The organism is Kitasatospora sp. NPDC052868 (assembly GCF_044547105.1).
Lineage (GTDB): Bacteria > Actinomycetota > Actinomycetes > Streptomycetales > Streptomycetaceae > Kitasatospora.
The window spans coordinates 338,651-392,703 of the sequence record NZ_JBITZW010000007.1; the positions used below are offsets into that span (position 1 = coordinate 338,651).

The following is a 54,053-nucleotide window of genomic DNA, read 5'->3' on the forward strand; positions in this document are numbered from 1 at the left end:
ACCAGGCCGCCCGCGGCGGTGGCGCACACCGCGAGGGCGGCCAGGCTCCTGAGCCAGAAGGTCCGACGACGCGGCCTGGGGGTGTCGGCCTTCGTCTTCCGGGCCATGCGGGTGCCTTCTCTCGTGGGTCGGTCGGTTGGTTGGTTGGTTGGTCAGGCGGTCGGGCACAACACACGGGCGGGTCCGGGGACCTGAGGTCCGCGGACCCGCCCGATCAGTGCGGTACCCGCCCGGGCCGGTGCGGGCCCGGGCGGGGGTGGCCTACCGGAAGCGGGCTCCCGGCAGTGGCCTGACGGCTACCGCTGCTGGGCCCGGCGCCGGCGCGCCAGCAGCACGATCGCCGCACCGAGTCCGGTCAGCGTTGCCGCACCGGCCAGCATCACCGGGATCCCCTCGCCCGCACCGGTGCTGGCCAGGTGCGATCCGGGGGCGGGGAGCGGCGCGGGCGGGGCTGGCGCCGGGGGTGCCGGAACCGGGGCCTGCGTCTGCGTCGGCACGGGCGTCGGCGTCGGGGTCGGCGTAGGCGTCGGCGTCTCGGTGGGCGTCGGGGTCGGGGTGGGCGTCGGCGTCGGGATCAGCCGGTTGACGGCCGTCACCTCGACTCCGGCGGCGAGGTTGTCGGCGTTCAGCACCAGCGGCCCGAACACCGTGCTCTCCGGCGCGGAGTAGCCCTCGGGCGGGCTCACCTCCTGCCAGTAGTACGTCCCCGGCACACCGCTGCCCTTGCAGAGGCCGTCGGCCCCGGTGGTGCAGGGCTCGCCGACCGCCTTGTCGGCCTTGTCGCCGGTGGTCTGCAGCCCGTCGGTGCCGTTGGTCTCCTTCCAGAGCCGGAACTTCGCGCCCGCCAGCGGCTTGCCGTCCTGGTCGTGCTTGACCAGGCGCAGCGCGCCCTCCTGCTGCCGGAACCCGAAGTCGTAGGTGTGGTCGTTCTCGCCCGGTCCACCGGTGGTCAGCGCCCGTTCGGCGTACTGCCCGCCCGCCGGGACGACACCCTTGGAGTCGATGAAGGCGTTGTCGCCGACGTCCGCGTCGGTCGGCACCCACTGGTACAGCGGGCCGCCCTTGGCGTAGTCGGCGGGGTTGTCGAGGCGCACGGTGTACTTCGTGCGCGGCTTGAGGCCGCCGGTGACATTGGAGTCGTCGAAGTAGTACTCACCGCGCGCGGTGGTCTTGGTGGTGCCGACGAGCTTCCCCGTCTCGTCGTACAGGTCGACCGTCGCGCCAGGTACGGGGCGCTGGCCCGGGCGCTGGATGCCGCTGCGCTCGGGGTCGTACCAGACCCGGTTGCCGATCTGGAGCGGGGCCTGGTCGCAGAGCACCTCCAGGTCGCCCATCGAGGCGCCCTTGCCGAACGGGGCGACCTCGCCCTGCGGGGTGAGCCGGAAGCCGAACTTCGGGTCCTGCGCGCCGCTGCGCTGGAGGAACGACGTGCCGTAGCCGAGCGCGGTGTGGTTGGGGTCGAAGGCGGAGGTCGCGATGGTGTTCTCGACCTTGGAGTCGGCCATGCCCGCGAACGCCGTGTTGCGGTGACCGCCCCAGCTGGTGTCGAAGAAGCGGGTGCCCCGGGGGGACAGTCCGCAACCGCCGTTGGTGTCCATCACATAGGCGCCGTTCGCCGGGCAGGCCTTGTTGAGGTCACCGCCCGACATGACGGAGGAGTAGGGCACACCGGACGGCCCGCGGTCGGCGAAGCGGTCGCGGAAGGCCAGCAGCATCGAGCCGTCGGTCTCGAAGGCGATCTCGCCGAGCTCGGGTTCGGGCTGGGCGATGGTGGCGTTGCCGCACGCGTTGCCGTTCTGCGAGGTCGGCCACGTGTTGGTCCACGGGAACCAGGCGGCCCCGTCGCAGGGGCCCCCTCCGACGGTCGTCTGGCGCGGGTAGTCCAGCGGCTGGTTCAGGACCGGCGCCGCGAAGGCACCGGTGGCCAGGTCGAACGGCAGCACCACGGCCCGCAGGTCGGAGGCCTTGCCGGTCGACTCGCCCGAGCAGACGCCGCCGAGGAAGCCGGTGCCGTCCTGGAGGCCGAGGCCGAACGGGCGCCAGTCCCCGGCCGCCGGGCAGCCCGGGTCCGGGACGGGGTAGGCGGCCTTCGGCGCGGCGGCCGTGGGCGCGGTGGCGTCGTAGCGGTAGAGCTTGCGGTCGTTGAGGTTGACGACGAAGAGGTCCTTGCCGTCGTCGGTGACCTTGATGCCGCCGAGGCTCTCCTTGCCCGGTACCGCGAGGAACCCGTCGTCGGTGCCGCCGCCGTGGGCGGTGGTGCCGGTGTTCGGGACGGTGGCGAACAGCGTGGTCCGCTTCGTCTCGACGTCGGTCACGTAGATCCCGCCCGCGCCGCCGGGGCCGTAGTCCGTGGTGCGCTTGGCGACGGCCGAGGAGAACACCCGCCGGTCGGCCCGGCTCCACGCGATGCCGTACAGCGTGCCGGTCTCGGCGTTGGTGGCGATGTTCGTGGCGTTGGCGTCCACGCCGTCCTGGCCGCGCGCGCTGTACGGGAAGGAGACCAGCGTGCGCTGCGTCCCGCCCTCGCGCGTCGTGGGCTGGCAGGTCGTCACCAGTGTGGCGTTCTTCTGACAGTAGTCGCCGGGGCTCCACAGTCCGGTGGTGAGCGCCGCGTTCTTGCCGCCGGAGAGGTCGACGAACTCCTCGTTGCTGCTGAGCTGGTTGGGCGCGCCGTCCAGGCCCTGGCGGGAGGCGAAGGCCGGATAGAGCTTGCCCGGCTTCGGATTCACCACCTGGACACGGTACTTGCCGCCGGTGAGCTTGGTGCCCGGCACCAGCGTCACCGTGCCGTCCGCCGCCGTGGTGCCCTCGACGCCGGCCCCCGCGTCGTCGGTGAGGGTCACCTTCACGCCGGCCATGCCGGGCTCCAGCGCGGGCGTCCACACCCCGGTGGTGTCCACGGCCCGCACCACGCGGACCGTCACCGTCCCGTCGGCCGCCTGCGGGAACGCGGCCGGGGCGGCCAGTAGCGAGCACGCCCCGATTCCGAGGAGCAGCGCCGCGGCGCCGCCCACGGTACGGCGGCCGAGCACTCCCGGCCGCCGCCGCTCCGGGCCGCGCGCGGCACCGGATTCCTGTTCACGTGTGGTTGTCATCCCTGCTCTCATCGTGCAGTTGGGCCTGCCGCCCCGACCCCGCGAGGGAGCTCGCGTGTGGCGGAAAGCCGCCATTGGTAATGGGAGCCTAAAGGGATTTCGGACAAGTTCGCAGGGAAACGAGGAACTTTGACGAATGACCAGACGTCTCCCGTGAGGTTGCGCTCTGACGGTCCGTCAGTCACCTAGAGCCCAGCCGGCGGCGCGCCGACACCACCGCCGCCCGGAGGGAGCGGGCCGGCCGTCGTCGACCGCGCCCGCCCACGGCGGTGGAGCCGCCCAGCGCCGTGGAGCCCGTCCTGGTGAAGGTGAGCGGGGCCGCCGCGGCCATCGCCCCGGCGGCGGCACCCGCCCCCGGGGTGCCGTACCGCCGCCGGCGGGCCAGCGCCCGTCCGCCCGCCCAGAGCGCCAGCGCCCCGCACAGCGTGACGGCCGTCCAGCCGGCCGGGCCGAGTGCATGGTCGGCCCGCTGGATCGCGCGCGGCAGGACGCCCGTCGCCGGGGCCTCGGCGGGGGAGGAGGCGGCGCCGGCCTCCTCGACCAGCTGCCCGACCGGCTGGACCTTCCCGATCGCCGCGAACCCCCAGTCGAGCAGCCCGGCCGCCTCGTCGTACACCGTCGACTGGGCCTCCGGGTGCATCACCGTCACCAGCAGCGTGCGCCCGCCGCGTTCGGCGGCGCCGGTGAAGGTGGCCCCGGCGTTGGTGGTGTAGCCGTTCTTCACCCCGATCAGGCCGGGGTACTTGCCGAGCAGCCGGTCGGTGTTGGCGATGTCGAAGGCGGTGCGCTGCCCGGTGGTCTTGTCCACCCCGCCGGGGAAGCGCGCGGTGCGGGTGGAGCAGTACGCGCGGAAGTCCCGGTTGCGCAGCCCGGCCCGGGCGAACAGCGTGAGGTCGTACGCCGAGGAGACCTGACCGTCCTGGTCGTAGCCCTCGGGGGACACCACGTGGGTGTCCCGGGCCTGCAGCGACTCGGCGCGGGCCTGCATCTGGGCCACGGTCTGCGCCAGCCCGCCGTTCATGTGGGCGAGCACGTGCACCGCGTCGTTGCCGGAGCTGAGGAAGACGCCCCGCCAGAGGTCCTCCACCCGGTAGGGCAGGTTCTCCTTGATGCCGACGAGGCTGCTGCCCGCGCCCAGGTCGGCCAGCTCCGCGGGCGCCACCCGGTGTTCCAGCGAGCGGTCGAACTTGGGCAGCACGGTGTCCGCGAACAGCATCTTCAGGGTGCTCGCGGGCGCCAGCGGCAGATGTGCGTTGCGGGCCGCCAGCACCTCGCCGGTGGTCGCGTCCGCGACCAGCCAGGACCGCCCGCTCAGCCCGGTCGGCAGTGCGGGCGCCCCGGCCAGCGGCGCCACCTGGACGGCCGGGCGGGCCAGCCGCGCGCCGCCGACCACGGCCGCCGCGTCCTGTCCGGACCCGCCGGGGGCCGCGGTCCCGGACGCCGCGGACGCCGCGGGCGCCGCGGCGGCGGGGCCCGCCGCGACCAGGGCGAGGACGGCGCAGGCGGCGGACAGCCTCCTGACGTGCTGTGACATCTGCTGCACATCGCGAACGTACCCGCGTCCCGCCCGCCCCGCCGCGCCCAGTGCTCCGTCCGGGCACCCGCTCAGGGCGCGCCCGGTGGCCGTACCGCCGCCTCGATGCAGGTTCGGCGGCTACTGGCGGTACCGGCTCAGCCAGGACGACGCCCCGCCCGCGGAGGACCTGGTCGAGGCGCAGGAGCGGCTGGCGGCGGCGCAGGCCACCGGCAAGGCCGGGCGCCGCCGAGCCGCGCGCGCCCGGCGGGAATCGTCAGACCCGGCCCAGCGGGAGCAGGTACTGGACGGGTTCGTCCAGGTCGTCCAGGGCGAGCAGCTCATGGGCCAGGTCGTCGTGGAGGCCGCCGAGCGGGGTGGTCGCGAGGCCGAAGGCCGCGGCGGTGAGCAGCAGGGTCTGCGTCACGTGGCCGGCCTCCAGCAGGCCCAGGCGCAGCGCCCGCAGACCGTAGCGGCGGCGCAGCAGGCCGAGGTCGAGGTAGACGGCGAGCAGGGCGGGGGCGTCGTCGATGCCGACGAAGTCCGGGTCGTCGGCGCGGCGGGAGAGGTAGGAGGAGAGCGCCTTGAGTTCGGCGAGGGCGGGGGCCGGGCCGATCCGGCGCAGCGCGCGCTGCTCCGGATCGCAGTGGTAGGTGCCGGCCTCGAGGCCGGTCACGTCCCGGGCCACCAGGCGCAGCCGGACGGTGTAGAGGGCGCCGGCGCTGGGGTAGGGCCGGTGCCGGCGGGTGCGGACGGTGCCGTCGGCAAGGGGCTGCCGGGAGTCGTGGCTCGGGGCGTGCGCGGACCACAGGACGCCGCCGAGGGTGCCCGCGGTGAGCGGCCCGTGCAGCGGGCCCCGGGCCGAGGTGCGGCTGTGCAGGGCCTCGGCCAGCGACAGCTGCGGCAGGGGGTCGGCGGCCAGCGGGATCGCGGGGAGCCGGGTGCGGGCCGCGGGGGCGGGCGGCAGCTCGCGCAGGGCGGTGTCCTCGGACCGGCCGATCTGGAACTTGCTGCGCTCCAGGTACTGGTGGTCGGCGGCGCGGTGGCCGGTGGGGAAGAAGGCGGGCGCGTCCTCGGTCTCCAGGAGGCTGCGGGCGGCGAGGCGGCACACGGCGCGCTCCTCGTCCGGTCCGACGCCGAGGCGGTTGAGCAGCATGTGCAGCTGGGAGGCCCAGATCCAGGGCAGGCGGTGGGCCTGGTCGGGAGGGACGGCGGCCTTCAGCCGCGCGTCGGCGGCACGGACCTGGTCGGCCCACTCGGCCAGCCAGGGGGAGGCGGCGCCGCTGTCGAGGCTCACCCGCAGGGCCCGGGCGCGGCGGGCCAGGGCCTGCCGCTGCAGGGCGAAGACGGAGTTCACCCGGGTGTGGACGGCGCTGCCGGGCAGCGGCTCGAACTCGGTGGTCCACCGCCAGGAGGCCGCGTGGCGCCGCAGCCACTGGGCGGCGGCGAGTTCGTCCAGGCCGAGCGCGTGGGCGGTGGTGTGGGCGAGGTCGAGGGCGAGCGGCAGCCGGGCCGACGGCTCGGGGGCGGCCCGTAGGGCGCGGACCGCGGCGCGGGAGGAGTGGATGAACACCTCCTCGGCGATCGGGAGGGCGGCCGGGCCTCCGTAGCGCTCGGTCTCGGGCCGGTAGGGCACGGCCTGGACCTCGCCGTGGCGGGAGGGCCAGGGGCCGTCGACAGCGGTGCGGCCGGCGGCGAGCCGGGCGAGGGCCGCGGCGAGCTCCTCGGCCGGCGGCCGGGCGGCGGGCGTGCCGCGCAGCCGGATGCGCAGGTGGGGGCCGCCCTCGCCGTAGCGGATGAAGAACCAGTGGGCGCCGGGGTGTTGCCCGGTCAGGTCGTCCAGCAGGGGTGCGAGGTCGTCCGTGAGGAAGGAGTCGGTGTCCTCGCGGGTGGTGTGCAGGGCGAGGTGGAGGCTCTGCCAGGCGTCGGCGGGTGCGGCCTCGGGGGCGCTGGGGTGCTGGTGGGTGGTCATGAGGTCCTCACGGGGCGGGCCGGGGAAGGAGCGGGTCGGGGAAGAGGGGGCGGGCCGCTGCGGCCGGCGTCACGGGAACGGGTGCGGGTGGAGCGGGAGTTCGTCGTGGCGCAGCGGGCGGGCGGTGCGGCCGAGCCGGTGCGGTACCTCCAGCAGCCGGGGCAGGCCGAGGGTGCGGCGGTTGACGTGGCCGAAGGTCATCGGGAGGGCGCCGGGGACGATCACCTTGGCGCAGTGCAGGCCGAGCCGGTCCCGGACGCCGGGTTCGTCCTGGGTGACCACCAGCACCTCCAGGCCCTCGGCGGCGAACCGGTCGACGGTGCGGTCCAGGAGCCGGCCCAGGTCGGTCACAGGCTCGGGCGCGCCGGGCCAGCGGTCCTGCCACGGCGCCTCGGAGCCGGGGGCGAACAGGAAGTCGAGGCGGGGCTGCGCCTCGGGCAGGGTGTTGAGGCCGACGTGGTCGTCCAGGGTGACGACCAGCTCGGGCCGGTCCAGCATCGGGCGCAGCCGGTCCGGGTCGCGGACGCCACCGGGGCCGTTGGGGCGGTGGGCGGCCTCCTGGACGTTGGTGACGACCTCGGCGACCGCCGAGCGGATGGCCGCCCGCGGGTCGTGGTGGGCCCCGGCGGCGAGGAAGCTGCGGGGTGCCCGGGGGTGGGTGCCCTGGTAGCGGCAGAGGGCGAGCACGGCGGGGATGCCCAGGTCGTTGGTGGCGTCGAGCAGGGTCAGCCGGTAGCCGAGGAGGGTGGCGCGATCGGCGAGGTGGGCGACTTCGGGGTCGTCGGTGGGCACGGTGACGGCGGGCAGCGGCGCACCGGTGTACCAGGCCATCAGAAAGGCGTCGCGTTCGGCGACCTCGAACAGGCCGTACAGGGCGGCCTCCTGCGGGCTGTTGCCGAGTCCGCAGCCGTTGGAGGACTCGTAGACCACCCGCGGACGCTCCCGGTCCGGCGTGTCGGGGACGTCCCAGTAGGCGACGTGTTCGGGTACGGCCAGGGCGCGGCCCCGGGTGAGCGACCAGCCGTACACCCAGTCCAGGACGAGGTCCGGGGTGTAGGGGACGGTGCGGCGGTCGGGGTGGCCCTGGTGGGCCGGGTCGGGCAGGCCGAGCCGGGCGGGGTCGACGGCGCGCTGCGGGCCGAGCTCGGCGTACCCGGCGCGCAGCACGGTGCGCCGTCCGGTGGGGCGCATCCCGGCGAACCGCTCCACCCCCTCGAACAGGGCGATGCGTTCGCTGGTGCGGAAGTCGCGGGCCCGGCCGTAGCCGCCGGCGTCGATCAGCCGGCCGTCCGTCACCCAGGCGGTGGTGAGGGCGAAGGCGGAGTCCTCGGTGCGGAAGAGCCGGCGGACGGGGCCGAAGCGCTCGTCGTACAGCTCGGCCCGCAGCAGGTCCGGTCCGGTGCGGTCGTTGGCGCCGCGCAGCACCTCGGGGTCGGGCAGCGGCCGGGGCCCGGCGGGCGGCCGGGCGGCGTCGGCGCGGTCGGCCGGCAGCGGGTGGCAGACCGGGCAGCCGCCGACCGGGCGGACGCGGTGGGTGGACCAGGTGGCGCGGTTGCCGTGGACGATGTGCACGGTCGCGCCGGGGGCCTCCTGTTCGGCTAGCAGATCCTCGGCGAGCAGGGCGACGGCCTCGGTCAGCGCCGGGGTGCCGGTGCCGCCGAGTGCCAGCCGGGGGCTGTGCCAGGGGACCCGGCCGCCGGCGGTGGCCAGCCGCTGGTACTCGGTGCAGTGGAGGCAGGCGGCGGCGCCGGGGTGGAGCACCGGGCCGACCACCGTCAGCGCCCCGTCCTCGCGTACCGGTACGAACCGCACCGGGTGTTTCAGGGCGTGGCGGCTCAGCTGTTCGGCCAGTTCGAGGGTCCACTCGGTGAGGTGGACGACGGCCGTGCCGGCCGTGGTCTCCAGGGCCCGGGCCGGGGTCAGGACGGGCGTCGGAGCGGGCTGGTCCAGGGCGGATGAGGCCGGGTCGGGGCGGGCCGGGGCGGTCATCGGTGCCCTCCGGAGGCGGCCGGGATCAGGACGGTGAAGCCGCAGGCGCGCAGGCCGGCGGCCAGCGGGTGGTCGGATCCGCCCGGGGGCCGCCAGAGCGCGGTGCGCAGTCCGGTCAGCCGGTGGAGGGCGGCCCGCAGGGCGGGTTCGCGGTCGGCGAGACCGGCCAGCCAGTGGTCGGTCCAGCCGTCGTCCGCCCATTCGGCGGGCCGGATCCCGGCGGCGGCGAGCGGGGCGCAGGCCCCGGACAGGGCGGTGTGGTCGGCGGTGCCGAGCGCGTGGTCGGCCATCGTGCGGGTGAGGGCCACGAGTGCGGCGAGGGCGGCCGCGTCGGCCGGGGTGGCCTCCACCGCCCGGGCGGGCGGGGCCGTGGAGGTCCGGACGGTGGCCACGAAGACCTGCTCCGAGCCGAGCCGCCGGACGGTCATGGCGGCCTCGGGGTGCAGCCGGCGGGTGAGGGTGGTCCACCAGTGCCGGGCCTGGGGGTGGTCGCGCCAGCCGTCCTCGGACGGCTCCGGCCCGGTGTCGGCGGGCCGGGCGAGGGCGGGCCGGGCGAGGGCGGCGCGGCGCAGCGCGCGCCCCAGGGCGTGGTCCGAGGTGGCGCCGACCACCGCGCCCTCGGCCCCGGCGGACCGGTCGGCGGACAGGTGGAGTTCGGCGGACCGGCAGACGGCCTCCAGCCGGGCCAGGTCCGTCCGGACCGCCCCGGCCACCAGGGTGCCGGCCGGGGTGCGGCAGGAGGCCAGCGCGGCGGGGAGTTGGGGCAGGCCGCCGGGCAGGGGTGCGTCGAGCACGCCGAGGCGCGGGTCGCCGAGGGCGTCGGCGCGGCGCAGCGCCTCGGCGAGGTCCACCGGGGCGGGGGCGTCCGGCGGGTGGCCGGGGGTGGGCGGTCCCGCGGCCCAGGGGTGGTAGTCGGCCCGGGACGGTCGGGCCTGGGCGAGCAGCACGGCGGGGCGGCCGGTCAGCAGGCGCGGGTCCTGGTCGGGGTCGGACGGATCGGGCAGGCCGGTGATCGCGCAGAGGAGGCGCTGGGCGGCGGCCCCGGCGAGGAGCGCGCGCAGGGCCGGCGGCGTGTCGGGCGCGGGCGGTGCGTCGGAGGCGGGACCGGCCGGTGCAGCGGTCCGGCGCAGGCGGGTGGCGAGCGCCGAGGCGTCCGCGCGGGCCCGGGCGGGGTCGGCGGGTGCGGTGACGAAGCCGTCGCCGGCGTCCACCACCACGGCCACCGGCGGTGTGGTGGCGGCGGCCAGCACCCGCCCGGTCGGCAGGGCCGGGTCGACGGTGATCTCGGGGGTGGTGCCCGCCCGGGTGAGGGCGTCGGCGAGGGCCAGGGCGAGCGGATGGCCGGGGTGCGCCGCGGTGATCACCGGGCGCGCGGCGGTGAGCGCCTTGGCCGCCTCGGCCGGGTGGGCGGCCACCGAGCCGGGCCAGGGCGGGAGTTCGGTCCCGTCGGGGTGCTCGACCAGCAGGTCGTGCTCGCGCAGTCGGGCGGTCAGGGTGGCGAGCGCGGCCTCCACCCGGGGGTCGGGCGGGGAGGCAGGGGTGCTCGGGGCATCGGCTGCCGCCTCGCCGAGCCGGTCGCGGAGCTGTCGCCACAGGGCCGGGAGCGCCCGGCTGCCCTCCAGGGTGACGGCGCCGTCCCGGCCGCGCAGGTGCAGCCCCGCCCGCAGGGGAGTGGCGGCGACCCCGGGGCGCAGCCTCGGCCGGCCGGCCGGCTCGCGGGGTGCCACCGGGGACGGTTCGTCGGACGGCTCGGTGGGCGGGCCGGTGTGCGCCCGCGCGTGGTCGGCGCTCACGCGGACCGCTCCACCGCGTCGACCACGGCGCCGAGCCGGGCCCGCCAGTCGTGGCCGGTGACGTCCGGCACGGCCCGCACCACCAGGTGGGCCGCCAGGTAGCGCTCCAGCGGCTGGACGTCGCAGATCGCGAGCAGCCGGTAGAGCGCGTTGGTACAGGCCCGGTAGATCAGATAGTCCGGTCGGCTCCACATCGTGCCCTGCGGGTCCGAGCGGCTGAGCAGGCGGTGGAACTCGCTGTACCGGGTGCGGGCGTCCCGGTCCCAGCGTTCGGCGGTGGCCGGATCTCCGAGGGCGGCGGCGCGCTCGCGGTACTCCTGCGGGTCGCCGCCGAGGTCGGCGCCGGCCGCCAGCCGCTCCGCGGTGAGCTGCCAGGCGGTGGCGGACCACTGCGCCCAGACCTGCTCCCAGCCGTCCGCCGCGCCGCCGGCGATCCGGGCGACCAGGGCGGTGACCGTCGGCCGGGTGGCCTGTCGGCGCTGCTCGAAGGCCGCGCGCAGCCGCCCGTGCGGGTCGTCGTGCACCAGGAAGTCCTCCAGGTGCGAGACGAAGGAGTAGTGACCGCCGACCAGACCGTCCGGGTGGGCGCTGGCATGGGCGGTGAGCGCCGCGACCGCCAGCCGGACCCGGGCGGCCGGGGCGTCGCCGTGAGCGCCGAGCACATCGCAGGCGGAGCGCAGCGCGGGCAGGCCCAGCCGCAGCAGGTCGTCGCGGAGTGCCAGGCCGTCGGCGCCGAGCAGGGCGCGCAGCGAGGACCGGTCGACGGGTTCGATGCGGACGGTGTTGTCGGGCACCAGCGGGCCGTACGGCGGGGCGATCAGTTCCGCGCGGCCGGCCGCGGCGGCCTGTTCGAGCAGCTGCTGCTCGGTGAGGTCGGCGACCGAGGGGTGGGTGCGGGCCCGGTCGCGCAGGGCGTCGGCGGTCCGTTCGGCGGTCGCGGCGACGAGCTCGGCCGGGCCGCGCAGCCGCAGCCGGACATGCGGGCCGTACAGCCAGTGGCGTTCGACGTGGACGGTCAGCCCGGCGGCGGCCGCGCGGTCGGCGAGCGGCAGGACGGCCTCGCGCAGCAGCGGGGCCTTGGTGGGGTGGCGGTGGTACAGGACGACGTCGCGGGCGGTGCTGTCCGGCTGGTCGTCGGCCGGGTGGCTCATCGGGTGTCTCCTTCGCGAACGCCGGGCGGACCGGTCGGTGCCGAGGTCGTCGGGGGTCGAGCGGGGGCGCGGCCTCGTGACGGGGCCGGGGCGGTCGGTCACGGGTGCGGGCCGGAGCGCGGAGGTCGGGCCGGGCGGTAGGTCTCGACGACGAGTTCGACGGCGTGGCGCGGGCGGTCGTGGCCGCCGGGGGCGGGCAGGGCCTCCTCCAGGACGGCGCCGCCCGGGTGGCGGGTCAGCCATTTGGCGAGGCAGCGCAGGTGGAGGGCGTTGCCGAGGTCGAGGGCCTGCGGCTTGGGGGCGTTCAGCCGGGCGAGGAAGTCCTCGACCGGGCGTCCGGCGGGCGCGCCGGGCACGGGGTGCAGGAAGAGCCGGTCGGGCAGGTCGAGCAGGGCGCGCCAGCGGGCGGCGGTCGCGACCGGGACTTCCTGGTCGGCGGCGAGATCGGCGCGCAGGGCGTCGAGGACGGGGGCCGGCAGGTGCCATCGGCGGCGGGCGAGGACCAGGTGGCGGTGGCGCAGCCGCGGGGTGCGGACGACCTCGCCGCCCGGGGCCGGCACCGTACGGCGGGGCAGCAGCGGGCGGAAGTCGACCACGCCGCCCGGATGGTCGGCGAGCAGCGGGCCGATTCGCTGGGGCAGCATCACCGGCGCGAGGAAGCCGAGATAGAGGACGTCGAGGAGTTCGCCGGTGGCGCGCAGCCGCAGCCGCAGCTGGTCGCCGACCGGGTCGTGGACGAGGTCGAGGTCGTGCTCGGCTAGGGAGGTCCAGCGCCGGTCGGGGCCGATCTCGTCGGCCAGCAGCAGCGGGTGGAGGTTGGCGTTGAAGCCGCCGACGGGCCGGATCTGGGCGGCCCGGGCAGCGTCGCCCAGGCCGTGCCGGATCTGCCGGGTGACGGCGTCGGCGGCGCCCGGGTCGACGGAGTCCAGGAAGCGGCTGGTGAACCTGCCCCAGCCGCCGTAGACGTGGTTGACGCAGAGCAGTCCGTCGGCGTGGTCGCGCTGGACGAAGTAGGAGTAGCTGAGCGGGCGGGCGGCCGTCCAGTCGGGCAGCCGGGCGGCCAGGTCGCGGACCAGGTCGGCGGGCAGGATGATCTCGGGGCCGTCCGCGGCCGGGCCGGCGGCGGTGAACTCCTTCCGGAGGGAGGTGAGTTCCTCCCGTTCGCCGGTGCTGTGGGCGGGGTCGGCGGGTCGGCCGGCGTCCTCCCAAGCGGCGGCCAGCTCGGCGCCGAACTCCCAGGGGTGGGGGCAGCTTCCGCCGGGGCCGTAGCGGGCGACGAAGCGGTCGCGGGCGGCCCGGCGCATCAGGTGCCCGAGGTCGAACAGCTCGGCGAGCGCGGTGAGTTCGCCGAGCGCGGTGTGGTCGGCCTGGTCCAGGAGGGGGCGAGTGGGCAGCGGTGCGGGGGCGACGACGTCCTCGCTGAGCACGGTGAGCGGGGCGGCGTCGGCCGGGACGGGCCGGCCGCTGTCGGCGAGGAGCCGGTGCCAGCCGTCGCCGAGGGCGGTCAGCAGGGCCGGGCGCCGGTCGGCGTCGGTGGCGGCGAACCCTGCGGTGTCGTCGGCGAGTTGCTCGATCCGGTCGGCGAGGTCGGCGTCCTCGGGCCACTGGCGGAGCCAGTCGGCGAGCCGTCGGAGCGGGGCCTGGTCCTGCGGGTGGACGGGGTCGGAGGGCACCAGCAGCCCGGCCTCGGTCAGCCGGTCGACGAAGCCGGTGGCGGAGGGGTCGCCGGGCGGGCGGCCGAGCGCGGCGGCGAGCCGGTCGGCGAGCAGCGCGCAGGGCGCGGGGTCGGCGGTGAGGGCGGCGAGCACGTCCAGCGCCGCACGGGCGGGCAGTTCGACCTTCTCCTCGCGGACCACGAGGTGCCGGCCGCCGGCGAACAGCACCTGGCTGCGGGCGTAGTGGGCGCGGCCGTCGGCGACCCGGGCGGTGCTGGTCATCCGGTGGGGCAGCGCCCGGCGCCGGCGCGGCTCGGCGAGCAGGGCCTCGGTGAGCGCGCCGACCAGCGTCCGGTTCTCCCTGACCACCGGGCGCAGCGCCGGTCGGCCCGGTCCGGGGCACTCGGCGGTGGCGGCGGCCGTCGTCTCGGCAGCCCAGCCGACGGTGGTGAACCAGGAGAGCGGACTGGTCTTGGTGCTGGCCCGCAGGGCGTGCCGCAGCACGGCGGGCTCCTCCTTGCGCGCCCGGCGCCCGCCCTCGCCCCGGCCCGCGGTGGCCACGGCGCGCAGCAGGTCGGCGCTGGTGAGTGCGATGGCGCGGGTGAAGTCGGGTGAGCGGCAGAGCTCGGCGAGCGCGGCGCGTTCGGCGGCCAGGGCCGGCGGGGTGGCACCGGCCAGCTCGTCGAGCAGGCCGGCGCGGCGCTCCTGCAGGGCGAGCCACTCGGCGAGGCGGGGCACCCGGGCGGGGAGGTCGCCGAGCCGCGTCAGCAGGGCGGCGCCCGGCCGGCGCCCGTTGTACAGGGCGCGGCGCAGCGGCAGCACGACCTGGCGGTGGAACTCCTCGGTGTGCGCAGCGCGGCTGGCGAAGAGGTCGTCGCCCAGGGCGGGCCGCAGGGCGGCGTCCTCGGCCTCCACGGCGGTGAGCCGGTCCAGCAGGGCGCGGAGCGCGGCGGCGGCGGCCGACTGGGCGGGCAGGGGGAGCGCGGTGGTGCGGACCAGCGCGTACGGGGCGGTCCGGGCCGGCGGGACGCGCACCGGGGCGGCCGGCTGGGCGGGGTGCGGCATGCGGGGCTCCCGTCGGGCAGTGGAGCACGGCCGGTCCCACGGTGGGGACCGGCCGTGCGGGGACGCGCTGTGCCTGGAGGGCGTGCGGCGCTGCGCCGTCGCGCGACGCCGTGGCGGTCAGCCGATCGGGGTCAGGTCCCTCGGGGGCGAGGACTGCGCCCGGTCAAGCGCCCTGATGACCACCTGCTGTGACGGTACGTCAGATCTGGACGTCCGCGATGATGTTCTGCTGGGCACAGGAGGACGAGGCCTGGCAGGAGCAGGAGCCCCAGGAGGCGCCGTTCTCGGGCAGCGCGGCGGTGTCGCGCAGCGCGGTGACGGTGAGCTCGCTGAGGTCCAGGTCCTGCAGGTCGAAGCCCTGGTCTGCGGTGATGTCGGACATGGTGTACTCCCTTGGTAGGCAGTCGAGGCCGAGATGCGCCTGACGGGATGGATGGGTCGGGGCATGCCGGTAGTCCGGTGGAAGTGGCTCGGACCGGGGTTCCCGGCGGCCTGTCGGCGAGTCTAGGGCGGCCGGTTAGAGCCCCGGCAGAGCGGCTCGACAGATTGGCCGGTTGCCTCCGCAGCGCCCCGCAGCGCCGTTGCCACGGCCCCGGAGGGCGGACGGCCGGGGCTCCCGCCGCGCCGGGAACCCGCCGCCGTCGGCCTTGGGCTCGGTATGCCCCCAGGTCACGTACCGGCGCGGGGCGGCTCCCAAGGGCGTTGCGGGACGGGACGGTTGAGCCGTCCGGGGCCTGCGCCGCGGTTGCGCCGGCGGGGTAGGGCGGATCGCCCGGACGGCTCCGGGCGATAGGTAATCAGTCAGTCGGCAGCGGATCGCAAGCCGCCGTGCCCGACCGCCGTCCGGTCCGGGCCGCGGTCAGACGGGCAGCAGTCGGGTGATCAACTCGCCCAGCCGGCGGGCGTTGCGGCAGGAGTGCATCTCCACCACCTCCGCGTAGGCGGCCGCGGCGGAGTCGCCGGTACGCCACAGCGCGGGCGCCTCCGGGTTGAGCCAGTACACCCGGCGGGCCCGGCCGGCGACCGCGCGCAGCGCGGGCAGGTTCGGGTCCCGGTGGTTGTTGCGGGCGTCGCCGAGGATCAGCAGGCTGGTCCGCGGGCCGAGCGCGTCGAGGTGCCGCTCGGCGAACTCGCCCAGCGCCGAGCCGTAGTCGCTGTTGCCGTGGTAGCCCATCACCTTGGCTCCGGTGAGGATGGACCGGGCCAGCCGGGCCGGGTCCGCGCCGTCCTTCGTGACCAGGTCGGTCACCTCGGCGGTGCGGTTGACGAAGGCGAACACCCGGACCTTGCTGAACTGGTCGCTCATCGCCCGGACCAGCAGCATGGTGAAGTCGGCGAAACCGGCCACCGATCCGGAGACGTCGCACAGCAGCACGATCTCCGGCCGGGCGGGTCGGCGCCGCCGGTACGCGGGCCGCAGCGGTACCCCGCCGGTGGACAGCGAGCGACGCAGGGTGCGCCGCAGGTCGATCTGGCCGCGGGCGGCCCGGCGGCGGCGCGCGGCCAGCCGGGTGGCCAGCTTACGGGCCAACGGGTGGACGGTGCGGCGAAGTTCGGCGAGCTGGTCACGGCCCGCGGCGAGGAAGTCGATCCGGTCGGGGCTGGGGGCGATGGCCCGCTCGGCGATCCGCTCGGTGCCGCGCAGCTCGGCCACCCGGCGGCGGGCCTCGGTGCCGACCATCGTGCGGAACAGCTGGATCCGGCGGCGGATCTCGTCGGCGGCGAGGCGGTCGGTGAAGTCCGGGGCGGCCCCCTCGCGCAGCGCCGCCAGGACGCGGGCGAGCAGGGTCTCGGGCGCGAGGCGGCCCAGGGTCTGGTGGGCGGACCAGCCGTCCGAGGTCGGCGTGGAGCCGGAGCCGTACCGCCCGAAGGCCGCCACCGCCTCGCCGGCCAGCCGGGCCAGCGCGGCCCGGTCGTCGGCGGCGAGGGCGTCGGCGATCCGCTCGCGCAGGTCCTCGCGCGCATCGCGGGGCGCGGCGCCGTGCTCCGGCTCGCCCTGGCGCGGCCCGCCCGGCGCCGGGTCGACCCGGGCGGACTCCGGGTCGCCGACGCCGAGCGGGAAGAACAGGTCGAAGGTGGCGTCGAACACCGCGCGCTGGCCCTCGCCGCGCAGCAGCGCCGCGCCGAGCCCCGCACGCATCTGCTCCCGGTCGGCCAGCCCGAGCACGTCGAGCACGGCCGCCGCGTCGACGGTCTCGGCAGGCCCGATCCGCAGGCCGTGCCCGCGCAGCGCCCGGACGAAGCCGGTCAGCCGGGCGGGGGTGCCGCCCGTCGCTCCTGCGGCGGCGCCCGTCGTTCCTCCGGTGGGGGCCGGGCTCATGCCGGGGTGAGCTTCTGGGCGGCCTGGAGGACGTCGTCCTGGTGCTTGAGGATCACCCCGAGGCTGGCCCGCACCACCGCCTCGTCCAGGGTGTCGGCGCCGAGTGCGAGCAGGGTGCGGGCCCAGTCGATGGTCTCCGCCACCGACGGCGCCTTGCGCAGCTCCATCGCCCGCAGCGCGCCGACCACCCGGACGAGCGACTCGGCCAGGGCGGCGTCCAGGCCGGGCACCTTGAGGCGGACGATCCGCTGCTCCAGCTCGGCGTCCGGGTAGTCCAGATGGAGGAACAGGCAGCGCCGGCGCAGGGCCTCGGACAGCTCGCGGGTGGCGTTGGAGGTGAGCAGGACGAAGGGGCGGCGGGTCGCGCTGATGGTGCCCAGCTCCGGGACGGTGACCTGGAAGTCGCTGAGCACCTCCAGCAGCAGGGCCTCCATCTCGACGTCGGCCTTGTCGATCTCGTCGATCAGCAGCACGGTCGGCTCGTCGCCGCGGATCGCGGTCAGCAGCGGGCGGGTGAGCAGGAACTCCTCGCCGAAGATGTCGGTGCGGGCCCGGTCCCAGTCCTCGTCCCGGCCGGCGGTGATCCGCAGCAGCTGCTTGGCGTGGTTCCACTCGTAGAGCGCGCGGGCCTCGTCGATGCCCTCGTAGCACTGCAGCCGTACCAACCGGGCGGCGCCGATCGCGGCCACCGCCTTGGCCAGTTCGGTCTTGCCGACGCCGGCCGGGCCCTCGACCAGCAGCGGCTTGCCCAGCCGGTCGGCCAGGAACACGGTGGTGGCCACCGCCGTGGACGCCAGGTATCCCTCCTCGGCCAGCTTCGCCGCCGCGTCCTCGACCGACTCGAAGAATCCCGTCCCGTCGCCCATCAGCCCTCAACTCCCCGTCGCGGTGTCCGTCCGCAGCACCCTACCGGCGAGTCACATCGCTGTCCCGGGGGGGCGGGGCGGCCGGGGCCGGGGCGTCCGAGGCGGTGCTCGGCCCGGGGCGGTGCTCGGCCCGGGGCGTTCGCGCGCGGCAGGGCGCACGCCCGCCGGGGGTGCCGGGGGCGTGCGCCCGAACCAGGACCGGGCGGTCCGGTCAGTTGACGTAGATGTGCGGGTTGCCCGCGACGGAGGTGTCCAGCACGGGCCCGTAGGTGGCGGTGAAGTACCCGGCGGCGAAGCAGGTGCTCGGGCCGGAGAACTTGTTGAACACCTGGGAGGCGAAGCCGATGGTCTGGGCGGTGTTGCTGGTGGTGCCGGAGATGCTCCCGGGTGCGCGGTAGACGCAGGTGATGGTGCCGAGGATGGTCTTCAGCACGACCGTGGTCTGCAGCGGCCCGGCGGTCGGGCTGAGCGTCACCGGGCTGCCCGCGCTGTCGCTGACGGCGTTGGTGAACGGCAGGTTGTTGACGGTGACGCTCTGCACGCTCGTCACACCGATGACGTTGGCGGTGCAGGAGCCGAAGGTGTGGCTGTTGAGCTGCTCGACGGCGACGCCCGGCGCGGCCGGGTTCGAGGTGACGGTGGCGGAGAAGGAGGAGACGGCGCACTTGATGCCGCTCGTCCCGGTCGCGCTGGAGTAGAAGGCGGCGTAGCTGCCCGGGACGAGGTCGGCGGTCAGCACGTCGCCGACGGCGGCGGCGGTCCCGCCGGGGGCGCCGTAGGTGAGGACGGCGGGGGCGGCGGCCTGGGCGGGGGTGACGGCGGCGGTGGCCAGGGCAAGGGCGGCGAGGGCCGCGGTGCCGAGGGTGCGGCGGATGCGCATGAGGGGGTGCCTCTCTCCGTGGGGAGCCGGGTGGGGGTCCCGTGGACCGGGCCCGCGGCATCGGCCGGCCGGGCGGGTGACGGGTGTGGAACGAGGCGTACGCGACTCGGCGGGCCCGGCGCCACGGGCCCGCCCGTACGGCGGCAAACGGGGTGCGGTAGGTGCTGCTGTGCGCCGGGTGCGGAAGGTGCAGAGGGCGCGGGGAGTGCGGTGAGGTGCAGTGGGGTGCACGTCGACGGCTGCCACCGCCGGGCATGCGTTCGCCATACTGGACAGCCGGAACGCGTGGAGGTTTCCGGAGGGCCGATGCCACCGGATTGGAAACCTGCGAGTGTTGTAAACCAGCCCTTGCCTCAATGTCAATACAGTGCACAGGAGTTGGCGATGGATCCGAACCCCGTCCAGAGCGCCGAGGCGCTGCTGCTGCCCGGCGCGAGAACCGGCCGCGACCCGGCCCGCTCGATCAAGCGCGGCCCGAGCCGGCTGCCGCCCGACGTGGTCGCCGCCACCCAACGGGAGCGCCTGCTCGACGGGTTGGTGCACACGGTGGCCGAACACGGATACCAGCACGCCACGGTGAGCGACATCTGCCGGGCGGCTGGCGTCACCAGGCCGGTCTTCTACGAGCTGTTCAGCGGCAAGGAGGATGCCTTTCTGGCCGCCCACCGGCACGGCACCGGCGTGGTGATCCGCCGGATGGCGGCGGCCTTCGCCGCCGCACCGGACTGGTGCACCGGCATCCGCGAAGCGCTGCGCTCGATGCTCGACCTGCTGGCCGTCGTCCCGGCCTTCGCCACCATGGCGGTGATCGAGATCGAGGCGGTCGGGCCGGCCGGGCGCCGCGAACGGGAGCAACTGCTCACCCGCTTCCGGGCGTTCTTCGCCGAGGTGCCCGCTCCGCCCGGCGGGGTGGCGGCGCAGGCACTGGTGGACTCGGTGGTCGGCGGCGTCTACGCCACCCTCTACCGCTGCGTCGACGGTCGGCGGACGGCCGAACTGCCCGATCTGCTCCCCGTGCTGAGCCTGTTCTGCCTGGCGCCGTTCCTCGGCCCGGCGGAGGCCGCCCGACGGCTGGCGCCACCGGCCCCAACGGGCTTGCCGGGTAAGGACGATGATCCTTCGTGCACCCGTATTGACCCGTCGGATACCGGGCAGTAGCTTCCTGAATATCCACCTGTGGTCCGACCGGCCCGCCCCGCTGCCGAGGGGCGGTCGCACCGGTCGGGCCGCAGGACGCTGTCCGCGCCAGGACAACGTGCCAGTACGTGCCCGTCCCCACCACCCGAGGGAGCACCTATGGCCACGTCCGATGACGCAGCCCCCACGTCCGAGGGCGACGTTTCGCCCGCCTCGCCCGCTTCACCCGCCCACGCCCGGGGGCGGGTCAGGTTGCGGCGCACCGCGCTGATGGCCGTCCCGGCCCTCGCCGCCGGCGCCGTCCTGATGACCCTCACCGCACAGGGCGTCATAGGCGCCCAGTTCGCGATCTCGGGAATGCCGTTCACCGTCACCGCCGACAGCCTCGACGGCGTCGGCTTCGAGCAGTTCGGCAGCCTCGACCACATGATCGAGGGCAGCCCGAACGAGGGGGACACCGGCGGACAGGTCCTCGTCGCCGTCTCCGCCATCAAGCAGGCCTCGCTGACCAAGCTCTGCCAGAGCGTCGACCTCGGCGGCATCAACCTGCTGATCAGGGCCGGTGACGCGGGCACCCCGGTGACCGCCACCGACCTCACCACCGACTCCGACGTCTTCACCGGTGACGCCGCCTTCACCAACATCGAGATCGGCGGCGACGCCAGCACCTACACCAAGGCCGGCGTCCAGGGCCTGCCCGGGGTGTTCGGGCAGCAGGCCGACACCGTCGTCGTCCGCAACCTGCGGCAGCACAACTACGCCACCACCGCGGGCACGTTCAAACTGCCCAACCTGCGGCTGAGTTTCAGCAGCGAGGGCTGCTGACGGTGGCCGAACCCGTACCCGACGCGGAGGCCGCCCCGGTGGCCGAGCCGACCCCCGGCCCGACCGTACTCGGCCGCTGGCGCGGCTGGCGCGGCCGACGCCCCTTCTGGGGAGGCCTGTTGGTACTGCTGGGCGGCGCGGAGATCCTCTTCACCCTGCGGGCCCCGCTGCCCGTCGTCCTGCACATCGGGATGCAGGGGCTGGCCGGCTACCTGGTACCGGCCGTGATGACGATCTGCGGGGTGCTGATCCTCTTCAACCCCGCCCAGCGGCTGTTCTACTCGATCCTCGCCGTGCTGGGCTCGCTGGGCAGCTGGGTCACCTCCAACCTGGGCGGCTTCCTGCTCGGGATGATCCTCGGCGTCCTCGGCAGCTGCCTCACCTTCGGGTGGCTGCCCGACCAGCCCCCGCGCCGCCGGTGGCTGCGCGACCGCGCAGCCCGGACCAAGGCGGGCCCGGCCAGGGCGTGAACGGGCCGGGCCACGAAAGCGGCGCCCCGCCCCCGGTGATGGGAGAGCACCGGGGCCGGGGCGCCGTGACCGACGTCCGACGATCTGACGCCGCAGGGCGTCAGATCGTCGAGGCGTCGATCACGAAGCGGTAGCGCACGTCGCCGGACAGGACCCGCTGGTACGCCTCGTTGATCCGGTCGGCGGTGATCAGCTCGATCTCGGCGCCGATCCCGTGGGCCGCGCAGAAGTCCAGCATCTCCTGGGTCTCCGGCAGGCCGCCGATCATCGAACCGGCCAGCGACCTGCGGCCGGTGAGCAGCGCGTGGGCGTTCACCGAGACCGGCTTCGACGGGGCGCCGACCTGGACCATCGTCCCGCCGGTCCGCAGCAGGCCGAGGTAGGCGCTCAGGTCGAGATCGGCGGAGACGGTGTTGACGATCAGGTCGAAGGTGCCGGCCAGTTCGGTGAAGGTGGCCGGGTCGGAGGTGGCGCGGTAGTGGTGCCCGCCCAGCCGCAGGCCGTCCTCCCGCTTGCGCAGCGACTGGCTGAGCACGGTGACCTCGGCGCCCTTGGCGCGGGCGATCTTCACCCCCATGTGGCCGAGCCCGCCGAGGCCGACGATCGCGACCTTCCGGCCCGGGCCGGCCTCCCAGTGGGTGAGCGGCGAGTACATGGTGATCCCGGCGCAGAGCAGCGGCGCCGCGACGTCCAGCGCCAGCGCGTCGGGGATGCGCAGCGCGTACTCCTCGTCCACCACCAGCTGTGCGGAGTAGCCGCCGTGGGTGGGCGCGCCGTCGCGGCCGACGCCGTTGTAGGTGTACACCATCCCGGTGCAGTAGTTCTGCAGCCCGGCCCGGCAGTTGTCGCACTCGCGGCAGGAGTCGACGAAGCAGCCGACCCCGACCCGGTCGCCCACCGCCCAGCGGGTCACGCCCGGGCCGACCTCGGCGACCACGCCGGCGATCTCGTGGCCGGGCACCATCGGGAAGATGCCGTCGCCCCAGTCCTCGTCGACCTGGTGGATGTCGGAGTGGCAGATGCCCGTGTACCGGACGTCGATCAGGATGTCGTGCTCGCGCAGCGCCCGGCGGGTGATGACGGTGCGCTCCAGCGGGGCCTTCGGCACGGGGGCCGCGTACGCGGCGACGGTCCGCGCACCGGTCGTGTCCGCCGAACCGGCCGTGCCCGTCGCGCCGGTGGTGCCCGTCGTGCCGGTGGTGCTCGTCGTGCTCGCAGCGATCGTGCTGCTCGTGGTGGTCGTGTTCGTCATGTGCTCAAGGCTGCGCCGGTCGGGACGGCCCAACCAGACCAGGGATCAACGTACGCAGCACGTCCGTACCAGGCGCCCGCGTACGTCCGCCGTGCGTACCACCGCTGGTATCACCCTCGCCCGGACGACCGCCCGCATACTGCTGGGATGGACCAGCGCACCGAACTCAGCGAGTTCCTCCGTTCCCGTCGCGCCCGGCTGCGGCCCGAGGACGTGGGCCTGCCCGACCTCGGCGGCCGCCGCAGGGTGCCCGGACTGCGCCGCGAGGAGCTCGCCATGCTGGCCGGAGTCAGCACCGCGTACTACACCCGCCTCGAACAGGGCCACGGCGAGAGCGTCTCGGCCGCCGTCCTGGACGCGATCTCCCGGGTCCTGCGGCTCACCCCCGCCGAGCGCGAGCACCTCGACCGGATCACCAAGCCCGCCCGGCGCCGGCCGGCCCGCGCCGCCGCCCGCCCGCAGCGGGTCCGGCCGGCCCTCCAGCAACTGCTCGACGCGATGGAGGGCGTGCCCGCGTACGTGCTCGGGCGGCGGCTGGACATCATCGGCTGGAACCGGCTCGGCAACGCGCTGGGCGGCGACTTCTCCGCGATGCCGGCCGAGCAGCGCAACATGGCCTGGCACGTCTTCCTCGACCCGGCGGCGCACGAGCTGTACACCGACTGGGAGGGCAAGGCCACCGACGTGGTCGGCATCCTGCGGCTGGACGCCGGACGCGACCCGGACGACCCCCGGCTGGCCTCGCTGATCGGTGAACTCTCCCTGAAGAGCGAGGACTTCAGGAGGCTCTGGGCCGCCCACGACATCCGGGACAAGGGGCACGGCACCAAGGAGCTGCACCACCCGGTGGTCGGCCGGCTGACCCTGCAGTACGAGACGCTGCGCCCGGCGGGCGACCTCGACCAGGTCCTGGTGACGTACCACGCGGAGCCGGGTTCGACCTCGGCCGAGTCGCTGCGGCTGCTGGCGAGCTGGGCCGCGACCGCCGCGACCGGCGCGACCGCCGCGACCGGCGGGCCGGGCGGGCCGGGCGGGCCCGGCGACCGGGGCCAGGCCGCCGAATCCGCGACGGACCACTCCCCGCAGAGCGGGCCGTCCGCAGCGGGCTCGGCACGATAGGGGTCGACAGCCGGCCGGTAGGGGGGCCACCCCCGTCACGCGGCCGATTCCGCCGGTTCGGGTGGCGGCAACGGTAGGTTGGACGGGAGCCAATACATGGTTGGACGTCGGCCAATGCATCCGATTGCCCGAGGTCCGGTAGGGATTCGGCCGGTGCCGCCAGGCATAGGGGGCCGAATTCGTTGCATCCCTCCGGCGGCCCCGGATAGGCTCCGGACCAGCCCGGTGATTGGGCGAATAGCACGGGTTCCGGTCGCGGGGGTCCGCTGTTACGGGGTGAGCCGCGATATCCGTCGTGCCAGTTGCCGGGGGCCACAGTGAGTTTCTCGATTTTCGCTTAGCAGGTCCCGGTCTTCCCGGGTCGGTGGCACCACCGGGCTCCTTCCGGCCTGCCGAAAACTCCTCGCAAGGCGCTCAGAAAAAGGGTGCTCGGAAAAAGGGCGCTCGAAACAGGAGTGCTTCGAAGCCCGCGCCAGGCCCCGGGTACCGGCCGCTCCGCCGCCCTGGGCAGGCGCGTGCCGGTTCATCACCATGGATCCGCGGCCCCGGTGACGGCCGCCGAAGTGCGATCCGTTCCGCGTCGCCCGGCGATATTTCTGCGGAATTCCCGGCGACCGCCTTCACCGAATGCGCCCCGTGCCGTCCGGCCGGCGCCGACCCGACTTCACCGCGTCACACCACAGCTCAAGGGGGCCATCAATGACGAGGTCAGCAGTATTTCCGTTAACGGCTTACCAGCGGGATGTCTGGGCCGCCGACGCGCACACCGACAACCTGCCCCAGTTCAATGTGATCGCCCATGAACGGCTCGTCGGAAATCCGGACGTCGACGCCCTGCGGGCCGCCCTGCTGCACACCGTCCTGCGCAACGACGCGCTCCGGCTGAGGATCGACGAGGTCGACGGCGCCCCGGTCCAGTGGACGGAGTCCGGCGCTCCCGGGATCGAGCTGGTCGACCTCAGCGCGGGCCCCGACCCCGCCGCCGCCTGCCGCGACTGGATCGACGCCACGCTGCACCGCCCGATGCCCCTGCTGCGCAGCCCGCTGTTCGAGGCCACCCTGCTCAGGGAGGCCGCGGACACCGTGCACATCGTCGCGAAGGCGCACCACATCGCGTCCGACGGCTACGGCGTGAGCACCATCCTGACCCAGGCCCGCGCGGCCTACGAGCGGGCGACGGGCGCGGACGTCCCCGAGCTCCCGGCACCCTCCTACCAGCGGTTCCAGGAGGAGGACGAGCGGTACCGGCACTCGGCCGAGCACGAGCAGGACCGCGCCTTCTTCCGGCAGTACCTCGACGGGGTCTCGCCCGCACTCTTCACCCGGCGGGCCGCGCCCGGCGCCCGGCGCAGCGCCCGGCACTCCTTCCTGATCGAGAGCGCCGACCTCGCGCGGATCCGCGCCGGCGGGACGTCGGTCTTCGCCTACGTCGCCGCCGCCTTCGGCGAGTACCTCAACCGGGTCCACCGGGGCGAGGAGGTCGTCCTCGGCGTGCCCTTCCTCAACCGGCGCACCGCCGTCGAACAGCAGATGGTCGGCCAGTTCGCCAACACCCTGCCGCTGCGGGTCGCCGCCCGGGGCGACCGGCCGCTCCACGAGAGCGCCGCCGCGATCAGCGGGGCGACCAAGATGCTCAGGCCGCACGAGCGGCTCGCCCTCGGCGACGTGCTGCGGGACGCGGGCCCGGGCGACGGCGGGCCGCGCCGGCTCTTCGACGTGACGATCTCCTTCCTGAGCCTTCCCGGGGTCGAGAGCACCGGGGGCCTGTCCCGTGAGCGGACGGGGTACGCGCCCGCTCACGAACAGGACGCGCTGGCCGTCCTCGTCGTCCACTTCCGGGGCTCCGACCAGGTGCGGGTGGATCTCAACCACGCGTGCGACGTCTTCGACGAGGACCTCCCGATCGCGGAGGTGGCCGGACACCTCCGGTCGCTGATCAGCAGCGGTCTCGACCGGCCGGACGTCCCGGCCCGGGACCTTCCGCTGCTCACCGCCGCGCAGCGCGAGGCCGTGCTCGACGGCGGTCGCGGCCCGCAGGTGGCGTACGCCTCCGAGGCGACGCTGCACGGCCTGTTCGAGCAGCAGGCCGCGCGCACCCCGGATCGGACCGCGGTCATCGGGAGCGGCGCGGACGGGGAGTCGACCTACGCCGAGCTGGACGCCCGGGCCAACCAGGTCGCGAGGGCGCTGCGCGCGGCCGGGGTCGGCCCCGACGACCGGGTGGCCGTCGTGCTGGAGCGCGGCCCGCAGCTGCTCTGCGCGCTGCTGGGCGTGCTGAAGTCCGGTGGGGCGTACGTCCCGGTGGACCCGGGGTACCCGCAGGAGCGGATCGCGTTCCTGCTCGCCGACAGCCGCGCGAAGGCCGTCCTGGTCGACCGCTCCTCGGTCGGCGCCCCGCCCGTCCCCGAGGGCACGCGGGTGCTCGCCGTCGACGAGCTGCTGCACGGCCCGGACACGGCGCCGGAGCCGCTCTCCGGGGCCGGCGACCTCGCCTACGTCATCTACACCTCCGGCTCGACGGGCCGCCCCAAGGGCGCCATGGTGGAGCACCGCTCCGTGGTGAACCGCCTGGCGTGGATGCAGCGCCGCTACCCGATCGGCGCCGACGACGTCATCCTGCAGAAGACGCCGACCTCCTTCGACGTCTCGGTCTGGGAGCTGTTCTGGTGGGCCGTCGAGGGCGCGACCGTGGCGCTGCTGCCCGCGGACGGCCACAAGGACCCGCGGGAGATCCTGCGCAACATCGCCGACCAGCGGGTCACCGTGCTGCACTTCGTGCCCTCGATGCTGGGCCCGTTCCTCGACCTGCTGGAGGAGTCGCCCGAGCTGCTCGGCGGCACGGACGGTCTGCGGTTCGTCTTCTGCAGCGGTGAGGCCCTGCCCCCGGCCCGGGTGGACCAGTTCAACCGGGTCTTCGCCGGCCCGGCCGGTGCGCCGAGGCTGGTGAACCTCTACGGCCCCACCGAGGCCACCGTCGACGTGTCCTGGTTCGACTGCCCCGCCGACCCCGCCCGCCCGGTGGCGCGGGTGCCGATCGGCCGCCCGATCGACAACCTCCGGCTGTATGTCCTCGACCCGCAGGGCGAACCCCAACCAGCCGGAATCCCGGGTGAGTTGTGCATCGGCGGGGTCGGGGTGGCCCGGGGCTACCTGGACCGGCCGGAGCTCACCCGCGCGAGCTTCGGCGACGACCCCTTCACCCCCGGCGGCCGGCTCTACCGCACCGGCGACCTGGCCCGGTGGCTCGCCGACGGCACCCTGGAGTACCTGGGCCGGATCGACGACCAGGTGAAGATCCGCGGAAACCGGGTCGAGCCGGGGGAGGTGCAGAACCGCCTGTCGGCCGTACCGGGCGTGCGTGCCGCGGCAGTTGTCGACCGGACGTCCGAGGCACGCGGGACGCACCTCGTCGGGTACTACGTCGCGGACGAGGACGTCGACCCGGTGGACCTCCGCACGCACCTGTCCAGGACGCTGCCGGAGTTCGCCGTCCCGGCGCACTTCGTGCGGATCGACCGGCTCCCGCTGACACCCAACGGCAAGCTGGACCGCCGGGCGCTGCCGGCCCCGCCGACCGGGAGCGGCCGGGCGCCGGCCGCGGCTCCGCGCGACGGCGTCGAGGCGGTGCTCGCGGCGGTCTGGGCGCAGGTGCTCCAGGTGGAGTCGGTCGGCGTGCACGAGAGCTTCTACGCACTGGGCGGGGACTCGCTGCTGATGCTGCGGATCCGGGCCGTGGCCGGGCAGCGCGGTGTGCACTTCTCGCTCGACGACCTGGCGCAGAACCCGACGGTGGCCGCGCTGGCCGCCCGCTCCCGCGCGTACCCGGCCGACGGCGCCGAGCCGGCCGTCGCCCCCTGGGAGCTGCTCGCCGATGCCGACCGCGCCCTGTTGCGCGGCGCCGCCGGCATCGAGGACGCCTTCCCGCTGACCCGGCTGCAACTGGGCCTGATCTACCACAGCCTGCGGGACGACCGCTCGGCGATGTACCACGACGTGTTCCGCTACACGCTGGCGATGGCGTGGGACGAAGAAGCCTTCCGCGGTGCGTTCGACGCGCTGGTCGCACGGCATCCCGCGCTGCGCTCCGCGATGGACCTGGGCGGCTTTTCGGAGCCGGTCCAGATCGTGCACTCCGGTGCGCCCGGGGGCCTGGAGATCGTGGACCAGCGGGCGGTGCCGGACGCCGAGGCGGAGGCCGAGATCCTCCGGCACGTCGAGGAACGGCGCTACCGCCGCTACGACTTCAAGCAGGCGCCGCTCTACCTGCTGCGGGTGTACGTGCGGGCGTCGGGAGTCGAGGCGGTGCTGAGCTTCCACCACGCGCTCCTCGACGGCGGCAGCGTCGCCAACCTGATCCGCGAGCTGCTGCAGGACTACCTGCACGCCCTCGGGGCCGGCATCGCCGCCGTGGCCGACGGGCCCGTCCCCTCACCCGCCAACCACGTCCGCGACGAGCGGCGCGCACTGGGCTCGCAGGCCGCCGGAGCGTACTGGCAGGGGGTGTTGGCGGGTGCCGAAGTCCTGCGCCTGGAGAACATCAGGCCCGCCGAACCGCCCACCGCGACCGCCCCGGCCGCCCACCGACTCGACCTGTCCCGTGAACTCGGCGGCCGGATCAGGGCGTTCACCCAGGAGCACGCCCTGCCGGTGAAGTCGGTGCTGCTCGCGGCCCACTGCCTGACCCTGCGGCTGCTCTCCGGACAGGACGAGATCAGCACCGGCCTGGTCACCCACGGCCGGGCCGAACAGGACGGCGCGGACCGCACCCTGGGCCTGTTCCTGAACACCGTCCCGATCCGGATCGGGTCCGCGCCGCGGACGTGGCTGCAGGAGGCCCGCGAGGCCTTCCGCCGGGAGCAGGACGGCTACGCCCACCGGCACTACCCGCTCAGCGCCATCCAGCAGGACCGCGGCGGCGACGCCCCGGTGGAGACGGCGTTCAACTTCATCCACTTCCACGTGATGGCACCCGTCCTCCAACTCCCGGGAGTGGAGCTGAAGTCGGTGCAGACCTGGGAGGAGACCAACTTCCGGCTGATGGTCAACGCGATGGTCGACCCGATCGACCACGGCATCCAGCTCCGGATCGACGCCGACAGCCGGACCACCAGCCCCACCCAGACCGGTCTCTACGCCCAGGCCTACGTCCGGATTCTCCGGCGCCTCGTCGAACACCCCCACGAGGACGCCGACTTCGGCTTCCTCAGCCCCGAGTACCGGCAGCCCGACGAGCTTCAGCCCGTGGATCAGCAGCCCGACGTGGTGGCCCGCTTCGACCAGCAGGTCGCCACCACCCCCGAGGCCGTCGCCGTCGCGTTCGGCCCGAGGCGCTGGACGTACCGCGAACTCGGCCGGGCCGCCGACCAGGTGGCACACCGCCTGATCGCCGAGGGCGCCCGACCGGGCGCCCGGATCGCCATCGCGATGGACCGCTCGCCGGAGACCGTCGCCGTGATCCTCGGCGTCGCCAAGGCCGGCGTCGCCTGCGTCCCACTGGACACCGGCTACCCGCGCGAACGCCTGACGGCGATGCTGGAGACGGCCCGCCCGTTCCGGTTGATCGCCGGCGCCCGGCACGCCGACCTGGTCGAGGACCGGTCCGTCCTGCTGCCCGCAGAGTCGCTCTGCGAGCCCGAGTCGCCCGGCACGCCCGGCGCGCCCGAGGCCGCCCCGCCGCGCCCCGGGGTGCGGATCGCCCCCGACAGCACCGCGTACGTCCTCTTCACCTCCGGCTCCACCGGCCGCCCCAAGGCGGTCGCGATGCCGCACCGCGCGCTGGCCAACCTGGTCACCTGGCAGCTCGGCGTGCCCAGCGGAGCCGTCACCGGCCCGACCCTGCAGTTCGCGCCCCTCGGCTTCGACGTCGCCTTCCAGGAGATCTTCGCCACCCTCTGCGCCGGCGGCACCCTGCAACTCGTCGCCGAGGCGGACCGGCTCGACTCCGCGACACTGCTGCGCCTGCTCGACGAGCAGCGGGTGGAACGCGTCTTCCTCCCCTACGTGGCACTCCAGCAGCTCGCCGAGACGGCGGCGGCGCTCGGGCTGGTCCCGCGCGGCCTGCGCGTGCTGGTCTCGGCCGGCGAGCAGCTCAGGGTCACCGCGGAGATCCGCCGACTGTGCTCCGCGCTGCCCGGGGTCCTCCTGGAGAACCAGTACGGCCCCACCGAGACGCACGTCGTCACGCACTTCAGCATGACGGGCGAGCCGGACGCCTTCCCCGCGCTCCCGCCCATCGGCACCGCGATCGACGGCGCCGAGGTACTCGTCCTGGACTCCCGGATGCGCCTGGTGCCGCCGGGGGTCACCGGGGAGATCCACCTCGGCGGGAGCTGCCTCGCCGACGGGTACGAGGGCCAGGCCGAGCTGACCGCCGAGCGCTTCGTCCCGCACCCCTACCGGCCGGGCGAGGCACGGCTCTACCGCACGGGCGACCTCGGCTACCGGCTGCCGGGCGGCGAGGTGGTCTGCCTCGGCCGCGCGGACTCGCAGGTGAAGGTCCGCGGGTTCCGCGTCGAACCCGCCGAGGTCGAACTCGCGATAGCCGCGGCCGCCACCGCCCACCGGGCCCTGCGCGAGGTGGCGGTGGTCGCCCGGCGCCGCGGGCCCGAGTCCTTCCTCGCCGCCTACCTGGTCGGTGAGCCGACCGAGGTGGACCTGGAGGCGGTCAAGCGGCACCTGCGCACGGTGCTGCCCGACTACATGCTCCCCGCGCACTTCGAGTGGCTCGCGGGCCTGCCGCTCACCCCCAGCGGCAAGCGCGACGACGCGGCGCTGCGCCGGATGCCGCTCGTCCAGACGGCCGCCGTCGCCTTCGCCCCGCCCACCGACGCGTACGAGCGGGGCCTGGTGGCGATCGCCGCCGAACTCCTGCAGCTGCCGGTCCTCGGGGTGCACGACAACCTCTTCGAACTGGGCGCCAGCTCGCTCACCGCGATGCGTCTCGTCGTCCGGATCGAACAGCGCTTCGGCCGGACCGTCCCGCTTTCCGCCCTGATCGCCGCACCCACCGTCGCCGACCTGGCAGAGCGGCTGCGCTCCACCGAGACGGCACCGGCGGCCTTCGACCCCCTGGTGGCGCTGCGCGGCAGCGGCTCGCGCCCGCCGCTCTTCCTCGTCCACCCCACCGGCGGCAACGTGGTCTGCTACGTCCCGCTGGCCAGGCACCTGTCGCCGGAGCAGCCGCTGTACGGACTGCAGGCCGCCGGCGGCGAGGCCGGCAGCGAACCGCTGAGGACGGTCCCCGCACTCGCCCGCAGCTACGTCGAGGCGCTGCGACGGGTGCAGCCGCACGGCCCCTACGCCCTCGGCGGCTGGTCGTTTGGCGGGATCGTGGCCTTCGAGATGGCCGTCCAGCTCAAGCGGTCCGGTGAGGAGGTCGCACACCTCATCATGATCGACTCGATCGCGCTCGGCCCCGACGGCGGCCGCCTGGTCGGCGGCAAGTCCCTGCTCACCTGGTTCTTCTGGGAGATGCTCTGGCTCGGCGGCGGCAGCGACGTCCCCGCCGAGGACTTCCGGGAGTTCGACACCGAGGAGGAGACCTTCGCGCACATCGCCCGACTGGCGATCCGCACCGGCCTCCTGAAGCCGGGCGACTCGGACGCCGCGCTGCGCAGGCTCTTCGACGTCTTCCAGGCCAACTGGGAGGCACTGGTCGGCAACCGCCCGGACACGATCGCGCAGGACATCACCGTGATCCGCGCCGAAGGCTCACTGCCCGAGGTGCTGAAGCCGGTGCACGACATCGCCGGCAGCCAGTACCGGGACCCGACGAACGGCTGGCAGCGCCTCACCACCGGCCGCATCGAGACGATCGCCGTTCCCGGCGACCACATCCAGGTCGTCGAGGAGCCGTACGTCCAGGACATCGCCGCGGCCATCACCGCCGTGCTGCGCACCGACCGGGCCGACCGGCCCACCGAACCCGGGGAGAACTGACATGACTGGAACGCGTCCGCTGAAGGCCCTCGTCATCGGGGCCGGAATCGGCGGCCTGACCACCGCCGTGGCGCTGCGCCGCGCCGGACTGGACGTCGAGGTGTACGAGCGGGCCGGCGAGCTCCGCCCGGCGGGCTTCGGGATCTCGGTCGGGAGCAACGCCATGGTGGCGCTGCGCACCCTGGGGATCGACCTCGGACTCGACCGCCTCGGACAGGGCGTCGAACACCTGGAGATCATGCACCCCGACGGCCGCCGGCTCTTCGCGCTGCCGCACAGCAAGCTCGACCAGGTGCTCAACAACGCCGCCAGCGTGTGCCTGTACCGCGGGGACCTCCAGGCCGCACTCCTGGAGGCGGCCGGAGACTGCCCGATCACGCTCGGGGCCGTCGCCACCCGCTACGAGTACGACGGCGACGGGGTCCGGGTCCGGTTCGAGGACGGCCGCGAGGCCCGCGGCGACGTGCTCGTCGGCGCCGACGGCATCCACTCGGTGGTGCGCCGCCAGCTGACCGGGGCCACCGAGGGGGAGCCGCGCTACAGCGGCTTCATCGCCTGGATGGCCGTCACCCCGTTCTCCCACCCGCGGATGGTCACGGGGTACAGCGGCCACTACTGGGGCGCCGGCAAGCGCTTCGGCATCCACGACATCGGCCACGGCCGCACCTACTGGTGGGCGACGCAGAACATGCCGGCCGAGACCGCCCGCAGGTGGGTCGGCGGCAAGGGCGGCAAGGAGGAGCTGGGCCGCTCGTACGCGGGCTGGGCCGAGGAGGTCGGCCAGGCGATCCGGGTCACGCCCGAGCAGGACATCATGGCCGTGGCCGTGCAGGACCGCCCCTTCCTGGAGCAGTGGGGCGACGGGCCGGTCACCCTGCTCGGCGACGCCGCCCACCCGATGCTGCCCAGCCTCGCCCAGGGCGGCAGTTCGGCAATGGAGGACGCCGTGGTCCTGGCACAGAGCCTGGCCTCGGCGGGCGACCCGGCACAGGCCCTGCGCCGCTACGAGGACACCCGGCGGGCGCGCGCCAAGTGGATGGTCAACACCTCGCACCAGATGGCCGGCATGGAGCAGTTGGAGGGTGCCGTCCCCCGGCTGCTCCGCAACGCCTACCTGCGGCTGGCCCCGAGCTCGCTGCTCACGCTCACGATGAAGAAGGCGCTCGCCTACCCCGGCGTCCCGGCCGGCCAGGCCCCCGCCGCGGACCTCGTCCGGCGCTGAGAGCCACCGGGCCACGGCACGACAGCCGCGACAACCGCCACAGCCGCGACAGCCACGACAGCCACGACAGCCACGTCGACCGAATCAACCGACCGAAGCAGAAGGAGAACCCCCATGACCGACAGCGCCACCGACTCGAAGAACGTCGTCCTGCGGTACCTGCGCGCCCTGCGGGAGCGTGACATCCCCACCGTGCTGGAGGTCCTCGCCGAGGACGTCGAGTACTGGATCGCCGGGGACCTCCCGATCTCCGGCACCTGGACCGGCCGGGAGAAGGTCCTGACCGGCTTCTTCACCGAGATGACGGCCTTGCTGGACCCGGACGCGGAGTACTCCATCGAGGTCCGCAACGTGATCGCCGAGGCGGGCCACGTGGTGATCGAGTGCGTGTCGAGCTCCGTCACCAGGCAGGGCACGCCGTTCGACAACCCCATCGTCGCGGTCTTCACCCTCGGCGGCGGCCGGATCACCGGCATGCGCGAGTACTTCGACACGCAGAACTTCGCGCGGGCGATCGGCGTGGAGCCCGCCGTCCGGGAGGGCGCGGCCTGAGCCCCGGGTGGCGCCCGCACCCGGCCGCCCTGCCACCCGGGTCCCGGCGCCACCACGCCGTCACCCCGTCCGGAGCCTCCGGCCGGGGTGACGCCGGCCGGGGTGACGGCAGAGCCGGCGGCGCCCGCTCAGCGGAAGCAGTAGGGGTCCGAGGAGGCGTCGCCGCCCGCCAGATGGGTCTGATGCACCCGCAGACCGCGGAAGTCCTCCCCGTGCGGGAAGAACCGCGGATCCACCGCGAGCCCGCCCGCGTCGGTGTCCGCGTCCAGCTTGACCATCCACGGCTCGATGCCGTCGGGGTAGAACTGGTCGTCCCAGGCCCCGTACAGCGAGTTGGTGAGATAGAGCCGCCGCCCGTCCCGGCTGATCTCGACCATCTGCGGCGCCCCGCTCAGCGGGCGGCCCGGCTCGGCCGGGTGCGGCGTCCTCGCCGCGACCCCGCCCAGGCGCACCGAGCCGGCCAACCGCGGGTGGAACGGGTCCGACACGTCGTACTGGAACAGCTCGCCGGTGCCCCAGGCGGAGACGTACAGCCAGCGGTCGTCCACCGACAGGTTGATGTCGGTCACCAGCGGCGGCACCGCGCCGAACGGCTGCAGCGCGGGCGGCAGGTCCTCGGCCTTGGCCGGCTCGGCCGGTATCTCGATCACCTTGCGCGCGGTGAACGCCGGACCGTCCCGGTACCAGAGCCAGACCGAGGAGGAGAGGTCCTCGACGTTCGCCACCACACCGACGAACCCCCACTCCGCCTGCGGGTCGTGCGCCGGCCGCAGCTCCAGCACCATCTGGTACTGGTCCCCGAGGTCGACCCGCTGCAGGTGCCGGCCCGAGTCCAGCTCCCAGAAGTGCAGCGCGTGACCGTACTTGCGGCCCAGCAGCAGCTCGGGCACCACCCCGTCCTCGACCATCCACGGCGTCCCCCACTCGCTGGTGACGCCCACATTGCTCCCCAGGTGCCACCACACGTCGTAGGCGAAGTTCTGCGGCCCGCGCTCCGTCTCCCAGGCCCGCAGCACGTCGAAGGTGGTGTGGTCGAGCAGCGCCACCCCGCCGGGCCCGTCCCCGTCCGCCGCGCCGAGGCAGGACAGGAAGACCCCGTCCGGCCCGCAGTGCAGCGTGTGCGGGCGCGAGTACCCCGCTCTGGCCGCCAGCTCCTCGGCCGCGACCGTCTTCACCAGCCGCGGGCGCACCGGATCCGGCCGGGTGTCCATCACGTGCAGGCGCGACGAGCGCAGCCCCGGCAACAGCAGGTAGCGCCGCTCCGGGTTCTCGTGGCAGGCGTGCGCGAGCGCGCTGGAGCAGGCGTTCCAGCCGAAATGGTGGAGTTCGTCGCCGAGCGTCGGCAGCTCGGCGAAGTTCAGCACCCGCCCGTAGTCGGGGGATTGCGGATCCACGTCGACGGTGAGCAGCGCGTCCGGCCGCTGCGCCGACCGGTCGAACCCGGCGACGTAGGCCAGCTTCTCCGGTGGCGCCGCGATCGCCTCGGCGGGGGAGCGGTAGAGCGACGGATCGGTGTGCCGCGGGTGGTGGTCCGTGGTCATGTGACTCCTCAACTCGCCTTTTACGTCAGGGGAGTGACAGTGGTTCCGGTAGCGTTCCACAGGATCACGGGCGCACAGCAGGCGCACCGGGAGCGGGCGGGGGTCCGCCCGACCGCCCCGCCGCAAGGCCGTGAACGCATGGCGGGCATCACACCCCGACCGCCCCGCCGAAGCCCGGGCGGCGGGCACCCAGCCAGTACAGTCGGCCCGTGGAGTTCCGAACCGACATCCTGGGCGCCCCCTACGAGGCCGCCGAGCTGACGCTCGCCCCCGACGAGGAGGGCGCCGTCAACGCCACCCTCGTCCGCCGACTCGTCCCCGGCAGCACGCGCGCCGTCCTGTACGTGCACGGCTACGTGGACTACTTCTTCCAGACGCACCTGGCGGACCACTTCGCCGGGCTCGGCTACTCCTTCTACGCCCTCGACCTGCGCAAGTACGGCCGGTCGCTGCGCCCGCACCAGTCGCCGAACTTCGTCCGCGACCTCGCCGCCTACGACGAGGAGCTGGACGAGGCCGTCCGGATCATCCGCGAGGTCGACGGGCACACCCGGCTGCTGGTCAACGGCCACTCCACCGGCGGCCTGGTCACCGCCCTGTGGACCGCCCGCCGGGCCGGCCGCGGCGTGGTCGACGCACTGTTCCTCAACAGCCCGTTCCTCTCGCTGCCGGCCGCGGCCCCGGTGCGGGCCATCGGCGCCCCCGCCGTGGAGGCCATCGGGCGCCTCGCCGCCACCCGCAAGCTGCCCTCCACGCTCAACCCGCACTACGTGCACAGCCTGCACCGGGACCACCGCGGCAGCTGGGACTTCGACCTGAGGCTCAAGCCCGCCGAGGGCTTCCCGCTGTACGCCGGCTGGCTGGCCGCCATCCAGCGCGGGCAGCGTCAGGTCCGCCGCGGCCTCGGCATCGACTGCCCGGTCCTGCTGATGGCCTCCACCTCCTCCATCGCCACCACCAAGTGGCAGGCCGCCCTGCACCACGCCGACGCGGTGCTGCGCGCCGACGACATCGCCGCGCTCGCCCCGCGCCTGGGCGGGCACGTCACGACCGTCCGGATCGAGGGCGGGATGCACGACCTCGTGCTGTCCGGGGAGGCGGCGCGCGCCCAGCTGTTCGAGGAGCTCGACCGCTGGCTCGGCGCCTACCTGCCGGTGTCCGCGTGACCTCCTCGGCTTCCGAAGGGGCCGGTGCCTCCGAGGACGAGGAGCCGGTGCCGGTCGGGCGGCGGACCGACCTCGGGTGGGCGAAGCTGATGCCCGACATCGACCGCGACGGCGGCTGGCTGCTCACCCTGGACGACACCCCGCAGTCCTACGTCGACCTCGCCGACCCGACCCACCTCGAGTTCGAGTACACCCAGCGGATCGGCCACCTGGCCGACGCCCTGGCCCCGGCCGGGCGGCCGCTCGACGCCCTGCACCTCGGCGGCGGCGCGCTCACCGTCCCGCGCTACCTGGCCGCCACCCGGCCGGGCTCGCGGCAGCACGTGGTCGAGGTCGACGGGCCGCTGCTCGCGCTGGTCGAGGAACACCTGCCCTGGCGCGCACCGGGCGCGGACATCACCACCGAGGTCGCCGACGCCCGCGCCGCGCTCGCCGCGGTGCCCGCCGGATCGCTCGACCTGGTGGTCGCCGACGTCTTCCACGGTTCGCGCACCCCCGCCCACCTGACCTCGACCGAGTTCCTCCGGCTCGCTGCCACCGCCCTGCGGCCCGACGGCTGTTACGCGGCCAACCTCGCCGACGGACCGCCGCTGGCCTTCGCCCGCGCCCAGGCGGCGACGCTGCGCGCGGTCTTCCCCGAGACCTGCCTGATCGCCGAGGCCCCGGTGCTGCGCGGCCGCCGCTACGGGAACATCCTGCTGGTGGGCTCGGCCCGTCCGCTTCCGGTGGCGGACCTGAGCCGCCGGCTGGCCGCCGACATCTTCCCGGCCCGGCTGACCGAGGGCCCGGACCTGGCCGCCCTGGTCGGCCGCACGCCCCCGGTCACGGACGCCTCGGCCACCGACTCCCCGCCCCCGCCGGACGGCGCCTTCAGCATCGGCTGAGGCCCGGGGCCGGGGCCCGAGGCCTGAGTCCCCAGCCCGAGCCCTGGCGCCGCTCCGGCCTCCCAAGGCCCCCGACCCTCCCCGCCGCGGGTCGACACGGCTGCCGCCCGGCCGGTTCCGGGTGATGATGGCTGTAGGGATGCCGGCAGGCACCCGGGAAGGGGCCGCGTTTCATGGCGAACCTTGATGGGCTGACCCTGCAGGTCCAACCGGCCCCCGACCTCGATCCGGAGGACCTCGCAGAGCTCACGGGCCTGCTGCGCGCCGAACTGCTCGACGAGGTCGACGTGGCCGCGGCCGATCCGGTCGACTCGGCCTCGGCGCCCGACCACGCCAAGGGGCTGGAGACCCTGGTCGGCTGGCTGGTCGTGCAGTTCGGAACGATCGACACGCTGCGCGCGGTGGTCGGCGCGGTGAGGAGCTGGGCCGGACGGACCAACCGCGCCGTGGAGGTCAGTTACGGCGGCGACGTCTTGAAGCTCTCCGGGGCGACCTCGGAGCAACAGGAAAAGATCATCAATGACTGGCTCGCCCGTCACACGGCCGTCGCCTGAGATCCCCGCCGAGCACCGCTTCGCCCTGGTGGTGGCAACCACCCGCTACGCCGACGAGTCGCTGCGCGAGTTGAGGGCGCCGGCCCACGACGCGGACGAGTTGAGCGCGGTCCTGGCCGATCCGCAGGTCGGCGCGTTCACGGTCAAGCGCGTGATCGACCGGTCCGCCCAGGAGGTGCGGCTGGCCCTGGAGGAGTTCCTGACCGGCCGCGACCCCGACGACCTGCTGCTGGTGTACCTGTCCTGCCACGGGCTCGTGGACGTCCGCCGCCGGCTGTACTTCGCCGCCACGGACACCCGGAAGTCCCGGCTGGCGGCCACCGGGGTCGAGTCGCAGTGGCTGCTGGACCTGCTGGAGGACTGCCGGGCCAGGCGACTGGTGGTCGTGCTGGACTGCTGCTTCAGCGGCGCCTTCGCCCAGGGCATCAAGGGGGAGGCCGACCTGGGGCTCGGCGAACGGTTCCACGGCCAGGGCCGCGGACGGGTGGTCCTGACCGCGTCGCGGGCCAGCGAGTACTCCTTCGAGGGCGAGCCGTTACCCGGATCCGTGCTGCCGGGCTCGGTGTTCACCAGCGCCCTGGTCGACGGCATCCGCAGCGGGGCGGCGGACGGCGACAACGACGGCTACATCTCGGTCGACGACGCCTACACCTACGCCTTCGACCAGGTGCGGGCGCTGGGAGGCCGGCAGACCCCGCAGCGGTGGCTCTACGGAGCCGAGGGCAAGATCCTGCTCGCCCGCAGCCCGGCCGGCGTAGCCGTCGTTCCCGTCGATCTGCCCGAAGCGCTGCGCAGCGGGCTGGACAGCCCCCACCCCGCCATCCGTCTCGGCGCCGTGGCCGCTCTGGGCGAATGGCTCACCGGGGACGACCCTGCCAGGTCGCTGACGGCACGGCAGACCCTCGAGCAGGTCGCCGACTCGGACATCCACCAGGTGGCCGCGGCGGCCACCGCCCTGCTGGAGGCCGGGACGGCCGATGACCCGCTCCCGGACGCCGCTGCGCCGGACACCGCTGTGCTGGCCGCCGCTGTGCCGGACGCCCCTGCGCCGGACGCCCCTCTGCCCGACATTCCCGTGCCGGACAACCTGCCGGCAGAGGTCAAGGCCGAAGCGGAGACCGCCACGCACGACACGGCCACGCACGACACGGCCACGTACGACCTCCCGTCAGTGGAGCCGTCCTTGGCAGGGGGAGCGGTCGCGCCGCCGTCGCCCGCGGGCGTCCGGAAGCCGGGCGTTCGGAAGCCGGGCGTTCGGAAGCCGGGCGTTCGGAAGCCGGACGTCCGGCCCGCGGACACCGCGGGTGCGGGCCGTCCTCCCGACCGCCCCGGGACCGGTCGGCCGCCGAGGTCGCTGATGCCGCGCGGACGAAGGGGCCGCGCCCTGCTCGCGGGAGTCCTGGCGCTGGTCGTGGGCGCGGTTGTCGTGGTGGTCCTCACCAGCCGGTCCGGAGGCCCGCCCCCGACGGCGGCGCAGAGCACCGCGCAGTCCCAGGCCGCCACACAGCCCCAGGCCACTCCGCAGACGGATCCCGCCGCCAAGGTCGCCGCCGACCCGGCCCTGGCCGGACTGGTCCCGGCGGACCTGAAGGCGAGCGGCAAGCTCGTCGTCGCCTCCGACGCGTCCTACGCGCCGAACGAGTTCAAGGACGCCAAGGGCAACATCGTCGGAATGGACGCCGATCTCGCCGTCGCCATCGCCCGGAAGCTGGGGCTGACGGCCGAGGTCCAGAACGTCGAGTTCACCGCGATCGCCCCGGGCATCACCACGAACGCCTACCAGCTGGGCCTGAGCTCCTTCACCGCCACCAAGGAGCGTGAGCAGACCGTCGACATGGTGACCTACTTCTCGGCGGGCACGGGCATGGCGGTCAAGGGCGGCAACCCCGACAAGATCGACCCGAACGACCTCTGCGGCAAGAAGGTAGCCGTCCAGACCGGTACCACCCAGGCCGACAGCATCACGGACGTGATCAACCCGGCCTGCGTCAAGGCAGGCAAGCCCACCATCCCGAACGGCGGCGACAAGTTCGACCAGCAGACCGATGTCACGGCGGCCGTCGTCTCGGGCCAGGACCAGGTCATGCTGGCGGACTCGCCGTTCATCGCCTACCAGGTCAAGGAGTCCGGCGGCGGCCTGCAGGAGATCGGAGCGACCACCGACACCGCCCCCTACGGGATCGTGGTCGCCAAGGGATCGCCGCTGACCAAGGCCGTCCATGGTGCGGTCCAGTCGCTGATGGCCGATGGCACGTACAAGGCGATCCTGGCGAAGTGGGGTGTCGAGGGCGGCGCCATCGACACGTCCGTCATCAACGGTGCCCCCGGCTGAGCCGCCCTCGACCGCCCGGCTCCGCGACGGCGCGTCGGACCGGCGCGCGCCGTCTTCGCGCGCCCCGGGTGTCAGAATCGGCGGGTCCATGCCGGGATCGGGGTCCGAGGGAGCGAGCAATGAGCAGCGGGGAGCGGCCGGAGCTGGAGGCGGTACCGGAGACGGCGCTGTGGACGCTGTACCAGCGCGCCGTGGAGGCCCGTCGTCCGGACGCGGTCCTGCACGACCCCAAGGCGGTGGAGCTGGTGGACCGGATCGACTACCCGTTCGCCGACCGCTTCGGCACCAGCGGCGTCCAGGCCCAGCTGCAGGCCCTGCGGGTGGCCTGCTTCGACCGCGAGGTGGCGGACTTCCTGGCCCGGGAGCCCCGGGGCACCGTGGTCTGCCTGGGCGAGGGGTTGGAGACCCAGTACTGGCGCGTCGACAACGGCCGGGCCCGCTGGCTGACCGTCGACCTGCCCGAGTCGGTGGCCCTGCGCGAGAAGCTGCTGCCGCCCGGCCCGCGCCAGCGCTACCTGGCCGCAGACGCCACCGACCTGGCGTGGGCCGACGAGGTGGACCGCAACCACGGTGTGCTGGTCACCGCGCAAGGCTTGCTGATGTACCTCCCACCGATGCGGGTGCGGGCCCTGATCGCGGGCTGCGCCGAGCGGTTCCCGGGCGGCTCATTGGTACTGGACGCCGTGCCGCACTGGTTCGGCCGGCTGGCCCGGAGCGGCAGGATGCGCACCCACGGCTACCAGGCGCCGCCGATGCCCTGGGCGATGGACGCGGATGAGCGGAGCAAGCTCCGCACCGCCGGTCCGGCGGTGGCCGCGGTGCGGGACGTCCGGCCGACCGGAGGACGCGGGCTGGTCGGCGCCCTGCTGCCGCTCGCGCTGACCCTCCCGCCGCTGGCTACCCGCCGGCCTTCCGTCACCGTCCTGGACTTCGCGCAGCGGCCTGAGCGGCCCGAGGGGTCGTAGCCGGTGGGATGACGGGCCGCCGCGCTCGGAGTCCCTCCGCAGGCGAAGACGGATGTCCGAGCCGAAAGGGGTGACCGGTTCGGCAACCCGCGCCGCAAGGCCGACTGAGCGACCGGCACCGCCCGGCGTCCGACGGGCCGGGTGCTTTCCGGACGGATCGTCCGAGGCCCCGGCCTGCTGTCTTTTCGCCCGTCTGTTCGTACCACCCCCCGTCCGTGGACGGACCGTTGGCGTGATCGTCACCCCGCGTGGTTGACCGTGGCCATAGATCACCCCCAGGCTCTCACACGGCCCGCACAACTGTCGCACCGTCATCACGGTTTCCGGTGGGCGGGTTGCCCGGTTCCCCGTCTCAGGAAGGACCTTCCGATGCGTCGTACCGCCGCCCTGTTCGCCACCGCCCTGCTCGCGGCAGCCGCCGCGCTCACCGCGCCGTCCACCGCCGGCGCCGCCGGGAGCGCGCCGTCCGCATCGACCGCCGGCGCCCAGGCCGCGCCTGTCGTGCAGGCCGCCGGTCCGGCCGACAAGTGTTCCATCACCTCCAGCGGCTTGACCTTCATCGGGACCTGCTCGGGCATCGACCCGATGCAGACCTGGATCCTCTCGGCTACCTGTGTGGACTACGACGACTCCGGGTTTCCGCACTTCTCGGCGGCGTGGAACAGTGGCGCGGCCGTCGGCAACACCAGCGCCGTCGCGACGTGCGGCACGTCGGGGCTGTTCTGGATCGGCATCTCGTTCGGCCCTGCGGTCCCGGCCGGCCCGGTCGGCCAGATCACCGGCTACGGGAACAAGTGCGTCGGCGTGAAGGACGGCAACACCACCAACGGCACCCCCGTGCAGATCTGGGACTGCCTCGGCAACACCGCCCAGACGTGGAAGATCGCCGTCGACGGCACCGTCCGCGCGCTCGGCAAGTGCCTGGACGTCAAGGGCGGCAACACCACCATCGGCACCCCGGTGCAGCTCTACGACTGCAACGGTAGCGGCGCCCAGCAGTGGCAGCCCCGGCCCGACGGCTCGCTGTACAACCCGATGTCCGGCCGCTGCCTGGACGACTTCGCGTACTCCACCACCAACGGCAACCAGATCCTCATCTGGGACTGCAACGGCGCCGCCAACCAGGTCTGGCACCTGCCCGTCTGACCGTCCCGGGGCCACCCCTCACAGCTCCTGACCGCCCCGGAAGCGTCCGAGTCCCTGGTACCCGGCTCGGTGTCGATTCCGACGGGAGGTTCGCGCTGCAGATCCCGTTCTCCACTCGCGCCGGTGGAGTGCTGGTGGGCGCGGCAGATGGAGGAGCGGGGACCAGCCCGACGGCCGTCCCGCACACCAGGTCCGACAGGACCGCCGCGCGCAGCCGGCCGATCCTGTCGATCACCGGGCCGCCGGTGAGCGCGGAGACGGCCAGCGGCAGCATTCCGCAGGCGGCCACCAGACCCGCCCTGGAGGCGCTGCCGGTGGTCTGCAGGACGAACCACGGCACACCGATGCCGGCGAAGGCGTTGCCGGTGATCGAGACCAGGTTCGCGGCGAGCAGGGCGCCCAGTGGTCGGCGGTCCGGGGCGGTCCGGGGCGGTCCGGGCTGCGTCGGCCCGGTCGGGGGCGGCGACGGGCATGCGGGTCTCCGGTCGGTGGTCGGAGTGTCAGCTCCTGGGCAGGGGAGGGCGTGCAGGTGGATGTCATGCCTGCGTCCGGTGCCGCCGCCTTGGCGCGGGCCGCGCAGAGTCGGGGCGCGATCCGCGCGGATCGCGCCCCGGTGCGCTCCGGGAGCCCCGCTGCGCGCTCTCGTGCGTACAGGAACCATTGTCCACGCTGAGATCGGACGCCCTCCACGGCCGCCGCCTCCCGTGCTCCGGGATGCCGGTGCGTGCCGCGAAGCCGCGGGCACCTTCCTCCACCCCCCACCGCCGCATCCGGGTGCGGCCTCGCTCCCGGTGCACCCCGACCGGCCCTGCCGCTCGCCGTGCACCAGCGGCCCGCCCGTCCGGCTCCGCGAGGACGGCTCCTTGGGACCGGCTCCGACCGGCCGGCGTCCAGCTCGCAGCATCGAACGAAGGGAAAGACCGTGACCACTCCCGTCCCGTCCCGCATCGCCCTGGTGAACGGCAGCTTCGAGCAGCCCCCCATCGCCAGCGGCAACGCGTTCCTTCCCGACGCCTCCCAGACCCAGAGCCCGAACCACGTCCCGGGCTGGCTCAGCACCGCCACCGACCACCTGATCGAGATCTGGCACGACGGCTTCAACGGCGTCCCCTCCGCCGACGGCGCCCAGTTCGCCGAACTCAACGCCAACCAGGTGTCCACCCTCTACCAGGACCTGCCCACCACCCCCGGAGCCACCCTGTACTGGCGCCTCTACCACCGCGGGCGGCTCGGCCAGGACACCATGGCCCTGGACATCGGCAGGCCCGGCGCGACCGTCCAGCAGCGCCAGTTCACCGACGGCACCACCGCCTGGGGCTTCTACACCGGGACGTACACCGTCCCGGCCGGGCAGACCACCACCCGCTTCGCCTTCCGCTCCGTCGCCGCCGCCGGCGGCAACCAGTCGGTCGGCAACTTCCTCGACGGCATCTTCTTCGGCACCGCCCCCACCGTCGTCCTCACCAAGTACGCCATCCCCGACGGGCCCCTCCAGGTGGGTGACGTCATCACCTACCGCATCGTCACCGGGAACGAGGGCGGCGGCAGCGCCGAAGCCCTCGTCCTGACCGACACCATCCCGGTCGGCACCACCTACCTGCCCGGGTCCCTGCGCATCGTCAGCGGCCCCAACAGGGGCGCGAAGACCGACCAGCGGGGCGACGACCAGGCCTCCTTCGACCCGGTGGGCAACCGGGTGGTGTTCAACCTCGGCAACGACGCGACCGCGAGCCAGGGCGGCAGCCTGCCCAGCACCGACACCCTGCCGAACGGCACGACCGTGGAGTACCGGGTCACCATCGACGAGGCCAGCGCCGGCGGACACATCACCAACACGGCCACCGCCACGTACGAGAACCGCCTCGGCGCCACCCCCGTACCCCTCACCGCCACCTCCGGCCAGGTCGACACCCCGGTCCTCCCCGCCGCCGACCTCAGCGTCACCAAGTCCGCCGACGCCACCACCGTCACCGTCGGCCAGACCGTCACCTACCGCGTCACCGTCCACAACGCCGGACCGAACACCGCGACCGGCGTCACCGTCACGGACACGCTCCCGGCCGGTCTGCCGTTCGTCTCCGCCGTGCCGGGCACCGGCACCTACAACCCCGCCACCGGCCGGTGGAGCGTCGGAACGCTGGCCGCGGGCGCCTATGCCACCCTCACCCTCCAGGCCAAGGCCACCGTCACGGGCCCGGTCACCAACACCGCCACGGCGCATGTGACCGAGACCGACCTCCGCCCGGGCGACAACACCGACTCCGTCACCGTCTGCGTCGTGGCCGCCCCCGCCTGCCCGCCCTGCCCGCCGCCCGGCGGCTGCGGCCCCTGCTGACCCCGCCGACCGCCCGGCTGCACGGAGGTGAGCGACAGGGAGGCGAGTGGGCAGTGGCTGGCAAGTGGCCTGCGAAGAGACCTGAGATCCGACCTGGGAAGTGACCTGCGCTACCGGGCGCCGTCGGCGGGTGTCTGCAGCCTCGCCCGGTAGGCGCGCTTCTTGACGAGGGCGCCGCAGGTCTTCATCGAGCACCAGCGGCGGGCACCCGCGCGGGAGGTGTCGACGAAGGGGACCCCGCAGTCGGGGTTCCCGCAGATCCGGACGCGGGTGCGGTGCTCCGACGCGCAGAGGGCGGTCAGATCCCGGGCGACCATCGAGAGCACCGCCGCGACCGCGTCGCCGTGCCAGTGCACGGTGGCCGCGTCGGGGGCGAGCTCGGGCGTCGAGGGGGCTCGGCGGCGGCGCGGTTGACGAGCGCGATGTCCTCGGGCGCGGGCGGTGCGGAGTCCGCCAGGGCGCGGCCGGTCCGCTGGATCGCCTCACGCAGCTGCCTGGCGCGGTCGAGGTCGGCCTCGGTGCAGGGCGGCGCCGCCGTCGTGCAGTCGCTTTCGACGGCCCAGCGGCTCAAGTCCTGCGGCCGGGCCGGCCGTTCGAAGGGTGCGTCCGCGCCGCGGTCGGCCAGGGTGCCGGCGAAAGCGAAGCACACCCCCGCGTCCGCCGCCTGATGCCGCGGGAGGCGCGGCCGCCGTGGCCGCGCCCCCGTGCTGTCACGTCCCCAACCGCAGGCCGGGCGTCAGCGTGCCGGTTGCGGCATGCGCTGCGTCGGGACGGCCGGCAGGGTGCCGGTCGCCGCGGCGCCCAGCGCCGTACCGCGGGTCTCCTCGGCCCACAGCACGCAGACCAGCAGGCCGACGGCCGTGGTGCCGGCCGCGATGAGCATGGTCGGGCCCGTCCCGAGCCCGGTCAGCGACAGGGGCAGCAGGTAGGTGCCGACGGCCGCGCCGATGCGGCTCACCGAGGTGGCGACGCCGACCGCGGTCGCCCGGATCTCGGTCGGGAACAGCTCGTTCGGGTAGGTCCAGTCGAGCACGTTGGGACCGCCGCACAGGAAGGCGTACGCGCACAGCGCGATGACGGCGACGGCGGCCGGGGCCGCGGGCCAGACGCCCAGCAGCGCGAGCGGGACGATCATCAGGGCGAACGACCAGATGATCACCGGCCGCCGGCCCCAGGTGTCGATCAGCCGCAGCGCGGGGAAGCAGCCCAGCAGGAACACCAGGCTCACCAGCCCCGTGCCGAGCGTGTCGAGCACCGTGCCGCCGGGCATGCCGAACGAGGAGAGGATCTGCGGACCGAAGGTCAGCATCGCGAAGAGCGGTCCGACCTGGCAGAGGAAGAACAGGCCGCAGAACAGCGTGCGGCGGCGGTAGGGCGGGGTCATCAGCAGCCGCAGACCGCCGGCGCGGCCGGCCTCGGCCGGGTCGGGCATCAGCTCGCGGCCGTCCACCCGGACGCCGAGGTGCTTCTCGACCACGCGCACGGCGTCACCGACCCGGCCGTGGGCGGCGAGCCAGCGCGGGGACTCCGGCGAGCCGCGCCGGATCACCAGGAACACCACGCACAGGACGGTCGAGCTGGCCAGCATCCAGCGCCAGCTGCCCGTGCCGCCGAACCGCAGGAAGAGGTAGCCGGTCAGGTAGGCCAGGACGGAGCCGGCGTACCAGGCGATGATCTGCTGGCCGAGCAGGCGGCCGCGGTGGCGGGCCGGCAGCCACTCGGCGAGCAGCGAGGTCGCGATCGGGTAGTCGGCGGCCACCGCCAGACCGAGCACGAAGCGCAGCAGGGCGATCGCCCACACCGTGTCGACCCAGAACGAGAGCACCGAGCAGACGACCATCACCAGCAGGTCGGCGGTGTACATCACCTCCCGGCCGATCCGGTCGGTCAGCACGCCGAAGAGCGCGCCCCCGACGAACATGCCGAGCAGTGCGGCGGCACCGATCAGGCTGACCTCGGAGGTGGAGAGGCCGAGCTCGGGACGCATCCCGATCAGGGCCACGCCGACGATGCTCAGGATGTAGCCGTCGAGCAGCGGCCCACCGGAGCAGGCGAGGGCCAGCCTCCGGTGGAAGGCGGTATACGGGGCGTTGTCGATCGTTCGGGACATGGAATTCGGGTCCTCCGGAGCGCACGGCGGTGCTCCCGCACGGCGTGCGCCGGGTAGACGGCAGAAGTCGGGGCCGCCCGGCGGGCGGCCCCTTCGCCCGGACCAACCGGGCGACCGTTCACGGTTGCCCGGGTCGCAGGGCTCATCGCCTGGTCGAAGGTCCGTGGATTCGATGACCTTGGTCCCGAACCGGACGGGCCCTGCGACCCTGCCGGAACGGCGTCCGCCCAGTCGTGCCGGGGCCGGGCGGGGCCTGCCGGGCCGCTCGCGCGCCGCGGGTGAGCCTTCTCACCCCCGCCGGGCACCGCCGGCCCGCGACCCGCGCCCGCCGGAACGGCCCCGGCGCCCCGCGGACCCGGTCCGACCAGGGAACCAAGCGGATGCCCCGTACGTCGTAGTCGAGGGTGATCGGCCGGGGGGACAGGCCGCCCGGCACGTTAGGCTGCCCTTCGGGGAGCGGCCTGGTGCGCCGCCATTCGGAGAAACGTCGAGACCGCCGGCCGGGGCCGGCTCCTGCCACAGCGGGGTCTCGTCCTGTCACGGAGGTACTGGCCTTGCACATCGACGCCTGGATCGAGAGCGTCCCACCGGGCGCGGTGTACGCCCTGGTCGCGCTGATCATCGGGCTGGAGTCCCTGGGTATCCCGCTGCCCGGTGAGATCGCCCTGGTGTCCGCCGCGCTGCTGTCCGCGCGCGGCGTGGTCAGCCCGTGGTGGGTGGCGATCTGCGCGATCCTCGGCGCGATCATCGGCGACTCGATCGGCTACTCGATCGGGCGCAAGGGCGGCAAGCCGCTGTTCGAGAAGCTCGGACGGAAGTTCCCCAGGCACTTCGGGCCGGACCACCTGTCGAGCGCCGAGCGCTCGTTCCAGAAGTGGGGCATGTGGGCGGTCTTCTTCGGCCGCTTCATCGCGCTGCTGCGCATCTTCGCCGGGCCGCTGGCCGGCGCGCTGAAGATGCCGTACTGGAAGTTCCTGATCGCCAACGTGCTCGGCGGCGTGGTCTGGGCCGGCGGTACGACCCTGCTGGTGTACCAGGTCGGCAAGGTCGCCGAGCAGTGGCTGTCGAAGTTCTCCTGGGTGGGCCTGATCCTGGCCGCGCTCGGTGGCGCGTTCTCGGCGTGGCTGATGAAGCGCCGCGCGGCGAAGGCCAGGGCCGCGCACGAGGCCGAGGACGCGGCGGCCGAGTCGGCCCCCGTGAGCACGCCCGTCGCCGACTGACGATCCCGCAGGCCGCAGGCCCGCGCCCGACGCCCTGCCGTCGGTCGCGGGCCTGCGGCGTTCCCGCCCGGGCGGGGTAGCATCTGGGCGTATCCCGGTGGTGACGGAGCGAAGCAGCACGTGGAGGACCGGATGAGCCAGCAGACGTGGGACGCGGTGGACGCGTACTTCTCGGAGGCCCTGGTCGGCCACGACCCGGCGCTGGAGGCGGCCGTGGCGGCCGCGGACGAGGCCGGACTGCCGCCCATCGCCGTCGCGCCCAACCAGGGCAAGCTGCTGCACCTGCTGGCCCTCACCCAGGGCGCCCGGCGGATCCTGGAGGTCGGCACGCTCGGCGGCTACAGCGCGATCTGGCTGGCCCGGGCGCTGCCCGCGGACGGCGAGCTGATCACCCTGGAGATCGACCCGACCCACGCCGGGGTCGCCCGCGGCAACCTCGCCCGGGCCGGCCTCGAGAAGATCGCCGAGGTCAGGCTCGGCCGCGCCGCCGACTCGCTCGCCGCGCTGGTGGAGTCGGGCGCCGAACCGTTCGACCTGGTCTTCATCGACGCGGACAAGCCGAGCAACCCCGAGTACTTCACCTGGGCGCTGAAGCTCACCCGGCCGGGCTCACTGATCATCGTGGACAACGTGGTGCGCGGCGGGGCCGTGGCCGACGCCGACAGCACCGACCCGGCGACCGTCGGCACCCGGCGGCTGCACGAACTGATCGCCGCCGAGCCGAGGGTCTCGGGGACGTCGATCCAGACGGTCGGCACCAAGGGCTACGACGGCTTCACGCTGATCCGGGTCCAGCACTAGGGCAGCAAGGCAGCAGGGCAACAGAGCAACAGAGCACCAAGGAGTTGACGAGGACGTGCGGATCGGACTGTTGGGCACCGGCCCCTGGGCGGAGCGGGTGCACGCGCCCGTGCTGGCCGAACACCCCGGGATCGAGTTCGCGGGCATCTGGGGCCGCCGCCCCGAGGCGGCCGCCGCACTCGGCGCGGCGCACGGCGTGCCCGGCCACGCCGACCTCGACCGGCTGCTCGCCGAGGTCGACGCGGTGTCCATCGCGCTGCCCCCGGCCGTCCAGGCCGATCTCGCGGTGCGCGCCGCCGAGGCCGGCTGCCACCTGCTGCTGGACAAGCCGGTCGCGCTGACCGTCCCCGACGCCCGGCGGGTGGTGGACGCGACGCGGACGCACCGCGTCGCCTCGGTGGTCTTCTTCACCGTCCGCTTCGGCGGCGAGCAAATGCCGTGGATCGAGAAGCAGGCGGCCCTCGGCGGCTGGTTCACGGGCCGCTCGGACTGGCTCGGCTCGGTGTTCGCCCCGGGCAGCAGCAGCCCGTACGCGGCCTCGCCGTGGCGCCAGGACAAGGGCGCCCTGTGGGACGTCGGCCCGCACGCGCTCTCGCTGCTGCTGCCGGTGCTCGGCGACGCCGCGCAGGTGACGGCGGTGGCCGGTCCACTGGACACCGTCCACCTGGTCCTGCGGCACGTCGGCGGCGCCTCCAGCACCCTCGCGCTCAGCCTGACCGCGCCCGTCGCGGCCGGCGGGACGGGGATGGAGCTGCGCGGCGGCAACGGCGTCGCCCACCTGCCCGAGCGCGGCGAGGGACCGCTCGCCGCACTGCACCGGGCCCTGGACGCCCTTCAGGACTCCGCCCGCACCGGCGAGCCCCACCCCTGTGACGCGGCCTTCGGCCTGCGGATCGTCGAGATCCTCGCCGCCGCCGAGCGCTCGCTGGCCGACGGCGGCCCGGTCGACCTCTGAGCCGGCCGGCTCCGGCCCGGGTCGTAACGGCCCTAGCTCTGGCGGGAGCCCGGGCGCCGGTCGGCCGGGCGGGCCGGGGGGATGGTGGCGGCGCGGAAGTCGCGGGGGCCGGTCCACAGCGCGGGGACGGCGTCGCTGCGGCGGGCCAGTTCGTACGCGAGGGCCTCGTAGTTGACCCGCCAGCCGTGGAAGTGCGCCCAGGCCTCGGCGACCGGCCGCTCCCGGGGGAAGCCCGCCGCCGTGATCATGGCCACCGCGGCGTCGAACTCGGTGAGGCTCAGGCGTATCGGGGTCTCCGGCGTGGGGTCCGGGTCGAAGCCGATCCGCAGCGAGCGGGCGATGTCGCGCAGCGCGGTGAAGCCCGCGCGCAGCACCAGCCGGGCCTCCGGCGGAGCCGACCGCGGACTGATCGCCAGGTGTATCGCGGCCGCGTCCATGACCGCGATCAGGCCCACCACCCAGCTGCGCTGCGGCTGCGGGGAGCGGAAGGAGAGCAGCACGGGGTAGTTGGAGTGGCTCTCGCCGATGTCCGCGGCCAGCCGCTCCCAGTCCCGGTACAGCTGCGGCAGGGCCGTCTCGGTGTCCACCAGGGACTGGCGGGCAAGCAGCTCGGGGCCCCAGGCGGGCTCCCCGGCCCGGGACTGCAGCAGGGTCACCTCCACCTCGCGCCGGTTGTAGGCGGCGTAGAGCGTCGGCAGGTAGGAGATCTGCAGGGCGATCACCAGCGGCCCGCTGGCGGCGGCCATGAAGTCGATGGCGGACAGGTGCAGCCGCTCGCCGCTGGCGAAGCCCAGGGTGAAGAGGCTGGAGCCGGCCTCCCGGAAGGACACCGCCCAGTTCAGCTCCGAGGTGCCGTGCAGCAGCAGCGTGTACGCGGTCAGCATCCCGCCCAGCCACACCCCGAGCATGCCCAGCAACATCAGCGGCGCCAGCCAGGTCTGCACCCGGTCCTGCGCGCGGTAGGTGCCGAAGGGCGCTGCGGACAGCCGCAGCAGCGGCCGCAACACCCGCCAGAGCCGGTGCGCAAGTGCCGAGTACAGGCCGCGCGGGACGACCAGGGTGCGCAGCACGCTCGCGACGGTGAGCAGCAGGATCAGCGCACCGGCCAGGGAGTGGATCAACCTCATGCCGCCCATTGTGGCGGTCGCGGCGCGGCGGTGGCGGGCGGGGTGCGCACCGTGCGGGCATTGACAGGGCGGCGTGCTCGGCTGAATGCTAAGCAAGCGCTTAGTCAGCTCGACCGACCTCAGGAGTGAGCCCATGCCCGACACCCCCGCCGACCCGGTCGCCGACCCGCCCGGCCTGGATCTGGGCCGACTCCGCGCCCACCTGGACCGTGAGCTGCCCGGCACCGTCCAGGGGCCGCTGCGGGCCGAGCTGATCGAGGGCGGCCGCTCCAACCTCACCTACCTGCTCGGCGACGGCACCTCGCGCTGGGTGCTGCGCCGCCCGCCGCTCGGGCACGTCCTGGCCACCGCCCACGACATGGGCCGCGAGCACCGGGTGATGACCGCGCTGCGCGACACCGGCGTGCCCGTCCCCGCCACCCTGCTGCTGGACGCCGGCACGGAGGTGCTCGGCGCGCCCTGGTACCTGATGGAGTACGTACCCGGCACCGCGCACCGCGACGCGGCCGCCCTCACCGCCCTCGGCGAGGAGCGGGTGCACGCCCTCGGCCGACGGCTGGTCGACACCCTCGCCGCCCTGCACCGGATCGACCCGGCCGAGGTCGGGCTCGCCGACTTCGGCCGCCCCGACGGCTACCTCGAACGCCAGCTGCGCCGCTGGTCCACCCAGCTGGACGCGTCCCGCAGCCGCGAACTGCCCGGCGTGGACCGCCTGCACGGCCTGCTGGCCGAGCGGCTGCCGGTCTCCCCGGCGCCCGCGCTGGTGCACGGCGACTACCGACTGGACAACGTGCTGGTCGACGAGCACGACGCCATCACCGCCGTCCTGGACTGGGAGATGTCCACCCTCGGCGACCCGCTCACCGACGTCGGCCTGCTGGTGATGTACACCGAGCTGGCCGGCGTCGGCGGCGGCATCATCCCGTCCGCCGCCACCGCCCCCGGCTTCCCGCCCGCCGGCGAGCTCGTCGCCCACTACGCGCGGAGCACCGGCCGGGAGGCGGCCGACCTCGACTGGTACGTGGCCTTCGCCTCGTTCAAACTCGCCGTCGTCGCCGAGGGCATCCACTTCCGCTTCCAGCAGGGCCGCACCCTCGGCGCCGGCTTCGAACGGGCCGGCGAGATCGCGCCGGTCCTCGTCGGGCACGGCCTCACCACCCTCAAGGAGCGCTGACCGATGGACTTCTCCTACGACGCCCGGACGCTCGAACTGCGCGAGCGGCTGCTGGCGTTCATGGACCAGCACGTCCACCCCGCCGAGCCGGTGCTGGAGGTCCAGCTGGCCGACCCGGCGCGGCCCGCCTGGTCCATCCCGCCGATCGTCGCCGAGCTCCAGGCCGAGGCGCGCAAGCAGGGCCTGTGGAACCTCTTCCTGCCCGACCGGGAGGAGGGCGGCGCCGGCCTGACCAACCTCCAGTACGCGCCGCTCGCCGAGATCACCGGGCGCAGCCCGCAGCTCGCGCCACCGGCCCTCGCCTTCCACCCGCTGTGGGAGGGCGTCGACCCCGATCTGATCGCCCTGGTCGACAAGCAGGCCGCCCACGGCAACTTCCGCGCCTGGGCCCGCATCACCCAGCACGCCGCCGCGGGCCTCGCCGCCCAGGACCGCACCCGCATCGACGAACACCTGCTGCGCCAGGTCTACGCCCGCATCGGCGTCGGCTTGTGAGCGCGGATCCGCCGCCCGGCGTCACGCTGGCCCTGGACCCCGGCGACGACGCGGCCTGCACCCGGGCGGCGCTGGCCGCCCACCATCCGGCCGCAGGCCGGATCACCGTCCACCCGACCCCGGGCACCACCCGTGCTGAGGACCTCGCCCACGACGTCCTCGCCGCCCTCGGCAAGCCCTACACACCCCCCGGGCCCTGGGGGCACGCCCACGACCTCCCGTGGGCCGCGGCGGCGGCCTGGATCCTCACCCTGCCCGTCCACCACCTGACCGTCCTGCGGGCCCACCTGCTCGCCCCCACCGCGTGGCGCCGCCTGCTGGACCTCCAGCGCCGCACCGGCATCCACCTGACCATCGTCTGCCACCGCACCCCGCCACCCGCCCTCACCGAGGCCCTGCACCGAGTCGCCCACAGGACGACCACCGGCCTGCCCCCGCACGCCCTGCCTGACCCCGTCCCGCACCCCCTGCCCCCGCCGGCCCCGCACCCGTCCCGCCTCCACTGGCTCACCCTTCCCACCCTGACCCGCCTCGCCCTGTCCGACATCCCCGAACCCCCCTGCACCTGCACCCCCGACCAGGCCGCCGCCAGCCACCCCCTCCCACCGCCCGACGACCTCCCCCAGGCCGTCGAACGCCTCCACCGCCTCGCCCACCCCCAGCACGCCGCAGCCCTCGCCACCGCCCTGGCCACCGCAGCCCCCTTCCACCACCTCGCCACCGCCACCCCCGCCGACTACCACCACGCCCACGCCACCCTCACCCTCCACGCCCCACCCCACGGCCGAATCCCCGCCCGCTGCGCCACGTACGAACTCCCGCCCTGGGCCCGCCCCCTGCTGGACGCCGCCGTCCACTACCTGAACCTCAACCCCGCCGGCCCCCGCCTCCTCGTCCCGCCCGGGCACGCCCTGGCGCCCCTGCTGCACAACGCCGAGCACTGCCGCCTGGCCCCGCCCCAACACCCCCGCCCCACCGGACACCCCGCCCGCTACGCCTTCCCCGGCGCACTGCCGGACGGCCCCGACTGGGCGGCCTTCGTCGGCGTCCGCGACGTGCCTTCCCACCTGGTCGGCGCGGCCCGCCGCCGGAGCAGGCTCAAGGAAGCCGGCCCGCGCTGGCGGGAGTGGGAGCGCATGTACGCCGAGGCGGCCTCCTACCAGGCCGAGCACGCCCACCTGGACGCCACCGACAAGAGCCGGCACGGCGAGCTGATCGGATGGCTCGACCGCCAGCGATACCTCCACGCAGAGGGCGCGCTCGATGCGGCTCGCACCTCGGAGCTGGACCGGCTCGGCATGATCTGGAGCAGGCACGACAACGCCTGGGAGCGGGGACTCGCCCACGCCCGGGCCTTCGCAGCCCGCACCGGCCATCTGGCGATACCCGCCCAGTACAAGCTGGACGGCTACATGGTCGGCGCCTGGATGGGCCGCCAGCGCAAGGCCGTCAACCTCACAAAGAGTCAACGCAGGGCACTGGACTGCCTGGACCCGCTGTGGCGGCTGGAACCGGACTGGAACCGCTCCTACCGCCGGATGACCGCTTACCTCCGCGCCGGCGGCACCCTCGCGGGCCCGGCCAACCGCACCGGCGGCCCGACCGACCCGCGGTTCCGCCCCGGCGCCTGGCTGCGTAAGCAGGTACGGCACGGAGCAACCGGAGAACTCACCGAGCAGCAGATCACCCTCCTGCAAACCCTCAGCACCGTCCACGCCCACCTGACGCGCACGCATACCCCGACCGCGTGAGCGCCTGGCCCCATCGTCGGCCCCGGCAGTTCGCTCTCCACGGTCACGGTGGCCGCAGTCGCGGGCCCGGCCTTCGTCCGGCGCGCACTGGCGCCTACTCCAGACGCCACGCCCGCCGCCGGCGCCCCGCTCCACCCCGGTACCAGATGCCTGCCCCTTTCCTCCGGCCGCCGCCCATGCACCGTCGGGCCCGCCAGGACACCGTCCAGCCCCCCCCCGCAGGCCGCAGGCCGTCCGCCCATCGGCCCGGTACCGGGCCGATGGGCCCCTGCCGACAATTCGCGGGATATCGTGAACGAAAGTCCCTCCAGATTCCGCCGTCCCGTCAGGGACGGCCCTCCTGGCGGCAATTCGCGCGATATCGCCAATGCTCGCGCGGCCACCCCGTCAGGGGTGGCCCTCTACTGGCGATTCACGCCATATCGTTAACGCTCCCGGCCGCAGGCCGGAACGGGCCAATGGCGGGCCGCAGGCCCGTGCCGCTTTAGTGTCGGCCACCCGCCGGGTTGAGGCCCCGCCAGGGGCCGCCCCAGAAAAGCGAATTCGCCACCGGCGAATTGCCCTAGCCACTCATCCACCCCAGGCCCGGCGCAGCCGGGCCCGCCGGGGCGCAGCCCCGGCCACCTCACGCACGGTGACGCCGCCAGGCGGCACCCCCGCACCTGACGGCGCGGCCGCGCCGT

At 74.6% G+C, this 54,053-nt stretch carries 37 protein-coding genes and 2 pseudogenes (1 of these 39 cut by a window edge); 20 read left to right on the forward strand and 19 right to left on the reverse strand.

The window, feature by feature from the left end; translation table 11 throughout:
* The 12 genes from ACIGZJ_RS15215 to ACIGZJ_RS15270 form a co-directional block, all read right to left on the reverse strand.
* A protein-coding gene (locus ACIGZJ_RS15215) for a hypothetical protein (RefSeq protein WP_396457625.1) crosses the window boundary here: on the reverse strand, positions 1-107 show its beginning. The gene continues 682 nt to the left of window position 1, outside the view; 107 of the gene's 789 nt are visible here — the first part of the coding sequence; the start codon lies at positions 105-107; its stop codon lies off the left edge, out of view.
* Positions 108-296: 189 nt separating this feature from the next.
* A complete protein-coding gene (locus tag ACIGZJ_RS15220; protein ID WP_396457626.1) occupies positions 297-3,095 on the reverse strand; it encodes an SdrD B-like domain-containing protein in 2,799 nt (932 codons plus the stop codon).
* Positions 3,096-3,276: 181 nt separating this feature from the next.
* Positions 3,277-4,629, reverse strand: a complete 1,353-nt coding sequence (locus tag ACIGZJ_RS15225; RefSeq protein WP_396457671.1) for a D-alanyl-D-alanine carboxypeptidase family protein — start codon at positions 4,627-4,629, stop codon at positions 3,277-3,279.
* Between the two features lie 256 nt (positions 4,630-4,885).
* On the reverse strand, positions 4,886-6,580 hold the full coding sequence (locus tag ACIGZJ_RS15230; protein WP_396457627.1) for a thiopeptide-type bacteriocin biosynthesis protein: 1,695 nt from the start codon (positions 6,578-6,580) through the stop codon (positions 4,886-4,888).
* Between the two features lie 69 nt (positions 6,581-6,649).
* Positions 6,650-8,569, reverse strand: coding sequence for a TOMM precursor leader peptide-binding protein (locus ACIGZJ_RS15235; RefSeq protein ID WP_396457628.1), 1,920 nt, complete (start codon positions 8,567-8,569; stop codon positions 6,650-6,652).
* The gene (locus ACIGZJ_RS15240; protein ID WP_396457629.1) at positions 8,566-10,362 is read right to left on the reverse strand and encodes a hypothetical protein; all 1,797 of its coding nucleotides are present in this window, start codon (positions 10,360-10,362) and stop codon (positions 8,566-8,568) included. Before ACIGZJ_RS15240 ends, ACIGZJ_RS15235 begins: the two co-directional genes overlap by 4 nt.
* On the reverse strand, positions 10,359-11,513 hold the full coding sequence (locus tag ACIGZJ_RS15245; RefSeq protein WP_396457630.1) for a lantibiotic dehydratase C-terminal domain-containing protein: 1,155 nt from the start codon (positions 11,511-11,513) through the stop codon (positions 10,359-10,361). The genes ACIGZJ_RS15240 and ACIGZJ_RS15245 overlap by 4 nt, the downstream gene beginning before the upstream one ends.
* A gap of 98 nt (positions 11,514-11,611) precedes the next feature.
* On the reverse strand, positions 11,612-14,233 hold the full coding sequence (locus ACIGZJ_RS15250; protein ID WP_396457631.1) for a lantibiotic dehydratase: 2,622 nt from the start codon (positions 14,231-14,233) through the stop codon (positions 11,612-11,614).
* 199 nt (positions 14,234-14,432) lie between these two features.
* Entirely contained in the window at positions 14,433-14,615 is a 183-nt protein-coding gene (locus ACIGZJ_RS15255) for a thiazolylpeptide-type bacteriocin (RefSeq protein WP_392932732.1), read from the reverse strand.
* Positions 14,616-15,092: 477 nt separating this feature from the next.
* Entirely contained in the window at positions 15,093-16,553 is a 1,461-nt protein-coding gene (locus tag ACIGZJ_RS15260; protein ID WP_396457632.1) for a VWA domain-containing protein, read from the reverse strand.
* Entirely contained in the window at positions 16,550-17,419 is an 870-nt protein-coding gene (locus ACIGZJ_RS15265; RefSeq protein WP_396457633.1) for an AAA family ATPase, read from the reverse strand. Before ACIGZJ_RS15265 ends, ACIGZJ_RS15260 begins: the two co-directional genes overlap by 4 nt.
* Positions 17,420-17,630: 211 nt before the next feature.
* Positions 17,631-18,299 carry a Tat pathway signal sequence domain protein gene (locus ACIGZJ_RS15270; protein ID WP_396457634.1) on the reverse strand — a complete coding sequence of 223 codons (669 nt, stop codon included), beginning with the start codon at positions 18,297-18,299 and terminating at the stop codon, positions 17,631-17,633.
* A gap of 384 nt (positions 18,300-18,683) precedes the next feature.
* On the opposite strand from ACIGZJ_RS15270, the gene ACIGZJ_RS15275 reads away from it, so the two are divergent.
* The 3 genes from ACIGZJ_RS15275 to ACIGZJ_RS15285 all read left to right on the forward strand — a co-directional run bounded on the left by ACIGZJ_RS15275 (position 18,684) and on the right by ACIGZJ_RS15285 (position 20,731).
* A complete protein-coding gene (locus ACIGZJ_RS15275) occupies positions 18,684-19,457 on the forward strand; it encodes a TetR/AcrR family transcriptional regulator (protein ID WP_396457635.1) in 774 nt (257 codons plus the stop codon).
* A 138-nt stretch (positions 19,458-19,595) separates the two neighbouring features.
* A complete protein-coding gene (locus ACIGZJ_RS15280; RefSeq protein ID WP_396457636.1) occupies positions 19,596-20,261 on the forward strand; it encodes a DUF6230 family protein in 666 nt (221 codons plus the stop codon).
* 38 nt (positions 20,262-20,299) lie between these two features.
* Positions 20,300-20,731, forward strand: coding sequence for a DUF6114 domain-containing protein (locus tag ACIGZJ_RS15285; protein ID WP_396457672.1), 432 nt, complete (start codon positions 20,300-20,302; stop codon positions 20,729-20,731).
* A 100-nt stretch (positions 20,732-20,831) separates the two neighbouring features.
* Here the strand turns inward: ACIGZJ_RS15285 and ACIGZJ_RS15290 are convergent, their stop codons facing one another.
* On the reverse strand, positions 20,832-21,983 hold the full coding sequence (locus tag ACIGZJ_RS15290) for an NAD(P)-dependent alcohol dehydrogenase (RefSeq protein ID WP_396457637.1): 1,152 nt from the start codon (positions 21,981-21,983) through the stop codon (positions 20,832-20,834).
* A gap of 147 nt (positions 21,984-22,130) precedes the next feature.
* Between ACIGZJ_RS15290 and ACIGZJ_RS15295 the strand changes: the two genes are divergently transcribed.
* From ACIGZJ_RS15295 to ACIGZJ_RS15310, 4 genes are all read left to right on the forward strand, one after another.
* The gene (locus tag ACIGZJ_RS15295) at positions 22,131-23,102 is read left to right on the forward strand and encodes a helix-turn-helix domain-containing protein (RefSeq protein WP_396457638.1); all 972 of its coding nucleotides are present in this window, start codon (positions 22,131-22,133) and stop codon (positions 23,100-23,102) included.
* A 699-nt stretch (positions 23,103-23,801) separates the two neighbouring features.
* Complete coding sequence (locus ACIGZJ_RS15300; protein WP_396457639.1) at positions 23,802-31,040, forward strand: amino acid adenylation domain-containing protein; 7,239 nt, start codon at positions 23,802-23,804, stop codon at positions 31,038-31,040.
* A 1-nt stretch (position 31,041) separates the two neighbouring features.
* Entirely contained in the window at positions 31,042-32,262 is a 1,221-nt protein-coding gene (locus ACIGZJ_RS15305; RefSeq protein ID WP_396457640.1) for an FAD-dependent monooxygenase, read from the forward strand.
* 114 nt (positions 32,263-32,376) lie between these two features.
* A complete protein-coding gene (locus ACIGZJ_RS15310) occupies positions 32,377-32,814 on the forward strand; it encodes a nuclear transport factor 2 family protein (RefSeq protein WP_396457641.1) in 438 nt (145 codons plus the stop codon).
* A gap of 128 nt (positions 32,815-32,942) precedes the next feature.
* Here the strand turns inward: ACIGZJ_RS15310 and ACIGZJ_RS15315 are convergent, their stop codons facing one another.
* Entirely contained in the window at positions 32,943-34,355 is a 1,413-nt protein-coding gene (locus ACIGZJ_RS15315; protein WP_396457642.1) for a selenium-binding protein SBP56-related protein, read from the reverse strand.
* Between the two features lie 209 nt (positions 34,356-34,564).
* Here ACIGZJ_RS15315 and ACIGZJ_RS15320 point away from each other — a divergent pair, with 209 nt between their 5' ends.
* From ACIGZJ_RS15320 to ACIGZJ_RS15345, 6 genes are all read left to right on the forward strand, one after another.
* Positions 34,565-35,521, forward strand: coding sequence for an alpha/beta hydrolase (locus ACIGZJ_RS15320; protein WP_396457643.1), 957 nt, complete (start codon positions 34,565-34,567; stop codon positions 35,519-35,521).
* An 89-nt stretch (positions 35,522-35,610) separates the two neighbouring features.
* A complete protein-coding gene (locus ACIGZJ_RS15325) occupies positions 35,611-36,405 on the forward strand; it encodes a spermidine synthase (RefSeq protein ID WP_396457673.1) in 795 nt (264 codons plus the stop codon).
* Positions 36,406-36,578: 173 nt separating this feature from the next.
* Positions 36,579-36,959 carry a hypothetical protein gene (locus ACIGZJ_RS15330; RefSeq protein ID WP_396457644.1) on the forward strand — a complete coding sequence of 127 codons (381 nt, stop codon included), beginning with the start codon at positions 36,579-36,581 and terminating at the stop codon, positions 36,957-36,959.
* A complete protein-coding gene (locus ACIGZJ_RS15335) occupies positions 36,925-39,291 on the forward strand; it encodes a transporter substrate-binding domain-containing protein (protein WP_396457645.1) in 2,367 nt (788 codons plus the stop codon). Before ACIGZJ_RS15330 ends, ACIGZJ_RS15335 begins: the two co-directional genes overlap by 35 nt.
* A gap of 119 nt (positions 39,292-39,410) precedes the next feature.
* Positions 39,411-40,256, forward strand: a complete 846-nt coding sequence (locus ACIGZJ_RS15340) for a class I SAM-dependent methyltransferase (protein ID WP_396457646.1) — start codon at positions 39,411-39,413, stop codon at positions 40,254-40,256.
* Positions 40,257-40,625: 369 nt separating this feature from the next.
* A complete protein-coding gene (locus ACIGZJ_RS15345) occupies positions 40,626-41,402 on the forward strand; it encodes a ricin-type beta-trefoil lectin domain protein (RefSeq protein ID WP_396457647.1) in 777 nt (258 codons plus the stop codon).
* A gap of 157 nt (positions 41,403-41,559) precedes the next feature.
* Here the strand turns inward: ACIGZJ_RS15345 and ACIGZJ_RS15350 are convergent.
* A pseudogene (locus ACIGZJ_RS15350) lies at positions 41,560-41,805 on the reverse strand (MFS transporter); the annotation flags it as partial.
* Between the two features lie 519 nt (positions 41,806-42,324).
* Here ACIGZJ_RS15350 and ACIGZJ_RS15355 point away from each other — a divergent pair.
* Entirely contained in the window at positions 42,325-43,737 is a 1,413-nt protein-coding gene (locus tag ACIGZJ_RS15355) for a hypothetical protein (protein ID WP_396457648.1), read from the forward strand.
* Positions 43,738-43,847: 110 nt separating this feature from the next.
* Here ACIGZJ_RS15355 and ACIGZJ_RS15360 read toward each other — a convergent pair whose 3' ends face one another.
* The 3 genes from ACIGZJ_RS15360 to ACIGZJ_RS15370 form a co-directional block, all read right to left on the reverse strand.
* Positions 43,848-44,093: a CGNR zinc finger domain-containing protein gene (locus tag ACIGZJ_RS15360; RefSeq protein ID WP_396457649.1), complete on the reverse strand. Its 246-nt coding sequence runs from the start codon at positions 44,091-44,093 to the stop codon at positions 43,848-43,850.
* The gene (locus tag ACIGZJ_RS15365; RefSeq protein WP_396457650.1) at positions 44,036-44,386 is read right to left on the reverse strand and encodes an ABATE domain-containing protein; all 351 of its coding nucleotides are present in this window, start codon (positions 44,384-44,386) and stop codon (positions 44,036-44,038) included. The genes ACIGZJ_RS15360 and ACIGZJ_RS15365 overlap by 58 nt, the downstream gene beginning before the upstream one ends.
* A gap of 87 nt (positions 44,387-44,473) precedes the next feature.
* Positions 44,474-45,847: an MFS transporter gene (locus ACIGZJ_RS15370; protein ID WP_396457651.1), complete on the reverse strand. Its 1,374-nt coding sequence runs from the start codon at positions 45,845-45,847 to the stop codon at positions 44,474-44,476.
* Positions 45,848-46,401: 554 nt separating this feature from the next.
* On the opposite strand from ACIGZJ_RS15370, the gene ACIGZJ_RS15375 reads away from it, so the two are divergent.
* From ACIGZJ_RS15375 to ACIGZJ_RS15385, 3 genes are all read left to right on the forward strand, one after another.
* Positions 46,402-47,067, forward strand: coding sequence for a DedA family protein (locus tag ACIGZJ_RS15375; RefSeq protein ID WP_392932789.1), 666 nt, complete (start codon positions 46,402-46,404; stop codon positions 47,065-47,067).
* Positions 47,068-47,199: 132 nt separating this feature from the next.
* The gene (locus tag ACIGZJ_RS15380; RefSeq protein WP_396457652.1) at positions 47,200-47,868 is read left to right on the forward strand and encodes an O-methyltransferase; all 669 of its coding nucleotides are present in this window, start codon (positions 47,200-47,202) and stop codon (positions 47,866-47,868) included.
* Positions 47,869-47,923: 55 nt separating this feature from the next.
* Complete coding sequence (locus tag ACIGZJ_RS15385) at positions 47,924-48,823, forward strand: Gfo/Idh/MocA family protein (RefSeq protein ID WP_396457653.1); 900 nt, start codon at positions 47,924-47,926, stop codon at positions 48,821-48,823.
* 32 nt (positions 48,824-48,855) lie between these two features.
* Here ACIGZJ_RS15385 and ACIGZJ_RS15390 read toward each other — a convergent pair whose 3' ends face one another.
* The gene (locus ACIGZJ_RS15390) at positions 48,856-49,950 is read right to left on the reverse strand and encodes a hypothetical protein (RefSeq protein ID WP_396457654.1); all 1,095 of its coding nucleotides are present in this window, start codon (positions 49,948-49,950) and stop codon (positions 48,856-48,858) included.
* A 133-nt stretch (positions 49,951-50,083) separates the two neighbouring features.
* Here ACIGZJ_RS15390 and ACIGZJ_RS15395 point away from each other — a divergent pair, with 133 nt between their 5' ends.
* From ACIGZJ_RS15395 to ACIGZJ_RS15405, 3 genes and pseudogenes are all read left to right on the forward strand, one after another.
* On the forward strand, positions 50,084-51,124 hold the full coding sequence (locus ACIGZJ_RS15395) for a phosphotransferase family protein (protein ID WP_396457655.1): 1,041 nt from the start codon (positions 50,084-50,086) through the stop codon (positions 51,122-51,124).
* Between the two features lie 3 nt (positions 51,125-51,127).
* A pseudogene (locus ACIGZJ_RS15400) lies at positions 51,128-51,424 on the forward strand (acyl-CoA dehydrogenase); the annotation flags it as partial.
* A 191-nt stretch (positions 51,425-51,615) separates the two neighbouring features.
* Positions 51,616-53,370 carry a helicase associated domain-containing protein gene (locus ACIGZJ_RS15405; protein ID WP_396457656.1) on the forward strand — a complete coding sequence of 585 codons (1,755 nt, stop codon included), beginning with the start codon at positions 51,616-51,618 and terminating at the stop codon, positions 53,368-53,370.
* Positions 53,371-54,053: the final 683 nt, after the last annotated feature.

Bases quoted from the DNA above. Each gene is read 5' to 3' on its own strand.
- ACIGZJ_RS15220 (WP_396457626.1), bottom strand. From the start codon at position 3,095: ATGACAACCACACGTGAACAGGAATCCGGTGCCGCGCGCGGCCCGGAG.
- ACIGZJ_RS15225 (WP_396457671.1), bottom strand. From the start codon at position 4,629: ATGTCACAGCACGTCAGGAGGCTGTCCGCCGCCTGCGCCGTCCTCGCC.
- ACIGZJ_RS15230 (WP_396457627.1), bottom strand. From the start codon at position 6,580: ATGACCACCCACCAGCACCCCAGCGCCCCCGAGGCCGCACCCGCCGAC.
- ACIGZJ_RS15235 (WP_396457628.1), bottom strand. From the start codon at position 8,569: ATGACCGCCCCGGCCCGCCCCGACCCGGCCTCATCCGCCCTGGACCAG.
- ACIGZJ_RS15245 (WP_396457630.1), bottom strand. From the start codon at position 11,513: ATGAGCCACCCGGCCGACGACCAGCCGGACAGCACCGCCCGCGACGTC.
- ACIGZJ_RS15250 (WP_396457631.1), bottom strand. From the start codon at position 14,233: ATGCCGCACCCCGCCCAGCCGGCCGCCCCGGTGCGCGTCCCGCCGGCC.
- ACIGZJ_RS15255 (WP_392932732.1), bottom strand. From the start codon at position 14,615: ATGTCCGACATCACCGCAGACCAGGGCTTCGACCTGCAGGACCTGGAC.
- ACIGZJ_RS15260 (WP_396457632.1), bottom strand. From the start codon at position 16,553: ATGAGCCCGGCCCCCACCGGAGGAACGACGGGCGCCGCCGCAGGAGCG.
- ACIGZJ_RS15265 (WP_396457633.1), bottom strand. From the start codon at position 17,419: ATGGGCGACGGGACGGGATTCTTCGAGTCGGTCGAGGACGCGGCGGCG.
- ACIGZJ_RS15270 (WP_396457634.1), bottom strand. From the start codon at position 18,299: ATGCGCATCCGCCGCACCCTCGGCACCGCGGCCCTCGCCGCCCTTGCC.
- ACIGZJ_RS15275 (WP_396457635.1), top strand. From the start codon at position 18,684: ATGGATCCGAACCCCGTCCAGAGCGCCGAGGCGCTGCTGCTGCCCGGC.
- ACIGZJ_RS15280 (WP_396457636.1), top strand. From the start codon at position 19,596: ATGGCCACGTCCGATGACGCAGCCCCCACGTCCGAGGGCGACGTTTCG.
- ACIGZJ_RS15290 (WP_396457637.1), bottom strand. From the start codon at position 21,983: ATGACGAACACGACCACCACGAGCAGCACGATCGCTGCGAGCACGACG.
- ACIGZJ_RS15295 (WP_396457638.1), top strand. From the start codon at position 22,131: ATGGACCAGCGCACCGAACTCAGCGAGTTCCTCCGTTCCCGTCGCGCC.
- ACIGZJ_RS15300 (WP_396457639.1), top strand. From the start codon at position 23,802: ATGACGAGGTCAGCAGTATTTCCGTTAACGGCTTACCAGCGGGATGTC.
- ACIGZJ_RS15305 (WP_396457640.1), top strand. From the start codon at position 31,042: ATGACTGGAACGCGTCCGCTGAAGGCCCTCGTCATCGGGGCCGGAATC.
- ACIGZJ_RS15310 (WP_396457641.1), top strand. From the start codon at position 32,377: ATGACCGACAGCGCCACCGACTCGAAGAACGTCGTCCTGCGGTACCTG.
- ACIGZJ_RS15315 (WP_396457642.1), bottom strand. From the start codon at position 34,355: ATGACCACGGACCACCACCCGCGGCACACCGATCCGTCGCTCTACCGC.
- ACIGZJ_RS15325 (WP_396457673.1), top strand. From the start codon at position 35,611: ATGCCCGACATCGACCGCGACGGCGGCTGGCTGCTCACCCTGGACGAC.
- ACIGZJ_RS15330 (WP_396457644.1), top strand. From the start codon at position 36,579: ATGGCGAACCTTGATGGGCTGACCCTGCAGGTCCAACCGGCCCCCGAC.
- ACIGZJ_RS15335 (WP_396457645.1), top strand. From the start codon at position 36,925: ATGACTGGCTCGCCCGTCACACGGCCGTCGCCTGAGATCCCCGCCGAG.
- ACIGZJ_RS15340 (WP_396457646.1), top strand. From the start codon at position 39,411: ATGAGCAGCGGGGAGCGGCCGGAGCTGGAGGCGGTACCGGAGACGGCG.
- ACIGZJ_RS15345 (WP_396457647.1), top strand. From the start codon at position 40,626: ATGCGTCGTACCGCCGCCCTGTTCGCCACCGCCCTGCTCGCGGCAGCC.
- ACIGZJ_RS15370 (WP_396457651.1), bottom strand. From the start codon at position 45,847: ATGTCCCGAACGATCGACAACGCCCCGTATACCGCCTTCCACCGGAGG.
- ACIGZJ_RS15380 (WP_396457652.1), top strand. From the start codon at position 47,200: ATGAGCCAGCAGACGTGGGACGCGGTGGACGCGTACTTCTCGGAGGCC.
- ACIGZJ_RS15390 (WP_396457654.1), bottom strand. From the start codon at position 49,950: ATGAGGTTGATCCACTCCCTGGCCGGTGCGCTGATCCTGCTGCTCACC.
- ACIGZJ_RS15395 (WP_396457655.1), top strand. From the start codon at position 50,084: ATGCCCGACACCCCCGCCGACCCGGTCGCCGACCCGCCCGGCCTGGAT.